The organism is Klebsiella sp. JN_Kp121, from assembly GCF_040062145.1.
GTDB lineage: Bacteria > Pseudomonadota > Gammaproteobacteria > Enterobacterales > Enterobacteriaceae > Klebsiella > Klebsiella aerogenes.
This window is the reverse complement of record NZ_JBEAHX010000005.1, coordinates 113444-171114: the sequence shown is the minus strand read 5'-3', so window position 1 is coordinate 171114 and position 57671 is coordinate 113444. Positions and strand designations below refer to the sequence as shown.

50 protein-coding genes and 3 pseudogenes (1 of these 53 cut by a window edge) are annotated in these 57671 nt (G+C 55.6%); 28 read left to right on the top strand and 25 right to left on the bottom strand.

Features of this window, described 5'->3' with window-relative positions; all coding sequences use genetic code 11:
• Positions 1–37 precede the first annotated feature (37 nt).
• Positions 38–787, top strand: coding sequence for a bifunctional NADP-dependent 3-hydroxy acid dehydrogenase/3-hydroxypropionate dehydrogenase YdfG (gene ydfG, locus ABLU86_RS09795; protein ID WP_015366753.1), 750 nt, complete (start codon positions 38–40; stop codon positions 785–787).
• A gap of 93 nt (positions 788–880) precedes the next feature.
• Positions 881–1567 (top strand): GntR family transcriptional regulator, encoded by a 687-nt coding sequence (locus ABLU86_RS09790; protein WP_045360768.1) that lies wholly within the window; start codon positions 881–883, stop codon positions 1565–1567.
• Between the two features lie 44 nt (positions 1568–1611).
• On the opposite strand, the pseudogene ABLU86_RS09785 reads toward ABLU86_RS09790, so the two are convergent.
• The 11 genes and pseudogenes from ABLU86_RS09785 to ABLU86_RS09735 form a co-directional block, all read right to left on the bottom strand.
• A pseudogene (locus ABLU86_RS09785) lies at positions 1612–2001 on the bottom strand (universal stress protein); the annotation flags it as partial.
• A gap of 291 nt (positions 2002–2292) precedes the next feature.
• Positions 2293–3440, bottom strand: a pseudogene (locus tag ABLU86_RS09780) (IS3 family transposase).
• A 254-nt stretch (positions 3441–3694) separates the two neighbouring features.
• The gene (locus ABLU86_RS09775; protein WP_042897595.1) at positions 3695–4033 is read right to left on the bottom strand and encodes a hypothetical protein; all 339 of its coding nucleotides are present in this window, start codon (positions 4031–4033) and stop codon (positions 3695–3697) included.
• Positions 4034–4139: 106 nt separating this feature from the next.
• Positions 4140–4328 carry a hypothetical protein gene (locus ABLU86_RS09770; protein WP_032714421.1) on the bottom strand — a complete coding sequence of 63 codons (189 nt, stop codon included), beginning with the start codon at positions 4326–4328 and terminating at the stop codon, positions 4140–4142.
• The gene (locus ABLU86_RS09765) at positions 4325–4630 is read right to left on the bottom strand and encodes a hypothetical protein (protein ID WP_032714420.1); all 306 of its coding nucleotides are present in this window, start codon (positions 4628–4630) and stop codon (positions 4325–4327) included. Before ABLU86_RS09765 ends, ABLU86_RS09770 begins: the two co-directional genes overlap by 4 nt.
• A gap of 980 nt (positions 4631–5610) precedes the next feature.
• Entirely contained in the window at positions 5611–7074 is a 1464-nt protein-coding gene (locus ABLU86_RS09760; RefSeq protein WP_116289149.1) for a mannitol dehydrogenase family protein, read from the bottom strand.
• 207 nt (positions 7075–7281) lie between these two features.
• Complete coding sequence (locus ABLU86_RS09755) at positions 7282–8664, bottom strand: MFS transporter (RefSeq protein WP_020078938.1); 1383 nt, start codon at positions 8662–8664, stop codon at positions 7282–7284.
• 42 nt (positions 8665–8706) lie between these two features.
• Positions 8707–9726 carry a Zn-dependent oxidoreductase gene (locus ABLU86_RS09750; RefSeq protein WP_337087376.1) on the bottom strand — a complete coding sequence of 340 codons (1020 nt, stop codon included), beginning with the start codon at positions 9724–9726 and terminating at the stop codon, positions 8707–8709.
• 10 nt (positions 9727–9736) lie between these two features.
• Entirely contained in the window at positions 9737–10951 is a 1215-nt protein-coding gene (gene manD / locus ABLU86_RS09745; protein WP_015705296.1) for a D-mannonate dehydratase ManD, read from the bottom strand.
• Between the two features lie 142 nt (positions 10952–11093).
• Positions 11094–12377: an MFS transporter gene (locus ABLU86_RS09740; RefSeq protein WP_042897599.1), complete on the bottom strand. Its 1284-nt coding sequence runs from the start codon at positions 12375–12377 to the stop codon at positions 11094–11096.
• A gap of 132 nt (positions 12378–12509) precedes the next feature.
• Positions 12510–12871: pseudogene (locus ABLU86_RS09735) on the bottom strand (YnfA family protein).
• Between the two features lie 113 nt (positions 12872–12984).
• Between ABLU86_RS09735 and ABLU86_RS09730 the strand changes: the two are divergent.
• Positions 12985–13326, top strand: a complete 342-nt coding sequence (locus ABLU86_RS09730) for a DUF1283 family protein (protein ID WP_015366763.1) — start codon at positions 12985–12987, stop codon at positions 13324–13326.
• 51 nt (positions 13327–13377) lie between these two features.
• Complete coding sequence (gene speG / locus ABLU86_RS09725) at positions 13378–13938, top strand: spermidine N1-acetyltransferase (protein ID WP_015366764.1); 561 nt, start codon at positions 13378–13380, stop codon at positions 13936–13938.
• On the opposite strand, the gene ABLU86_RS09720 is transcribed toward speG, so the two are convergent.
• Positions 13932–14642, bottom strand: coding sequence for a YnfC family lipoprotein (locus tag ABLU86_RS09720; protein WP_063443491.1), 711 nt, complete (start codon positions 14640–14642; stop codon positions 13932–13934). The genes speG and ABLU86_RS09720 overlap by 7 nt on opposite strands.
• A 103-nt stretch (positions 14643–14745) precedes the next feature.
• Between ABLU86_RS09720 and ABLU86_RS09715 the strand changes: the two genes are divergently transcribed.
• From ABLU86_RS09715 to clcB, 6 genes are all read left to right on the top strand, one after another.
• Complete coding sequence (locus ABLU86_RS09715; RefSeq protein WP_063443492.1) at positions 14746–15018, top strand: DUF1161 domain-containing protein; 273 nt, start codon at positions 14746–14748, stop codon at positions 15016–15018.
• Positions 15019–15166: 148 nt separating this feature from the next.
• Positions 15167–17602 carry a selenate/tellurate reductase subunit YnfE gene (gene ynfE, locus ABLU86_RS09710; protein WP_348796081.1) on the top strand — a complete coding sequence of 812 codons (2436 nt, stop codon included), beginning with the start codon at positions 15167–15169 and terminating at the stop codon, positions 17600–17602.
• Positions 17603–17612: 10 nt separating this feature from the next.
• Positions 17613–18230: a DMSO/selenate family reductase complex B subunit gene (locus ABLU86_RS09705; protein ID WP_196521885.1), complete on the top strand. Its 618-nt coding sequence runs from the start codon at positions 17613–17615 to the stop codon at positions 18228–18230.
• 1 nt (position 18231) lies between these two features.
• Positions 18232–19089 carry a DmsC/YnfH family molybdoenzyme membrane anchor subunit gene (locus ABLU86_RS09700; RefSeq protein ID WP_047076669.1) on the top strand — a complete coding sequence of 286 codons (858 nt, stop codon included), beginning with the start codon at positions 18232–18234 and terminating at the stop codon, positions 19087–19089.
• Between the two features lie 42 nt (positions 19090–19131).
• Positions 19132–19740, top strand: a complete 609-nt coding sequence (dmsD, locus tag ABLU86_RS09695; RefSeq protein ID WP_047076670.1) for a Tat proofreading chaperone DmsD — start codon at positions 19132–19134, stop codon at positions 19738–19740.
• A 101-nt stretch (positions 19741–19841) separates the two neighbouring features.
• Positions 19842–21137 carry a voltage-gated ClC-type chloride channel ClcB gene (clcB, locus tag ABLU86_RS09690; protein WP_047076671.1) on the top strand — a complete coding sequence of 432 codons (1296 nt, stop codon included), beginning with the start codon at positions 19842–19844 and terminating at the stop codon, positions 21135–21137.
• On the opposite strand, the gene bioD is transcribed toward clcB, so the two are convergent.
• The 3 genes from bioD to ABLU86_RS09675 form a co-directional block, all read right to left on the bottom strand.
• Complete coding sequence (bioD, locus tag ABLU86_RS09685) at positions 21090–21785, bottom strand: dethiobiotin synthase (RefSeq protein ID WP_015366772.1); 696 nt, start codon at positions 21783–21785, stop codon at positions 21090–21092. The genes clcB and bioD overlap by 48 nt on opposite strands.
• 127 nt (positions 21786–21912) lie before the next feature.
• Positions 21913–23133, bottom strand: a complete 1221-nt coding sequence (mlc, locus tag ABLU86_RS09680) for a sugar metabolism global transcriptional regulator Mlc (RefSeq protein WP_015366773.1) — start codon at positions 23131–23133, stop codon at positions 21913–21915.
• Positions 23134–23257: 124 nt separating this feature from the next.
• Positions 23258–24160 carry a LysR family transcriptional regulator gene (locus tag ABLU86_RS09675; protein WP_015366774.1) on the bottom strand — a complete coding sequence of 301 codons (903 nt, stop codon included), beginning with the start codon at positions 24158–24160 and terminating at the stop codon, positions 23258–23260.
• A gap of 92 nt (positions 24161–24252) precedes the next feature.
• Between ABLU86_RS09675 and ABLU86_RS09670 the strand changes: the two genes are divergently transcribed.
• From ABLU86_RS09670 to asr, 3 genes are all read left to right on the top strand, one after another.
• Positions 24253–25542 carry an MFS transporter gene (locus tag ABLU86_RS09670; protein WP_071596080.1) on the top strand — a complete coding sequence of 430 codons (1290 nt, stop codon included), beginning with the start codon at positions 24253–24255 and terminating at the stop codon, positions 25540–25542.
• A 322-nt stretch (positions 25543–25864) separates the two neighbouring features.
• Entirely contained in the window at positions 25865–27352 is a 1488-nt protein-coding gene (locus ABLU86_RS09665) for a carboxypeptidase M32 (RefSeq protein ID WP_046883577.1), read from the top strand.
• 171 nt (positions 27353–27523) lie between these two features.
• Positions 27524–27943, top strand: coding sequence for an acid resistance repetitive basic protein Asr (asr, locus tag ABLU86_RS09660; RefSeq protein WP_015366777.1), 420 nt, complete (start codon positions 27524–27526; stop codon positions 27941–27943).
• Between the two features lie 158 nt (positions 27944–28101).
• Here the strand turns inward: asr and ABLU86_RS09655 are convergent, their stop codons facing one another.
• Positions 28102–28359 (bottom strand): hypothetical protein, encoded by a 258-nt coding sequence (locus ABLU86_RS09655; RefSeq protein ID WP_015366779.1) that lies wholly within the window; start codon positions 28357–28359, stop codon positions 28102–28104.
• 653 nt (positions 28360–29012) lie between these two features.
• Here ABLU86_RS09655 and ABLU86_RS09650 point away from each other — a divergent pair.
• Complete coding sequence (locus tag ABLU86_RS09650; RefSeq protein WP_015366781.1) at positions 29013–29825, top strand: serine protease; 813 nt, start codon at positions 29013–29015, stop codon at positions 29823–29825.
• On the opposite strand, the gene ABLU86_RS09645 is transcribed toward ABLU86_RS09650, so the two are convergent.
• From ABLU86_RS09645 to mdtJ, 3 genes are all read right to left on the bottom strand, one after another.
• Entirely contained in the window at positions 29826–31982 is a 2157-nt protein-coding gene (locus ABLU86_RS09645) for a bifunctional diguanylate cyclase/phosphodiesterase (RefSeq protein WP_015366782.1), read from the bottom strand.
• A gap of 101 nt (positions 31983–32083) precedes the next feature.
• Positions 32084–32413, bottom strand: a complete 330-nt coding sequence (gene mdtI, locus ABLU86_RS09640; RefSeq protein ID WP_015366783.1) for a multidrug/spermidine efflux SMR transporter subunit MdtI — start codon at positions 32411–32413, stop codon at positions 32084–32086.
• On the bottom strand, positions 32400–32762 hold the full coding sequence (gene mdtJ / locus ABLU86_RS09635; protein WP_015366784.1) for a multidrug/spermidine efflux SMR transporter subunit MdtJ: 363 nt from the start codon (positions 32760–32762) through the stop codon (positions 32400–32402). The genes mdtI and mdtJ overlap by 14 nt, the downstream gene beginning before the upstream one ends.
• A 448-nt stretch (positions 32763–33210) precedes the next feature.
• On the opposite strand from mdtJ, the gene ABLU86_RS09630 reads away from it, so the two are divergent.
• From ABLU86_RS09630 to mdcH, 9 genes are all read left to right on the top strand, one after another.
• Positions 33211–34245 (top strand): AI-2E family transporter, encoded by a 1035-nt coding sequence (locus ABLU86_RS09630; RefSeq protein WP_015366785.1) that lies wholly within the window; start codon positions 33211–33213, stop codon positions 34243–34245.
• Between the two features lie 224 nt (positions 34246–34469).
• Entirely contained in the window at positions 34470–36125 is a 1656-nt protein-coding gene (mdcA, locus tag ABLU86_RS09625) for a malonate decarboxylase subunit alpha (RefSeq protein WP_015366786.1), read from the top strand.
• Complete coding sequence (locus tag ABLU86_RS09620) at positions 36125–36967, top strand: triphosphoribosyl-dephospho-CoA synthase (protein ID WP_048230842.1); 843 nt, start codon at positions 36125–36127, stop codon at positions 36965–36967. The genes mdcA and ABLU86_RS09620 overlap by 1 nt, the downstream gene beginning before the upstream one ends.
• Positions 36968–36984: 17 nt before the next feature.
• Entirely contained in the window at positions 36985–37284 is a 300-nt protein-coding gene (mdcC, locus tag ABLU86_RS09615; protein ID WP_008805033.1) for a malonate decarboxylase acyl carrier protein, read from the top strand.
• Positions 37277–38110, top strand: a complete 834-nt coding sequence (locus ABLU86_RS09610; RefSeq protein WP_012541866.1) for a biotin-independent malonate decarboxylase subunit beta — start codon at positions 37277–37279, stop codon at positions 38108–38110. Before mdcC ends, ABLU86_RS09610 begins: the two co-directional genes overlap by 8 nt.
• Positions 38110–38910, top strand: a complete 801-nt coding sequence (gene mdcE / locus ABLU86_RS09605) for a biotin-independent malonate decarboxylase subunit gamma (RefSeq protein ID WP_116299953.1) — start codon at positions 38110–38112, stop codon at positions 38908–38910. Before ABLU86_RS09610 ends, mdcE begins: the two co-directional genes overlap by 1 nt.
• Positions 38911–39046: 136 nt before the next feature.
• Positions 39047–40006 carry an AEC family transporter gene (locus ABLU86_RS09600; RefSeq protein WP_004148291.1) on the top strand — a complete coding sequence of 320 codons (960 nt, stop codon included), beginning with the start codon at positions 39047–39049 and terminating at the stop codon, positions 40004–40006.
• Between the two features lie 3 nt (positions 40007–40009).
• On the top strand, positions 40010–40627 hold the full coding sequence (locus ABLU86_RS09595) for a malonate decarboxylase holo-ACP synthase (RefSeq protein WP_348796082.1): 618 nt from the start codon (positions 40010–40012) through the stop codon (positions 40625–40627).
• Positions 40627–41529, top strand: a complete 903-nt coding sequence (mdcH, locus tag ABLU86_RS09590) for a malonate decarboxylase subunit epsilon (RefSeq protein ID WP_015366790.1) — start codon at positions 40627–40629, stop codon at positions 41527–41529. Before ABLU86_RS09595 ends, mdcH begins: the two co-directional genes overlap by 1 nt.
• Here mdcH and ABLU86_RS09585 read toward each other — a convergent pair.
• From ABLU86_RS09585 to ABLU86_RS09575, 3 genes are all read right to left on the bottom strand, one after another.
• On the bottom strand, positions 41519–42445 hold the full coding sequence (locus ABLU86_RS09585) for a LysR substrate-binding domain-containing protein (protein ID WP_015366791.1): 927 nt from the start codon (positions 42443–42445) through the stop codon (positions 41519–41521). The two genes, mdcH and ABLU86_RS09585, sit on opposite strands and share 11 nt — an antisense overlap.
• Before the next feature lie 157 nt (positions 42446–42602).
• Entirely contained in the window at positions 42603–44258 is a 1656-nt protein-coding gene (gene mqo / locus ABLU86_RS09580; protein ID WP_015705274.1) for a malate dehydrogenase (quinone), read from the bottom strand.
• 244 nt (positions 44259–44502) lie between these two features.
• Positions 44503–45423, bottom strand: coding sequence for an N-acetylmuramic acid 6-phosphate etherase (locus ABLU86_RS09575; RefSeq protein WP_047075615.1), 921 nt, complete (start codon positions 45421–45423; stop codon positions 44503–44505).
• A 305-nt stretch (positions 45424–45728) separates the two neighbouring features.
• On the opposite strand from ABLU86_RS09575, the gene ABLU86_RS09570 reads away from it, so the two are divergent.
• Complete coding sequence (locus ABLU86_RS09570) at positions 45729–47345, top strand: sensor histidine kinase (protein WP_348796083.1); 1617 nt, start codon at positions 45729–45731, stop codon at positions 47343–47345.
• Positions 47342–48061 (top strand): two-component system response regulator DcuR, encoded by a 720-nt coding sequence (gene dcuR, locus ABLU86_RS09565; RefSeq protein WP_015366795.1) that lies wholly within the window; start codon positions 47342–47344, stop codon positions 48059–48061. The genes ABLU86_RS09570 and dcuR overlap by 4 nt, the downstream gene beginning before the upstream one ends.
• Here dcuR and ABLU86_RS09560 read toward each other — a convergent pair.
• The gene (locus tag ABLU86_RS09560; RefSeq protein WP_348796084.1) at positions 48042–48992 is read right to left on the bottom strand and encodes an FAD:protein FMN transferase; all 951 of its coding nucleotides are present in this window, start codon (positions 48990–48992) and stop codon (positions 48042–48044) included. The two genes, dcuR and ABLU86_RS09560, sit on opposite strands and share 20 nt — an antisense overlap.
• Positions 48993–49054: 62 nt before the next feature.
• Complete coding sequence (locus ABLU86_RS09555) at positions 49055–51832, bottom strand: flavocytochrome c (RefSeq protein ID WP_126027443.1); 2778 nt, start codon at positions 51830–51832, stop codon at positions 49055–49057.
• Between the two features lie 629 nt (positions 51833–52461).
• Here ABLU86_RS09555 and ABLU86_RS09550 point away from each other — a divergent pair.
• The 3 genes from ABLU86_RS09550 to ABLU86_RS09540 all read left to right on the top strand — a co-directional run bounded on the left by ABLU86_RS09550 (position 52462) and on the right by ABLU86_RS09540 (position 57441).
• Positions 52462–53967, top strand: a complete 1506-nt coding sequence (locus tag ABLU86_RS09550) for an anion permease (RefSeq protein ID WP_348796085.1) — start codon at positions 52462–52464, stop codon at positions 53965–53967.
• Between the two features lie 55 nt (positions 53968–54022).
• Positions 54023–55675, top strand: a complete 1653-nt coding sequence (fumA, locus tag ABLU86_RS09545; RefSeq protein ID WP_348796086.1) for a class I fumarate hydratase FumA — start codon at positions 54023–54025, stop codon at positions 55673–55675.
• A 149-nt stretch (positions 55676–55824) separates the two neighbouring features.
• Positions 55825–57441, top strand: a complete 1617-nt coding sequence (locus ABLU86_RS09540) for a mechanosensitive ion channel domain-containing protein (RefSeq protein WP_348796087.1) — start codon at positions 55825–55827, stop codon at positions 57439–57441.
• Positions 57442–57594: 153 nt separating this feature from the next.
• Here ABLU86_RS09540 and pcaC read toward each other — a convergent pair whose 3' ends face one another.
• Positions 57595–57671: the end of a 4-carboxymuconolactone decarboxylase gene (gene pcaC / locus ABLU86_RS09535; protein WP_032714404.1), read on the bottom strand. Its footprint extends 313 nt past the window's final position; only the last 77 of its 390 coding nucleotides appear in the window; its start codon lies beyond the right edge, outside the window; it ends in the stop codon at positions 57595–57597.

Sequence of the window (57671 nt, the reverse complement as noted above, 5' to 3'; positions counted from 1 at the left end):
TGTTATGACAACACAAAAAGCGTTGAGGAACAGTAAGATGATTATTCTGGTGACTGGTGCAACTGCTGGATTTGGCGAATGTATTACTCGTCGTTTTATTGCTAACGGCCACAAAGTAATCGCCACCGGGCGTCGTGAAGAACGCCTGAAGGCGCTCAAAGAGGAGCTTGGCGATAACCTGTATACCGCGCAACTCGATGTGCGTAATCGCGCCGCCATCGAAGAGATGATCGCCGGGTTGCCTGCACAGTGGCAGGCTATCGACGTCCTGGTGAACAACGCCGGCCTGGCGTTAGGTCTGGAACCCGCCCATCGCGCCAGCGTTGAAGATTGGGAAGACATGATCGATACCAACAATAAAGGCCTGGTTTACATGACCCGCGCGGTGCTGCCGGGGATGGTTGAGCGTAATCGCGGCCATATTATTAATATCGGTTCGACCGCCGGCAGTTGGCCCTACGCTGGCGGTAACGTCTACGGCGCGACCAAAGCGTTCGTGCGCCAGTTCAGCCTGAATCTACGCACCGATTTGCACGGCACTGCGATTCGCGTCACCGATGTCGAGCCGGGCCTGGTTGGCGGCACCGAGTTCTCCAACGTACGTTTTAAAGGCGACGATGCGAAAGCCGGTAAAACGTATGAGAACACCCAGGCGCTGACGCCGGAAGATGTCACCGAAGCGGTGTGGTGGGTCGCGAATCTACCGAAACACGTCAACATTAACACGCTGGAAATGATGCCGGTCAGCCAGAGCTTTGCCGGTCTCAGCGTCCATCGTCAGGGCTAACGTCCTCTGCGGCCTGGCCTGCGGGCCAGGTCTGGGCGGAACGGTAAAAAACGAGTAAAATAATGCTCATAACCCATTAAAAAGTAATCATCAATGGCCGCAGAAACGCAACTGAATCCGACCCAGCCCGTCAATCAGCAAATCTATCGCATCCTTCGCCGGGATATTGTCCATTGCCTGATCCCGCCGGGAACGCCGCTGTCGGAGAAAGAGGTGTCGGTGCGATTTGATGTCTCTCGCCAGCCGGTACGCGAAGCCTTTATCAAATTGGCGGAAAACGGGCTGATTCAGATCCGCCCACAGCGCGGCAGCTATGTGAATAAAATCTCGATGACCCAGGTGCGCAACGGCTGTTTCGTGCGTCAGGCCATTGAGTGCGCGGTAGTACGCCGCGCAGGATCGATGATCAACGATGAACAGCTCTATCAACTGGAGCAAAACCTCAACCAGCAGCGTGTGGCGGTAGAGCGTCAGCAGCTCAATGATTTTTTCCAGCTCGATGACGAATTTCACCAGAAATTGTCTCTTATCGCCGACTGCCAGCTGGCGTGGGACACCATTGAAAATATTAAAGCGACCATCGACCGGGTTCGTTATATGAGTCTCGATCACGTGACCCCGCCGGAGATGCTGCTGCGTCAGCATCTCGATATTTTTCATGCGCTGGAAAAACGCGATCTTGATGCCGTCGAACAGGCGATGAATATCCACCTGCATGAGATTAGCGAGTCGGTATTGTTAATTCGTCAGGAAAATAGCGAGTGGTTCAGCGAAGAATAATGGGATAAGCGGCAGCCAACGTCGCGTAGCTGCCGTAAAATAGATTACCGCACCACTAACACCGGAACTTTGGCATAGCGTAAAACGGATTCAGCGTTTGAACCAAGAAGGTGGGTTGAAATACCCGGTTTACGTGAGCCAATAACGATAACGTCAAACTTTTCTTTTTCGCTCAGCGCTAATATTTCATCGCGCACATTGCCAAAAACAATGTGGGTATGGATCCGAAAAGCCGGGGTAGAAAACAACCGCGAGAGATCGCGCATTTTCTTTTCCGACTCCTCTTTCATATAGGCTTCAAATTTACGAATATCCGCCGTAAAGCCGCGCAGCAAAGAACTGGTGCTGTTAGGCAGCACGTTCAGCAACGTGATTTCACCCTCTTCGGCAGATGCTAAAAAATCGGCGTGACGAACGGCCTTATCGCTTAAATTGGATCACACACAACAAGCTAACACTAGAAGCTAAGAAATCCAGATATGGCGGGGCTTACACTATCCCCGCATAAATTGACGGCTTCAGCTTGGCTACCAAAATCGAACATACTTCATACACAGTTAAAGATGGTTATGTGTGGCGTAGACGCTACGAAAAATCCACTTTATCTATCTCCCTGAAAGAGCGTGATCCGAACACAGCAACGCTTAGGGCTACGCTTATGGATCTCAAGTTTCTTGAGTATTCAGCACACAGCTTTTCTTTCAGCGTGAATCGCCACGGATAATCTAGACACTTCCTAGCCGTTGATAATACTGGTTTTCATATTCTGCCGGTGACATCTGATCGCTAAAACCATGCCGACGCTTACTGTTATAAAACATTTCGATGTAATCAAAAATATCGCTGCGGGCTTCTTCCCGCGTTCCGTAGATCTTTTTCTTTATCCGTTCACGCTTCAGCAACTGGAAAAAGCTTTCTGCAACCGCATTATCATGGCAGTTACCGCGACGGCTCATGCTGCCATCCAGGCCGTGTGATTTCAGGAACGACTGCCACTCATGGCTTGTGTACTGACTACCCTGATCCGAGTGAACCAGCACCTGTTTTTGGGGATTACGCCGCCATACAGACATCAGCAATGCATTCAGGACAATGTCTTTTGTCATCCGGTATTGCATTTACCACCTGATAATTTTTCGTGAGAACAGATCGACAACTACGGCAAGATACAGCCAGCCTTCGTGGGTTCTGATGTAGGTTATATCCGTTACCCAACGCTCATCCGGAGCATCCGGATTGAACTGTCGCTGGAGCCTGTTGGGTGACACGATACTAGCCTCGCCTTTACGTGCCCGCGGGCTCCGGTATCCGACCTGAGCCTTTATTCCGGCACGTTTCATCAGTCGCCAGACTCTGTTGACCCCGCACTGTTGTCCGGTATCCCGCAGATCCAGATGGATCTTGCTATAACCATAGACGCATCCCGACTCCAGCCAGAACTGTTTAATCTGTCCTGTCAGTCTCAGGTCTGTCTGATGGCGTTGTGAATGCGTCTGCTTAAGCCAGGCATAAAAACCACTGGGATGAACATCCAGCACCCGACAGAGCATGCGAACAGGCCAGCAACAGATGTTGTCACGGATAAAGGCGTACCTCAGTCGGACAGCATTGCGAAGTACGCCGCGGCTTTTTTTAATATGTCACGTTCGTCGGTAACCCGCTTCAGTTCTTTCTGGAGACGGCGGATCTCGTCCTGAGCATCTGACTGTTCTTTATTAGTGGAAGAATCCGGACCGTATTTCTTTATCCAGGCGTAAAGGCTGTGGGTGGTGATATCGAGACGTGTTGCAACGCTGGAAACAGAATAACCACGATCAACAACCTGTTTGACTGCTTCAATTTTAAACTCTTCGGGATAACGTTTACCGCTCATGGGCACCTCTCTTTTAAGTCATCTTAAATGACTCTGAGGTGTCTGTTAAACCCGGGGCGATTCAGCCCCCACTAGAATTAAACGTTTCATTAATTAACGTCCTGTAGCTATATAACGGCTAACACGATTTCTAAACTCTTCATCATGAAGATATTCATTCTGAAAAAGTAAGATTGCAGTATCACGGTTAACTTTAAAATTATCCATGAAGGATTGAACAAAATAATTTACAGCACCTACTGAAAGAAAATACATTAGAAGCCCCCTTTGTTAATGGCACCTGCAACAATTGCAGAGCCTACAATTGAATTATTCCCTTCAGTGTCTGCTACATTCTGCTGTGTGACCTGAGAAGCGGCCTGTGTACCCGTCTGAACGTCCACAGGGCTTATCTTCTTCTCTGCTTCACGCTTCAGTAGCTCCTTTCTGCAAAGATGATCTACATCGTCTAAGTGTCCTACATCGCTACCATTCACCGCACACTGTGCCAATGTAATGTTATCCATAGCTTCTACATCCTGCTGTGTTGTCACACATCCAGAAAGCAGGGAAGCACCTACAACTACAGAGGCTGCTACAATTAATTTCTTCATTTCTTCACACCTTTAATATCGCGAATAAGATCACAGATTTTATTAACAGTCCAGATAAACAGGGCTACAGGTACAGCAAACATTAAGAATAAAAATAACCCATCCATTATTTTCTAGCCTTTAATTCATTAAACCATTCATCAAAGCCTGTATTGATTTCTTCAATCCAAGCTTCATCGTCTTTTTGCTTTTTGGTTTTCTTAGGTGGTGCTTTAGCTGCATATTCTTTACAGGCAAAGAAAATCCAAGCCACCACTAAAGCAAAAATAACGCCTGTAAGCTGTAGCCCTGTCATCCCATGCCACACATTTTCATTAATTCAGCAATATCTTTATCACTCTTATCATGCCCTGATTGATCGCCACCCATACGGGAATAAAAATCAGCCTCTTTATAGTTATCACACATGGCGACTTTATCGCCTTTAGTAGCTGCATCAATCGTTTTAGCAGAATATTCTTTAGCTTTTTGATCTGTGTAGAAATGGGAAATATCAAAAATATAGCAACGATTACTACCCATTAAACCCGCTATAGGCTGAATAGCAGAAACAACTAAAACACCTGCAATTAAGCTAGCAATTCTTTTGTTAATCATTTTGAATCCTTATTTTTTAATTTATCTGAATAGTGCCAAGCCTCTAAAAAGAGCTAAAACGAATGGTAACGTGTTGCACTTGTTTCCCCTTGTGATGGTGTAGTAAGCCGCTCACACGGCCTCTGTGCTCTGGTATTTGTTATACCCAATGAAGAGAATGAATAGTGCAATTGCAGTGAATGGATCACAAGACAATTGATAAGTGACAAGCATTAATAACTTAGAAGTTGAAGGAACAATAACCATCACATTTTTCGTAGTTATTAAAAGCCCTTCATATCATTCATACCAATGATTACTACACATTCACCGTCTATTGATGTACGGAGAGAACACGGAGAGGAAATATTGATGTGTTTGCGGCGTTATGAGCACAGAGAGATGCAATAGCGGAGCGTATGACATGAAGCAATTGCTCTGCAAGCCTTGTGCCGCAAGGGTATTTACAGTTAAACCGATCCTAAGCTGGCTTATTAATTACTCATAAAAGTCTAAGAATACAGCATTGCAGGGCGGCAAAGCGTAGCGGAGCAGCAAGAAGAAGCACACAGCACAGCATTCACCAGGAACATCACGTGACATAGCCAGCTACAACACACAAGGCATTACACACGGTTCATACACAACAAGGCACACCTCACAAGCTAACTGCTTGATATTTATGTATTGTGGGATTTAACATAGAAATCCATTTCAAAAACATCGACCGGCAACAGTATTTTTTTGTACATAGCCTGAGCTCCTTAGTCCTGAAGAAACCGTTGGGATGATTTTATTCTGCCATATTTAAACGTATGGGAATACGATCAATCACCCAAATAAATACTTAAGATATAAAAATAAATTTCAGCAATGTATAATTAATTATAGATTTTTAGAGTGATGTACAGGCGGGAAATATCAAAAGGTACTCGTATTGCTAATACAAAAATAGCCCGGCACGCTATACGTTGCCGGGCTACTAATGGAATGATGGTTTTTTACTGGGCTTTAGCCCATTCGGCAACGGTCGCCTTCGCGCCGTGAATCTGTAAAGAGAGATACGCCGCCGTCACCGCATCGACAAAACGCGCTTCCTGCGGCAGGCTATCGCCGAAAATGGCCTTAATACCCAGCAGCGCCTGCACGCGTTCGCTACCCTCTTTACTGCCCTGCACCGCCTGTTGAATTACCGGCAGCAGCGGATCGCTGATTTCAATCGCCTGCCCCTGATCATCGACGCCGCTCACGTAGCGCATCCAGCCGGCAATACCCAGCGCCAGCAGGCTGAAATCACTGTGATGCGCCAGGTGCCAGCGCACGGAATCAAGCATACGCTGCGGGAGCTTCTGACTACCGTCCATCGCAATCTGCCAGGTGCGATGCTTAAGCGCCGGATTGCTATAACGCTCAATAAGCAAACCAGCATAACGCGCCAGATCGACGCCCTGTACTTTTAGCGTCGGCGCTTGCTCTTGCAACATTAACGCCTGCGCGGCGCGGCGGTAGTTATCATCCTGCATGCAATCATTGATATGCTGATAACCGGCGAGATAGCCCAGATAAGCAAGGAACGAGTGGCTGCCGTTGAGCATACGCAGCTTCATCTCTTCAAACGGCACCACGTCAGTGACCAGCTCCGCACCGGCTTTCTCCCACTGCGGACGACCAGCCACGAAGTTATCTTCGATAACCCACTGGCGGAACGGTTCACAGGCCACTCCAGCCGGATCGCGCACCCCGGTGAGTTGTTCAATTTTATCCAGCGTATCTGCGGTCACGGCCGGAACGATGCGGTCGACCATTGTGGAAGGGAACGTCACGTTCTGCTCAATCCACTGCGCCAGTTCGTCATCAACGGCGCTGGCATACGCACAAACTACGTTGCGCATTACGTGGCCGTTTTCCGGCATATTATCGCAGGACATCACGCTGAAAGCCGGTAGACCGGCGGCGCGACGGCGCGCCAGCGCTTCTACCACCACGCCCGGCGCCGATTTCGGCTGGTGTGGAGTTTGCAGATCGGCGGCAATCAGCGGGTTATCGAGCTGCAGCTGGCCGGTGGCCGGAGAGTGGCAGTAGCCTTTTTCGGTGATGGTCAGCGAGACAATCGCCACCTGCGGCTCGCACATTTTCGCCAACACGCTTTCCAGGCCATCGACCTGCGCATGCATCGCCTGCTTCACCACGCCGACGACGCGCGCGGTCCAGGCATCGGCGGACATTTCAGCCACCGTATAGAGCAAGTCCTGCTGTTGCAAATCGGCAATCTGCTGCTCACCGCCAATAAGGTTCACTTCGGTATAGCCCCAGTCGCTGCCGTGTTTGGCGGCAAGGATATCGGCATACACCGCCTGATGGGCGCGGTGGAAAGCCCCAAAACCGAGATGAACGATGCGAGAAACCAGCTTGCTGCGATCGTAAGAAGGAAGCGTTGCCCTGGCGTTTAAAAGCGTGTTTTCCATGGTGTCTCTCATTTTTATGATGACTGATAAATCATTCTCAAACAGAATGTTTTGGTGAGGTAAACCATCGCACGCAATTGGTATGACATCTTTGATTTCCATCAACTACCATACAAGAAGATTCGGCGCTGTCGCGTTTCGTGATCCTGCGCGCAATGGTGGGAATGAGCCGGGAATAAACCCGGCTGGATAGCGTTAACGATGAGATTAGGATTTCGCGTATTGGCCGTTCGCGCTCAGCGCCTGGCGCGTACCGGCGTCCGCCGCATCGTGGTCCAGACTCAGGTCACGGTCGCACACTTCCGGCATCAGCAAGGACGAGATGAGACCGATAGCTGAATAGCAGATCAGCATCGCGACAATCGGCCACCACGAACCGGTTACGTTACAGAAGATACCGGCCAGCACCGGCCCGAATCCCACCGCCACCAGACCGCCGGCCTCTTTTGAGATAGCCATTCTGGTGAAACGATTACGCGATCCGAACATTTCCGCCATAGTAATATTTTCCAGCGCGAACAAGCCCAGCACCGCCACGTTATGAATGACAATCAGCGATAGCATAATTGTGCTGGCGCTATAGCTTTTATCGACAATAATGGCCAGCATCGGCCAGGCCAGAATAATGGCCGAAATATTGACGATAATATAAGGTAAACGGCGGCCAACTTTATCTGACAACCAACCTAACAGCGGAATAGTAATAAAACCAATCACTGAGCTAATCATTAAGGCATCGGTCGGAATCGCTTTATCAAATAATAGAGTCTGTACCAGATATCCCGCGAGAAATGTTTGCAACAAACCGGAATTACCAGCCTGACCAAAACGTAAACCGGTCGCCAGCCAGAATGATTTACTTTTTAACATTGCGCCGAACGTGTTTTGCGCGGCGGCGGCTTTAGCCTGAATTTCATCGGCTTCGTTGACCTGTTCAAATACCGGGCTTTCTTTCAGATTCAAACGCAGCCAGATGGCAAAGATCATTACCACGACGCTCGCGAGGAACGGAATACGCCAGCCCCAGGCGATGAGTTGTTCGCGATCGAGCAGGAAGAACATTATCGCCCAGATGGCCGTGGCGCTCAGCGTCCCGCAGTTGGTGCCCATCGCTACCAGAGAAGAGATGATGCCGCGTTTGCCTTTTGGCGCATACTCCGCCAGCATGGTTCCGGCGCCGGAAATTTCAGCGCCCGCCCCCAGTCCCTGGATAATACGCAGGGTCACCAGTAACACCGGTGCAAAAATGCCAATCTGCGCGTAGGTAGGTAAAACGCCGATCAACGTGGTACAAATTCCCATCATGGTGATGGTAATAAACAGAACCTTTTTACGCCCGATGCGGTCCCCCATTTTACCGAATATGAAAGCGCCAACTATCCGCGCAATATATCCTGCGCCATAGGTTCCCATCGCTAATATCAGCGCCATAGCCGCCGACTGCTCCGGGAAAAATATCTCATGAAAGACCAGCGCGGCGCCTAAAGAATAAAGCTGAAAATCCATAAACTCCAGTGCCGTGCCAAGCCAACCGGATACCGCGGCGCGAATTAGATCCGAGGTGCTTCTCTCTTTTTTAGCTGTCGTCATAATAATAATCTCTAAAGTAGGATACAGCGAGGTTATTTATATTTATGCGTTGAAGGTTAATAACACCTTACAACAATGCTTGCGATCTTCTTCAAATAACGTCATGGCATCGACAACATCCTCAAAGGCAAACTGATGGGTGATGAGCCGCTCCGGATTTATTAATCCGTTTGCCAACCATTCAAGAACCAGCGGGAATTTATTGGCATTGAGTCTGGAAGAATAAATAGTGAGCTCTTTGCCGGTAATCCCCTGCTGCGCCACCATTGAAGGTTCGGTAGAAAAGCCCATCAATACGATCCTGCCCGCCGGCGAGGCCAGTGCGATGGCCTCTGCGAAAATCGCCGGATGGCAGGCGGCGTCGATAATCAGCGTTGGCCGGATACCCTGCGCTTCCAGCGCCTGCGCCAGCGGTTGCTCCTTATTATTAATGGTCCAGTCGGCGCCGTTTTGCTGCGCCATCTGCAGCCGCTCGGGGATCTGATCGGCAACGATGACCTGCCGCACGTTATAGACGCGCTTGAGCACCTGAATGGTGGTCAGCCCCATCGGCCCGGCGCCGTAGACCAGCGCGATATCCTGTTCGCGTGGTTTAGCCTGCCCGGTGACATTCGCCGCAATGGTAAAGGGCTCAACCATTACCGCATGATGGTCGCTCACGTTCTCCGGCACCGGCCAGGCATTTTTGGCCGGTACCACCACGTATTCGCTAAAACCGCCATCGCGATGGACGCCCAGCACCACCAGCGAAGCGCAGACGTTGGGCTTACCGACCGAACAGGGATAACAGTGGCCGCAGCTGATAACCGGATCAACCGTCACCCGCTGGCCCACGACTTTATCCGTCACCCCCTCGCCCACGGCATCAATCACGCCGAAAAACTCGTGGCCGATGACCCGGGGATATTTGGCGAACGGGTTATGTCCACGATAGATGTGGCTATCTGAGCCGCAAATTCCCGCCAGTTTCACCTTTACCCGCACTTCTCCATTTCCCGGCTGCGGCAGCGGCCGTTCTTCAATCGCCAGCGCGTTTGGCTGTTGGATAACAATACTTTTCATTTTTCTCTCCTTACCAATTCCACAGCGTGCCATCTTCGAGGCGCGCCACCGGCAGACAGGCGGGTTCATAGGGATATTTCGCCGCCAGCTTCTCGTCGAATTCGATGCCCAGCCCCGGTTTATCGCCCGGATGCATATAGCCATTGTCAAAACGCCAGCTATGCGGGAAGACCTCCAGCATCTGTTCGGAATAGCCCATGTACTCCTGTACACCGAAATTTGGCACCCACAGGTCGAAATGCAGCGCCGCCGCCATACATACCGGAGAGAGATCTGACGGCCCGTGAGAACCGGTGCGTACCTGGTACAACGAAGCAAAATCGGCGATGCGCCGCATTCCGCTGATCCCGCCAGCGTGGGTAATGGTGGTGCGGATATAATCAATGAGCTGCTCTTCAATCAGCTGTTTGCAATCCCAGATGCTATTAAAGACTTCGCCGACGGCAATCGGCGTGACGGTATGCTGGCGGATTAAGCGGAAGCACGCCTGATTCTCTGCCGGGGTCGGATCTTCCATCCAGAACAGGCGATACTCCTCAATGCTTTTACCAAAGCGCGCCGCCTCGATCGGCGTCAGGCGATGGTGCATGTCGTGTAGCAGGTGCTCGTTAAAGCCAAATCTTTCGCGCACGGCGGCAAACAGCCGCGGGGTAAAATGGAGATATTTTTCCGTTGACCACAGCTGTTCTTCCGGCCACACGCCTTTGGTCGCCGGCTCGTATGCCTGACCTTTGCCCTTGGCCATGCCGTAGGTGGTTTTCATCCCCGGAATACCGCACTGCACGCGGATCGCCTTAAAACCCATTTCCTGATGGCGGGCGTAGTCGTCCAGCACTTCATCAATGGAATGACCGGTGGTGTGGCAGTAGACCATCACCCCTTCGCGCGAGGCGCCGCCCAGCAGTTGGTAAAGCGGCATTCCGGCGGCTTTGGCTTTGATATCCCACAGCGCCATATCAACGGCGGAAATCGCCGACATGGTCACCGGGCCGCGGCGCCAGTAAGCGCCTTTGTAGAAGAACTGCCAGATATCTTCGATGCGGTGAGCATCACGGCCAATCAGCTGCGGACAAAGGTGATCTTTCAGGTATGAGGCGACCGACAATTCACGGCCGTTTAGCGTGGCATCACCGAGGCCGACAATCCCTTCATCGGTGGTGATTTTTAAGGTGACGAAGTTACGCCCTGGACAGGTAACGAACACGTCGGCGGCAACGATCTTCATGGGTAATTCCTTACATCTGTGCGGTTAGTGATCAAAATTAAATCACCAGACCTACTACCATACAAGTATGATATTTAAAAAAGATGCGAAGGATCACAAACGGATGTGGTTGCGGGGGGCGCCTGGCGCCCCCCGTTAGCGATTAATTGATGCGGTCTTTTACGATGAAGAAATAACACAGCGCGCCGGCAAAGGTCACGCAGGCGGCGATAACCAAGGCCAGGTTGAAGGAGTGCGTGGTATCCACCACCCAACCGGTGACGACCGGTGCAAAAGAGGCGAAAACAAAGCTGCCGAAGTTCTGAATCGCCGCCACCGACGCGACTTTATTCTCGCTGACCATCACCTGTACCAGCCCCCAGGCCGAGGTCCCGGCAAAGTGGACGCAGAATAGTGCCATGGAGATAAACGCCACCGCCTGGGTCGGCGAGTTTGATTGCACCACCAGCAGCGTGCCGAGCGCAGAAAGCGTCAGGCCAACCACAATGGCCGTTTTGCGCGTTTTTGCCAGATCGTAACCGCGGCGCGCCAGCGCATCGACCACCAGCCCATTGACCCACATGCCCACCGCCGCGGCCAGGAACGGGATCGCCGCCACCCAGCCGGTTTTCGCAAGGCTCAGTCCCTGCTGCGCCTGCAGATAACCCGGCAGCCACGCGATATACAGCCAGCCGGTATAGTTCACCCCGGAGAAGCCTAAAATCATGCCCCAGGTGGTGCGCCGTTTGAACAACGCCAGCCACTCGCTGAATACCAGCGTTGGGCGCGCTTTTTCCGGCGCCGCCAGATACTGGCGCTCCTCCTGCTGCAGATCGAACTGCGCGCGGTTGCGATACCACGCGTACCAGCACAGGCCCACAACGATCCCCGCAAGGCCGATAACCACGAACATGGTACGCCAGCCCCAGGCTATCTGCATCAGCACCAGCGCTGGCGGCGCAATCGCCTGGCCAAGCACCGTTGACGAGTTAAAAATGCCGACCGCGGTGCCGCGCTCTTTTTGTACGTACCAGTCGGTAATGGATTTTACCCCCGCCGGCATAAACGGCGCTTCGCCAATCCCGAGGCCAATACGGAGCAAAATAAAGTGGCTAAAGGAGTTCACCACCCCGGTTAGCGCCTGCATCAGTGACCAGAAAATCAGCCCTGCCCCCAATACAATTCGCGGGCCGAAGCGATCGAGCAAAATACCCGAGGGCAGTTGAGCAAAGCCGTATGACAGAGAGAACGCCGACAGCAGCACGCCGAATTCGGTCGCGCTAAGCCCGAGATCGCCGCGAATAGCCTCACCGGCAACGCTTAATGACGAACGATCGAGGAAGTTGACGATACCGGCGATAAACAGCAGCGTCAGGGTGACTTTTTGCACCCGGCCAATACGCACGGGTTTGGTGCCAGCTTCGCTGGCAAGGGTTTGTGTAGCCATAATTGCCTCTTACGATAAACAGCACGATGCGGTTAAGGTAAGTAAGGCAACTAGTCTTCTACCATACAAGAATTAAGGTTGAAATTAGCGTGGAAGATCACAAAGGGCGATTTTTTATCCTGTTACAAGACGCTATGCCCGCCCCCAGCCAGCAACGATGATCAGCATGCCGCATAGCGCAATCGCCGCCCCCGCCCAGTCAAAGTGGCTTAGCTTCACACCATCGACGAAACGCAGCCACAGCAGCGCGGTACAGACATAGACGCCGCCATAAGCGGCATACACTCTGCCGCTGGCCTCCGGGTGCAGGGTCAGTAGCCAGACGAACATCGCCAGCGCCATCGCCGTCGGGATCAACAGCAGCGGCGAACCGCCCCGCTTCAGCCATAGCCACGGCAGGTAACAGCCGATGATTTCGCACAGCGCGGTAGCAAAGAAAAGTAACGTGGTTTTCAGCATTAAAGTTTGGTAAATGAGACAATTTGTTGCACCAGTGTACGCGATAATGTGCCTGAACCCATGCCATTTTGTCAGGTAGGCGTGGGTAGCGAGTTGTAGTAAACTTGTCCAACTGGTTAACCCTTTTTATCACTCAAAGGAAATCGTGATGAAAATGACACGCAATAAACGCTGGTGCCTGACCGCCCTGCTGGCGGCAAGCGCAATGGTCTATACCGCTTCGTCCTTCGCGCAAACCGACAAACTGGTGATCGAGTCCGGCGACAGCGCGCAGAGCCGTCAGCAAGCCGCAATGGAAAAAGAGCAGTGGAACGATACCCGCTCGCTACGGCAGAAGGTGAATAAACGCGCGGAGAAAGAGTGGGACAAAACCGACGTCGCCTTCGATGCGCAGGATAACTGCCAGAAGAGCGCCAACGTCAACGCCTACTGGGAACCTAACACCCTGCGCTGTCTTGACCGCCGTACCGGTCGCGTTATTACGCCATAATTCCCCGGCGCCCGTGGGCGCCATCCTCTATTAATGCACACAGGATTTCCCATGTCTGACGCCCCTCACGTCAAACTCCGCCCGCTTGAGCGCGAAGACCTGCGCTTCGTCCACCAGCTTGATAATAACGCCAGCGTAATGCGTTACTGGTTTGAAGAACCTTACGAGGCCTTCGTCGAACTCTCTGACCTTTACGACAAACACATTCACGATCAAAGTGAACGCCGTTTCGTTATCGAATGCGATGGCGAAAAAGCCGGGCTGGTTGAACTGGTGGAGATAAACCACGTTCACCGTCGCGCCGAGTTCCAGATTATCATCTCCCCGGAATATCAGGGCAAAGGGCTGGCGACGCGCGCCGCTAAGCTGGCAATGGACTACGGCTTTACCGTTCTCAATTTGTATAAGCTGTATCTGATTGTTGATAAAGAAAACGAAAAAGCGATCCATATCTACCGCAAACTCGGTTTTATGGTCGAAGGCGAGCTGATTCACGAGTTCTTTATCAACGGCGAATACCGCAATACCATTCGCATGTGCCTGTTCCAGCATCAGTACCTTGAGAAACATCGTCCTCAAGGCCAGACGCTACTCAAGCCCACCGCTCAGTAGTAGTCGATACTGTTTTTGATGCTGTAGTGTCGCGTCACCGCCGGCTGGACGCTTTCATCGACAACCTGCATCTCGCAGCGGATCGGGTTGTCGTGATCGTCATAGTCGCAGGTTTGATTGACCTTGCCTAACGCGCGGTCGTTAAATACGCTCACCGCGCTGTAATCGAGCTTTTTACGCGGATCGGTGGACGGCGTCGATACGACGCTGAAGCGCTCATCTTTCGCGGTGGTGGTTTTGCCCAGTGGATAACCTTCGCTGTCGTAGCGATAGCTGGAAGTACTCTCTTTCCCGCGAGCCGTCACCACAAAGCCGTTATCATCGGTCTCCCAACTGACGCCCGCCGCCGGCATCTCGGCGAGCTGGCATTTCCCCTGCAGCCGCAGGCGTTTCTCCTGCGTTTGCGCATCCAGATAGTAATTCGCGTCAAGTACCAGCGTGGCGCCGGTTTTGTTTTCGAGGTCGTTAAAATCCAGCAGATCAAAACACCCTTCTGCCGACACCTGGGCACGCACCCGCTTCACCATTTCCCCCTGGTCGTCGAACAGGATCTGAGTAAAGGTTTTAACCGGGCCGCGCAGCGGATCGAACTCAAACTCATTGGAAAAACTGGCCATCTCCGGGGTAAACGCCGCCGGCGCTGACGGCTTATCGCAGGCGCTGAGCAGCAACGCCGCCGGGATCAGCAAAAACAGTTTATTCACAGCCGCTACCTTTTTGGGAACATTCCAATCATTTTAGCAAATACAATTGTTTACACCAATTCTGCTATGCTTAAAACTGGATGACATCAATAAGGAGCTTATGATGAAACTATCCCCATGGTTGTGCGCGGCCCTGCTGCTGGGTTCGGCATCCGCACTGGCAGCGCCGGACTCCTGCGAGCGGGTAAAGGGCGAGATCCAGCAAAAGATCATCAACAACGGCGTTCCGGCTTCTGGTTTTAGCCTGGCCATTGTACCGAACGATCAGCCTGACCAACCCGGCGCTCAGGTGGTGGGCCACTGCGCTAACGACACCTTCAAGATAATCTATACCCGCAACGGCGACGCGGCGGCCACCGATTCAGACGGGCAATAACCGCCGCTTTCGAGTGAAGGATCTTATCTCTGGTTGACCGGAGATAAGATTCGCCTACCCCTATTTAAGTATTATTCCTCACCCATGCGCCAGCACCCCCGCGGTTGCCAGCGGCATTTCGCATAATAAAAATCATGGAGTGAGCACAATGTCCTACCCAGAACATCCCGGCGGCGTCAGCCGTCGCAACCTCATAAAATCCTCAGCAATCGGTTCACTGGCCCTGGCTGCCGGCGGTCTGTCGCTGCCGTTCAGTCTACACGCCGCGGCCGCCGCCGTGCAGCAAGCCACCGGAGCAGAAGAAAAAACCGTATGGGGGGCCTGCTCGGTTAACTGCGGCAGTCGCTGCGCGCTGCGCCTGCACGTCCGCGACGACGAAGTGGTGTGGGTGGAAACCGATAATACCGGCCACGATATCTACGGCGATCATCAGGTTCGCGCCTGCCTGCGCGGGCGCTCTATTCGCCGGCGTATCAACCACCCCGATCGTCTAAACTACCCAATGAAACGCGTCGGCAAACGCGGCGAAGGAAAATTCGAGCGCATTAGTTGGACCGAAGCGCTGGATACCATCGCCGGGAATCTGGAACGCGTGGTAAAAGAGTACGGCAACGAAGCGGTCTATATTAACTACTCTTCCGGGATTGTCGGCGGCAATATGACCCGCTCTTCCCCTTCCGCCTCGCCGGTAATGCGGCTGATGAATTGCTACGGCGGCTCGCTTAACCAGTATGGTACCTACAGTACGGCGCAGATCGCCTGCGCCATGCCCTATACCTACGGTAGCAACGACGGTAACAGCACCTCGGATATTGAAAACAGTAAACTGGTGGTAATGTTCGGCAATAACCCGGCGGAAACCCGCATGAGCGGCGGCGGCATTACCTGGTACCTGGAGCAGGCCCGTGAGCGTTCCAACGCCCGCATGATCGTCATCGACCCACGCTATACCGATACCGCGGCCGGGCGTGAAGATGAGTGGATCCCCATTCGTCCCGGTACCGATGCGGCGCTGGTCGCCGGTATCGCCTGGGTATTGATTAACGAAAATCTGGTCGACCAGCCGTTCCTCGATAAATACTGCATCGGCTACGATGAGAAAACCTTGCCGGCCGATGCCCCGGCCAACGGCCACTATAAAGCCTATATTCTCGGCCTGGGCGACGACGCCACCGCCAAGACACCGCAGTGGGCCTCGCGTATTACCGGTATTCCCGCCGATCGCATCATTAAGCTGGCGCGCGAAATCGGTATGACCAAACCCGCCTATATCTGCCAGGGTTGGGGCCCGCAGCGCCAGGCGAACGGTGAGCTCTCCGCGCGGGCTATCGCCATGCTGCCGATTTTAACCGGCAATGTCGGCATTAACGGGGGTAACAGCGGCGCCCGCGAATCGACCTATACCATCACCATTGAGCGCCTGCCGGTGCTGGAGAATCCGGTAAAAACCGCCATCTCCTGCTTTAGCTGGACCGACGCTATCGCTCGCGGGCCGGAGATGACCGCCACCCGCGACGGCGTGCGCGGCAAAGAGAAGCTGACGGTCTCTATTAAATTTCTGTGGAACTATGCTGGCAACACCATCATTAACCAGCATTCCGACATCAATAAAACCCACGATATCCTGCAGGACGAGAGCAAATGCGAGATGATCGTGGTTATCGAAAACTTTATGACCTCGTCGGCAAAATACGCTGATATTCTGCTGCCGGATCTGATGACCGTCGAACAAGAAGATATCATTCCTAACGACTATGCCGGCAATATGGGCTATCTAATTTTCATCCAGCCCGCCACCACGGCGAAGTTCGAACGCAAACCTATCTACTGGATCTTAAGTGAAGTAGCAAAACGCCTTGGCGACGATGTGCATCAGCGCTTCACCGAAGGACGAACTCAGGAGCAGTGGTTACAGTATCTGTACGCCAAAATGGTCGCCAAAGATCCGGCGCTGCCGGGTTATGACGAGCTCAAAAAAATGGGCATTTACAAGCGTAAAGACCCGAACGGCCATTTCGTCGCCTATCGCGATTTTCGTCGCGACCCTGAAGCGCATCCGCTAAAAACCCCCTCCGGCAAAATTGAGATTTACTCCAGCCGCCTCGCCGATATTGCCGCCCGCTGGCAACTGGAAAAAGACGAAGTCATTAGCCCGCTGCCGGTCTATGCCTCCACCTTGGAAGGCTGGGACGATCCGTTGCGCAGCCAATTCCCGCTGCAAATGTTTGGCTTCCATTATAAGGCGCGTACCCACTCCAGCTACGGCAACGTCGATGTCTTACAAGCGGCCTGCCGCCAGGAAGTGTGGCTTAACCCTCTCGATGCCGAAAAACGCGGGATTAACAACGGCGACATGGTGCGTGTCTTTAATCAGCGCGGCGAACTGCGTATTCCGGCAAAGGTCACGCCGCGTATTATGCCTGGGGTGACGGCGATGGGTCAGGGAGCATGGCACGATGCCAATATGGCTGGCGATCGCGTCGACCACGGCGCCTGCATGAATACCCTCACCACCCACCGGCCCTCACCGCTGGCGAAGGGAAATCCGCAGCATACCAATCTGGTCGAAATCGAGAAGGTTTAAGGAGTAAACCATGAGCGCTCAATACGGATTTTTTATCGATTCCGCCCGTTGCACCGGCTGCAAAACCTGCGAGCTGGCCTGTAAAGACTACAAGAACCTGACGCCGGACGTCAGCTTCCGTCGTATCTATGAGTATGCCGGCGGCGACTGGCAGGAGGACAATGGCGTCTGGAGTCAGAACGTTTATGCCTACTACCTTTCCATCGCCTGTAACCACTGCGAAGACCCGGCGTGCACCAAGGTCTGCCCGAGCGGGGCGATGCACAAGCGCGAAGATGGTTTTGTGGTGGTCAATGAAGAGGTGTGCATTGGCTGTCGCTACTGCCATATGGCCTGCCCGTATGGCGCGCCGCAGTACAACGCCGCTAAAGGGCATATGACCAAATGCGATGGCTGTCACGAACGCGTCGCACAAGGCAAGAAACCGATTTGCGTCGAGTCCTGCCCGCTGCGGGCGCTGGACTTCGGGCCGATTGCCGAACTGCGTGAAAAGCACGGCCAACTGGCCGCCGTGGCGCCGCTGCCGTCGGCGCACTTCACCAGGCCGAGCATTGTGATAAAACCAAACGCCAACAGCCGTCCGTGCGGCGATACCACCGGCTATCTGGCCAATCCGCAGGAGGTCTAAAATGGGAAATGGATGGCATGAATGGCCGCTGGTTCTGTTTACGGTACTGGGGCAATGCGTAGCTGGCGCGGTTATTGTCAGCGGCCTGGGCTGGGTGTCGCTCTGCGGTCAGCGCGAAGCGCGACAGCGGCTGGTGCGCAGCATGTTCTTTATCTGGCTATTGATGGGAATAGGTTTTCTCGCTTCTGTCATGCATCTCGGCTCGCCGCTACGGGCATTTAACTCATTGAACCGCGTTGGCGCTTCAGCGCTCAGTAATGAAATCGCCAGCGGCGCCCTCTTCTTCATCGTCGGCGGATTCTGGTGGCTATTGGCGGCGGTGGGAAAAATGCCCTCGGCACCTGGCAAAATCTGGTTGTTTCTCACCATGTTGCTGGGGCTGCTATTTGTGATGGCGATGACCCGGGTCTACCAAATTGACACCGTGCCAACGTGGTACAATGGCTACACCACCAGCGCGTTCTTCCTGACGGTACTGCTCGCAGGGCCGCTGTTCGCTGCCCTGCTGCTAAAGCTGGCGAAAGTCGATTTCAACGGCTGGTTTTTTGCCGCTATTAGCGTGGCCGCACTCATCATCAGCGTGGCAGTTGTTGTCTTGCAAAACGCGGATCTCGGCACGATCCACAGTTCAGTACAACAGGCGAACGCCCTGCTACCGGATTACGGCAGACTGCAGGTTCTACGGCTGATCCTGCTGGCGCTCGGTCTCGGCTGCTGGCTGTGTCCGCTGATCCGCCGCCAGCCGCCGCGCGCCGCCGGGTTATTGATCGGGCTGATAATGGTTTTAGTCGCGGAGTGTATAGGCCGCGGCCTGTTTTATGGCCTGCATATGACCGTGGGTATGGCGGTTGCGGGTTAACGAGACGGCGCGCCTGTGCGCGCCGCAGTAAGGAATAGGGTAATGATGCAGATCCCAAATCGCGACGCCGTCGCACTAAGCGCCCGCACGCTGGGCGCGCTGTTCTCTTATGCGCCGAATAGCGAGCAAAACGCGCCGCTGGTCGCCGCTTTTCTCGATGGTAGCTGGCAGCCGCAGTGGCCGCTCCCGGTATCCGATTCACTGGCGATGGAATTTACCGCCAGCAGCGACGAGGCGCTGCCGCAAGCCTGGCAGCGTCTGTTTATCGGTCCATGGGCGCTTCCCGCTCCGCCGTGGGGTTCGGTGTGGCTTGATAAAGAGTCGGTGTTATTCGGCGACTCGACGCTTGCGCTGCGCGAGTGGATGCGCGCCAACGGTATCGCGCTGGATCTTGAGCGCAACGAACCCGAAGACCACTTCGGAACACTGCTGCTGCTGGCCGCATGGCTGTGTGAAACAAATCAGGATGAGTTGTTTGCGCAACTGCTGGCCTGGCATCTACTGCCGTGGTCCGGGCGTTTTCTGAGCGTCTTTATGGAAAACGCCGGGCATCCGTTCTATCGGGCGCTGGGCCTACTGGCGCAGTCGACGCTGGCTAGCTGGCAGGAATATTTGCCCATCGCGGTGGCGGAAAAGCAGCTGTATCGTTAACTCACCCGCCGCGTCGATCCCCGGCGCGGCACTTATAGCTTTTGCATCTAAGGTTATTCCCTATCACAATAACGCTATGAATCCCAATTTCACTTCCGCTAATGCATCGTCTTCATAACTACCCTGATGTGCAGGTGATGTTTCGTCGCCTGATCATCGCCACGCTCGTCGGCATCTTTGCGGCGCTGGCCGTGGCGCTGTTTCGCCACTCGATGGTGGCACTGGAAACTTTATTTCTCGGTAATGATAGCGGCAGTCTGGTGAACGCCGCGCAGTCGATGCCGTGGTGGCGTCGGCTGCTGACGCCGGCGCTTGGCGGAATCACGGCGGGGACATTGCTCTGGTTATGGCAACGGCGTAGCGTCTCGCGTCCGCACGCCCCGACCGATTACATGGAAGCGCTGGAAACCGGCGATGGCTGTTTCGATACGCCGGCAAGCCTCGTCAAATCGCTGGCATCGCTGCTGGTGGTCGTGACCGGCAGCGCCATTGGCCGCGAAGGGGCCATGATCCTGCTGGCCGCGCTGGCCGCCTCGCTGTTTGCCCGCCGTTTTACCCCACGCGCTGAATGGAAGCTATGGGTCGCCTGCGGCGCCGCCGCCGGGATGGCCAGCGCCTATCATGCGCCGCTGGCGGGGAGCCTGTTTATCGCCGAAATCCTCTTCGGCACCCTGATGCTGGCCTCGCTCGGGCCGGTGGTCATTTCAGCGGTGATCGCCCTGCTGCTGACCAATTTACTCAATGGCGGCGCCGCGCCGCTGTACCACGTCGTCTTGCAACAAAACCTGACCGCGCTGCATTACGGTTTAATGCTGGCAACCGGCCTGCTGGCCGGGCTGTGCGGGCCGCTGTTCATCTGGCTGATGGACTACAGCCACCGTGGCTTCGTGAGGCTGAAACTGTCGCCGCCGTGGCAGCTGGCGCTGGGGGGACTGATCGTTGGCATGTTATCGCTTATTACCCCGGCGGTGTGGGGCAATGGTTATAGCGTGGTGCAAAGCTATCTGCTATCGCCGCCGCTATTTAGCGTCATTATCATCGTCTTTATCTGTAAGCTGTTGGCGGTGCTGGCCAGCAGCGGCTCCGGCGCGCCGGGCGGCGTCTTTACCCCGACGCTATTCGTCGGGCTGGCAATAGGAATGCTATTCGCCACTTTTAGCGGGCTGTGGTTAGATAACGATCAGAACATAGCGATTATGATTGGTTTAACCGGAATGGCGGCGTTTCTCGCCGCGACAACGCATGCGCCGATGATGTCGACGCTGATGATTTGTGAGATGACCGGGCAGTATGTGCTGCTGCCCGGTTTATTGATCGCCTGCGTACTGGCTTCGGTAGTGTCGCGGACGTTACGCCGGGATTCGATCTATCGCCATCACGTTGCCGAGCACGTCTAAGTCAACATACTGGCTGAGTTCGCGCTGTTCGGCGCGCGGCAGATAAGGCAGCTCGCCAATCAGCGGCGCAGGCAGCTTTTTGCTCAGCACGTCGATGATTTCAGCGTAGTGCGCAAGGCCTGGGTTAATGCGGTTGGCGACCCAGCCGATTAACGGCAGACCATCGTTGGCGATCGCCTGAGCGGTCAACAGAGCATGGTTGATACACCCTTCCTGAATGCCCACCACCAACACTACCGGCAGTTGTTCCTGCACTACCCACTCGGAGAGCGGGCGTAAGTCGTTCATCAGGCTGCGCCAGCCGCCGGTACCTTCCACTACGACATGATCCACTCTGCCGCTGAGCTGCTGCAGGCCGTCACTGAGTAAGCCGTAGTTGATCGGGCAGCTGTGCGCCACGCTGCTTTCTTCTTCGCTTAACGCGATGGGATTGACAGCATCATACGGCAGCGACAGCGTCGACACGCTCTGTAATACCAGCGCATCTTTGTTACGCAGTCCTTCCGGCGTCTCTTTGCTGCCCTTCGCCACAGGCTTATACCCGGCGACGCTTTTACCGCTGGCAGCAAGTGCCTGCAGCAGCGCGCGGGATACTACCGTCTTCCCGACAGCAGTGTCAGTACCTGTTATAAAGAAACGCTTAAACATCACTAACCCCAAAGTTGTGTATACGAAAAATACATAAGAGAAATAATCAACAGTGGGAAAAGTCTACGCGAAGCCGTCGGGGCCCAGATTGAGATAGCGCAATTTTTGGTGCGACTATGAAAAAATGTTAACCCTGTAACAGTCGGATAAGGAGCGATCCGTTATAGAGGGCGTCTTTCACCAAAGCCGCGCCAGCCATCGTTCCGCGGTTTGAGAACTGGGTACTCTCAACCGCGATATGACGACTATATGCCGGTAGCGCCTGTTGCCGAATACAGTCAGAAATTGCCGGAAACAAAATATCAGACGCCTGATTGAACGGCGAACCAATAAGGATTTTTTGCGGGTTAAACAGATTGACCATGATAGCCAGAATACGCCCTACATGAGCGCCAACGCCGGTAATGATATCCCGCGCCAGTAAATCGCCCTGCTGCGCCGCCTGACATAACCATTCAACGCTCAACTGCTGTTGATGCAGCATAGAGCTCATGGATTTTGCCATGCGCATCTGCGCCAGTTCCAGCACGCTTTCGACGCTGGCGATGGTTTCCAGGCAGCCGTGATTGCCGCAATAGCAGCGTTTACCATAAGGGTCAACCTGGGTGTGGCCGATCTCCACCAGGCTGCTGCTGCCGGCGTGCAACAGGCGGCCATCGGTGATCACTCCCGCGCCGACGTTGTGGTCGATTACCACCTGGATGACGTCGCGCGCCCCCCGCGAGGCGCCAAACAACGATTCGGCCATGGTCCAGGCGCTGATATCGTGCTGTATATAGACCGACACTCCGGTGTGATTAGCCAGAGCCTCACCGAGCGGCATATCTTTCACGTCATCATAAAACGGCATTCGGTGAATGATACCGTTTTCAGTATCAATGATCCCCGGCAAGGTGATGGCGATTGCGGTAAGTCGTTCGAGCTTGTGCTGATGGCGAATAAAAAACTGGTCGATATGTTCGATGATCCGCGTCAGCAGCGGTTGCGCATGCTGCAGCGGCAGTTCCAGTTGTTCTTCCACCACCAGCTTGCTGCTCAGATCGCGCAGCGCCAGGTGGATTTCCCCCCGGCTGATGCGCAACGACAAATAATGCCAGGCTTCCGTTTCAACCATCAGCCCGACCGCCGGGCGGCCGCGGCTCCCCGGCTCCTGGATTTCGGTCTCCTGCACCAGGTGCGCTTCCAGCATCTCGCGAACAATTTTGGTAATGCTGGCCGGCGCCAGTTGCGCAAATCGGGAAAGGTCGATACGCGACACCGGGCCAAGCTGATCAATCAGGCGATATACCGCGCCAGCATTAGTCTGCTTTATTTGATCGATATGGCCTGGTTGACTGTCCGCTACCACCGTTGACTCCCTTTATTTTCGCGCTTCGAAATAAACTTTTGGCTATGGTGAAGCACTTCGATGGTGCACGTCAAATTTTTACTTAGCCTTGTGATTTGCCGCACATTTTTACCCCGTTTTTGTCTTAATTCGCCAGGGCGGCGGCAGCGAGAAGATAATCGCGAAAGCGCTGCGCCGCCAGACCCTGTTCACGGTGTTTGGCCCACACCAGCCACATTTCCGACACCGCATCGGGTTCACTAATCGGCAGCCAGCGCATTTCATTTAACTGCACCCGCTTAAACGAGGCCGGTAGGATCGATACCCCAAGACCTGAAGCCACAAGGCCAATGATGGTCATTGCCTCGCCGACCTCCTGGGTGATAACGGGCGTGGTACCGTAGCGGCGCATCAACCCGAGAATATCGTCATACAGGCCGGTACCAACGTGCGGATCGAAAAAGACAAACGGCTCGCGCGCCAGCTCAAGCAGACTGACCGATTGCTGACGGGCCAGGGGATGATCGCTGGGCACCATCGCCAGTAGCGGTTCGCGCAGCACCCTTTCCCAGCACAAGGTATCCGGCAGCTGCGTGTTGCGCATCAGGCCAAGGTCAAGCGCCCCTTCATTCAGCGGCACGATCTGTTCGCGGGTGTTGGTTTCGCGGGTCTGGATATGGACATCGGGAAAGCGGCGACGAAAAGTGGAAAGCGTATCGGAAACCGCTTTGATAAATGGCGCCGACGAGGTGAAGCCGATACGCAGTTCACCGGTTTCGCCGTGGTGCAGGCGCCCGGCGCGAGCGGCGGCATCTTCAACCTGCGTCAGTATTTGTCGGCTATCGGCGAGGAACTGCACTCCCGCCGCCGTCAGGCTGACGCTGCGATTAGTGCGGGCAAACAGCCGCGCGCCAATCTGTTGTTCGAGAATCTGAATTTGCTGGCTTAACGGCGGCTGAGAGATATTCAGGCGCGCCGCCGCGCGGCCAAAATGCAGCTCTTCCGCCACGGCGACAAAGTAACGCAGATGACGCAGCTCGATATTCATATTTAAAACGTCTTATTTGAGATTATTAATATATTAGACGGAATATTTACAATTTTATACCCTAAAAATGTGAGCTGAATGGTCACATCAGTTTGTTTGTAATCCAGCTGTATATAAGCAAGGAATTCTCCGTGAGTAACACAACAACCGCTGACACCGCGCCGGCGAGCGATGTCAGGGATAAGGTCGCTTCCCAGCCAAATCAATTTATTAAACGCGGCACCCCGGCGTTTATCCGCGTCACCCTGGCGCTATTTTCCGCCGGACTGGCCACCTTCGCCCTGCTCTATTGCGTGCAGCCAATTCTGCCGGTGCTGTCAGGCGAGTTCGGCGTAAGCCCGGCCAGCAGCAGTATTTCGTTATCGATTTCCACCGCGATGCTCGCCATCGGCCTGCTATTTACCGGCCCGCTGTCGGATGCCATTGGCCGTAAACCGGTAATGGTCACCGCCTTACTGTTGGCGGCGTGTTGCTCATTATTATCAACGATGATGACCAGCTGGCACGGTATTCTGATCATGCGCGCGTTGATCGGCCTGTCGCTCAGCGGCGTAGCCGCCGTAGGGATGACTTATCTCAGCGAGGAGATCCACCCAAGCGTGGTGGCGTTTTCAATGGGGCTTTATATCAGCGGTAACTCGATAGGTGGCATGAGCGGCCGCCTGCTCACCGGGGTCTTTACCGATTTCTTCGGCTGGCGCGTGGCGCTGGCGGTGATAAGCGCCTTCGCCCTCGCTGCGGCAATCATGTTCTGGCGTATTCTTCCCGAGTCGCGCCACTTCCGCCCTATTTCGTTGAAACCGAAAACGCTGCTGATTAACTTCCATCTGCACTGGCGCGATCGCGGCCTGCCGCTGTTGTTCCTCGAAGGCTTCCTGCTGATGGGCGCATTTGTGACCCTGTTTAACTATATTGGCTACCGTTTGATGATGTCGCCATGGTCGCTGAATCAGGCGGTGGTTGGCCTGCTGTCGGTTGCTTACCTGACCGGGACCTGGAGTTCGCCAAAAGCCGGCGCGCTGACAGTGCGTTATGGCCGCGGTCCAGTAATGTTGTTCTTTATTGCGGTGATGCTGTTTGGCCTGCTGATGACGCTATTCTCGCCGCTGTGGCTGATTTTCATCGGCATGCTGCTGTTCTCCGCCGGCTTTTTTGCCGCGCACTCGGTCGCCAGCAGTTGGATCGGACCACGGGCGCGTCGCGCGCGCGGCCAGGCATCTTCGTTATACCTGTTCAGCTACTATCTTGGCTCAAGTATTGCGGGGACGCTCGGTGGAGTCTTCTGGCATCATTACGGCTGGAATGGCGTCGGCGGCTTTATCGCCCTGCTGTTAATGGCCGCGCTGCTGACCGGCGCCTGTTTGCACAACCGCCTGAAATAATCGTTAAACGACGTGACCTTATTGGTCACGTCCGTTCACCACAGCCCGAGTACCGATGGTAACCCCAACAGTTCTCTGAGAGCATCCATAGAAAGCAGTGCGAAAAACACCCACGTGAACGGATTCATACTCGCCTCCGCTGACAGCCAGCGCCTGTTTTCAGTGTAGCCGCTGGTGAAGCGCACCGTCCGTTATGGTTATCACATGCGCATTTTTCGATACACGCAAAATGTCGTTCCAGCGACTCGACCAAATCACCCCGACGCGCTAGTGTACCCACTGACAACAGATTTATTTCACTCGCCACAGGCCAGCAGATACTATGACTGACAACAACAACTATCAGCAGCTCACCCGCACTTTCCAACGGCTCTCCCGCTTCTCTCACCTTGCCGCCATCGCCGGCTGGGATATGTTCGCCATGATGCCGCCCGGCGGCAGCCGCGCGCGCGGCGAAGCGCTGGCGGAGCTCGGGGTGCTGCAGCACCAAATTTTGACCGATAAGAAGGTCGGTGAATGGCTGGAAAACGCCCGGCAGGAAGATCTTAACGATCTGGAACAGGCTAACCTGCGCGAAATGACCCGCCAGTACCAGCAAGCGGCGCTACTACCGGAAAGCCTGGTGGAAGCGAAATCGCTGGCCGGCAGCCGCTGCGAACACGCCTGGCGCAGCCAGCGCCCGGCTAACGACTGGCAGGGGTTTGCCGAAAACCTGCGCGAGGTCGTTAAGCTCAGCCGCGAAGAGGCGCAGATCCGTGCCGATGCGAAAGGCTGTTCACGTTATGATGCCCTGCTGGATATTTTCGAACCCGATATGACCAGCGCGCGTCTTGACGTGCTATTCGCCGATCTGAAATCCTGGCTGCCGTCGCTGCTGGCAAACGTCGTCGATAAGCAAGCGCAGAAGACGCTGCTCGAGCCACAGGGGCCCTTCGCCATCACCGACCAGCGCGAGCTGGGGCTGGAAGCAATGCGGGTTTTAGGCTTTGATTTTGATGGCGGCCGCCTGGATATTAGCGCACACCCCTTCTGCGGCGGCGTGCCTGAGGACGTTCGTATTACCACCCGTTATAACGAAAACGATCTACTCAGCGCGCTATTTGGCGTGATCCACGAAACCGGCCACGCGCGCTATGAACAGAACCTCCCGCGTAACTGGCTCGATCAGCCGGTTGGGCTGGCTCGTTCAACGGCGATTCACGAATCTCAAAGTCTGTTCTTCGAAATGCAGCTTGGCCGCAGCGAAGCCTTCCTCAACCGCCTGCTGCCCGCTGTGCGTCAGCGCTTTGGCGACCAGCCGGCGTTCAGCGCGGAAAACTTTATCGCCTGGAACCAGCGCGTGAAGCCGGGCTTCATTCGCGTCGATGCCGACGAAGTCAGCTACCCGGCGCACGTCATTCTGCGCTATGAAATCGAGCGGGCGCTGATCGACGGCGATATTGAAGTAGACGATATTCCCGCCCTGTGGGACGAGAAAATGCAGAGCTGGCTGGGTATTTCGACCCTCGGCAACTATCGTGACGGCTGTATGCAGGATATTCACTGGACCGATGGCGGTTTCGGCTATTTCCCTTCCTATACGCTGGGGGCGATGTACGCCGCACAGTTAATGGCGGCCGCCAGACGCGCGTTACCGAATCTCGCACAGGATATCGCCGGCGGCGATTTTAACGCTCTGTTCGACTGGTTGCGGCAAAATATCTGGCAGCACGGCAGCCGCTTTACCACTTCGCAGCTGATTAAGAATGCCACCGGCGAAGATCTCAACGGTGAGTATTTCCGCCAGCATCTTACCGCGCGTTATCTCTAAGCCTGCGCGCCGGGGCCTGCTCCGGCGCGTTATACCCGTTCGCTTCGCGTTGTACATATGGTTACACGCCGATACCAAACACTCACGGAAAGCTCGAAAAGACAAGCATATAGTTACTTCAACGGCCCCGCAGTGGGGTTGAAATGAAGAAACCTTTTCGAGGATATCAGAATGAAAAAAGTATTAGCTCTGGTCGTTGCCGCTGCTATGGGTCTGTCTTCCGCTGCTTTCGCTGCTGATGCAGCAAGCACCACTCAGGCACCTGCTGCTGCAACTCACAGCACCACTGCCAAGACAACTCACCATAAAAAACATCACAAAGCTGCCGCCAAACCGGCTGCAGAACAGAAAGCCCAGGCTGCCAAGAAACACAAAAAAGCCGCGGCGAAACCCGCTGTAGAGCAAAAAGCTCAGGCTGCGAAAAAACACCACAAAGCCGCCACTAAACCGGCTGCACAGAAAGCCCAGGCTGCCAAAAAGCACCACAAAACTGCCGCTAAACCAGTAGCGCAGAAAGCTCAGGCTGCGAAAAAACACCACAAAACCACTAAACACACCGCAGCTAAACCTGCTGCTCAGCCGGCTGCATAATCGTTTCGGTTAGTCTGGTATTGTATAAATCGGCGCTGTTTCAGCGCCGTTTTTTTCTGGAGAGCGCTATGCTGCGACGCTATCGTTTTGAGCTCATCCTGATACTGCTGATAATATGCGCGCTGGTGGCAACCCGCTTTTTCCTCTATTAGGCGCCGCTAATCATCCCCCTCAATAGGAAAACCGGCTTCACGAATTGCCTGACGGCAATCGCTGACGCCCGCAGCATATCCCGCTTCAATTTCGCATACCGGGCTCGCACTGGAGAAAGGTAAGCGAATCGGCGTCGCCAGTTGACGTTCCAGCTCGCCAATTTTTACCCGCGCCGCCAGCAATTCCTTCGCCAGTTCTGGGGGCGACACTTCGGTTTTTTCCCCCGTAATGATCGCCCGCAATTGCTTCTCATCGATAGTCATCATATCCGCCAGTTTGCATTCATTGACAGATATTATAGCCAACGCCACCTCAGTGGCGCTGGCGTGACGCTACATGGCACGTACCGCCTCAATCACGAGATAGCCCATCGCTCCCCACATAAAAAAAGAAACCAGCGAAACATAAACTAATGCGCGAATACCTTGTTTAGACATACACCCTCCCACTACGGGAAATGACATTGCGCTTATGATGGCCGGGTCAACCTCACATTTCACTCAACGGGAATCGCCAATGACAATGTTTACAGTGAGAAAATGTTTCGTAGTGAAAATAATTGAGAAGATGGTAAAAAAACGCCAATGACCATGAACTTTTGCGATCTTAAGGCGACTAAAACACCCTCGAAAAATTGCGCTTTGCGAATGTCCTGTAAGGCAAAGTGATTATTTTGCCGTCGTTTTACGTACGTTCCGATACACGAATTATGTTGCGTTGCACGCCGCTTTCTGCGGAAATGACAACAGCAGAGATAATGCGTTAACCATCTGAATTAACATGGTTCTTGCATAGATGAAATGTCTTCAGGAGTCATTTTAACTGCCGTTTGGCTTAATAAAAATTATTCTTAACTTTCATAAACTTAAATCTCCTGCTACTTTCAATAGACATAATTATCTCCCCAGAGAGTGATATGCGTAGAGACGTACTGTTATTACTGTGTTCGTTTTGTGTATTTCCCCTGTTTGCTCACGCCGATGATGACGGCATGAGCGCGAAAGATATCAAAACGCTTTTTTTCGGCCATGACGATCGTAAAGCGGTCAGCGATCCGGCCAGTTCCCCCTGGGATGCCATCGGCCAGTTAGAAACCGCCAGTGGTAATCTGTGTACCGCAACGCTGATTTCGCCGCATCTGGCCCTCACCGCCGGTCACTGTTTGCTGCAGCCGCCGAAAGGAAAGCCGGACAAGGCCGTTGCGTTGCGTTTTATCTCGCGTAAGGGCAGTTGGGTCTATGAAATTCACGGGATTGACGGCCGTACCGACCCATCGCTAGGCAAACGGCTTAAAGCGGACGGCGATGGCTGGATTGTCCCCTCTTCCGCAGCCCCCTGGGACTTTGGCCTGATCGTCCTGCGCTACGCGCCCGGCGGCATTACGCCTGTTCCTGTGTTTCGCGGTGATAAAGAAGCGCTGACCGCGGCGCTGAAAGCAACGGACCGCAAAGTGACGCAATCCGGCTACCCGGAAGATCATCTGGATAGCCTCTATAGCCACCAGGATTGTCTGGTGACGGGATGGGCGCAAGCCTCAGTTCTATCACATCAATGCGATACGCTACCGGGCGACAGCGGTTCTCCGCTGCTGTTAAAAACGGACAACGGCTGGCAGGTCATTGCAGTGCAAAGCTCGGCGCCGGGACCGAAAGATCGCTATCGCGCCGATAACCGGGCTATTGCCGTGACCGGTTTTCTCGACAAGCTGGAAGCGCTGGCTAACGAGTGATTATCCCTGCTGCTGGCGCAGTTGAAGCAATGAATCGATCGGCATCGGTTGGCTGAAATAATATCCCTGAAGTCGATCGCATCCCGCCCGCCGCAGCAGCGCCAGCTGCTGCTGAGTTTCTACCCCTTCAGCAACCACGGTGATCCCCAGCGCATTAGCGATACGTACCGTGCCGCGCACCAGTTCTGCCGCCTGCGGGTCGACATCCACAACCCCGGCTAACGACTTATCAATCTTGAGGCTATCAAAACGACAGCTGCGTAGATAACCAATACTGGAATAGCCAATGCCAAAATCATCCAGCGCGACGGCGATACCTAACGATTTCAGGTTCTCGATAGCCACGCGAGCGCGCTCCGGGTTTTCCAGTACGTAGCTTTCGGTTACCTCAAGCTGCAGGCGGCGGGCAGGAAACTGACAGCGTCCCAGGGTTTGGATCACCCGAGTTTCGAATTCCGGGTCGCGGAACTGCGCCGGGGATATATTGACGGAAAGGAGTAAATCCCCCATCGTCTCGAGATCGTAACAGGCTTGCGACAGCGCAAACTGGCCCAAGGCATAAATCAATCCGCTGCTTTCGGCAATGGGGATGAAAGCATCCGGCGCCAGCGGGCCTTCAGGACGTCGCGGCCAGCGCAGCAAGGCCTCTACGCCTTCCATCACCAGCGTTTCGGCATTGACGATCGGCTGATACCAGACATCAAATTCGCCTTTTTCGAGACCTTCGCGGATACCATTTTCAATGTGCAGCTGGTGCTGACGCGTTTCGTTAAGGGTGTCATCATACCAGGCCGCTCTTCCCTTACCGCTTTTCTTCGCGTGGTACATGGCCATATCCGCACGGCGAAACAACTCAGTACTAGAACACTGCGTCGGCACCCCGCTGGCAATACCAATACTGGCGCTGATATATATTTTCCGGGCGCTGAGCGCAACGGGAGTTTTTAATAATTCGAGCACCGCCAGGGCGAATGCTGAGGCCTGATTAACCGCATGTTCGCCGCTCATGGTCATGGCGAATTCATCCCCGCCCATCCGCGCCAGCATCGCCCCCGCCGGAACCCGATCGCGTAATTCGCGGGCGATATGGGCAATCAGCGCGTCGCCAGTATCATGGCCGTAGTTATCGTTGACGTCTTTAAAACCATCGAGATCGATAAATACCACGCTCTGCATTTCATTCTTACCGCATTCGCCCATCGCATTTAAACGTTCAATCAATGCCCGACGGTTCGGCAAAAGGCTCAGCCAATCGATGAGCGCATTTTTTCGCGCCTGCTGTTCGCCGCGCGCCAGCTTGTAAAGCCCCAGGCTACTCAGCATGATAAACAGCAAAATTAAACTTGCCGCCAGAATGGCGATGAGCCTGATGCTGTTTGACGCGGCGCGCGCCGCTTCCGCACCAGGAAGGCGCGGTTGCCAGCTCAGATAGGCCAGCGTCTCCCCGCCCTCTGTGCGTAATGGTACGCTGTATTCGCCGGCAAACTGCGTCGTATGCAGACGATTAATCTGGAAAGTGTTCCCCAGGGTTTCCAGCATGGTTGGATTAATGTGGCGGGTAATCACCAGATAGCGACGGGTTTTATCATAAATCGGTAAGCGGCCGATTGTCGGGCGAATCAAGCCGATACCGACAAACGCAATGCCTGCGCGGGTACGGGTGATTCCGGCAAAGGCATTTTTACCGCGTCTCAGCGCATCCGCGTGCTGCTCGATAAGGGTTTGTAACCCGCTGCCGAAAAAACCAATATCGGATTCGGTAAATGGCTCGCTGCGAAAAGCCCCCCACAAGATGCGATAGTTTTCATCCAGGATAAAAGTGCCGTCGTAGAGATTATTAATCTTAAAACCCGATCCCCACGAATCATACAGCCAGTGTGCATCAAGATGGGGCGTATAGGTTTGTTTAACCGCATCATCCCAAATCGAATTATCCAGTACCAATGACAGCACCCGGTTCACCGATGTCTGCACGGCGCCTTCTACCGAAAGCATCGAACGGTGTTTATCTATTTCATTAGTTTTAATACTGACCAGATGTTGCGACAAATAGAAAAGAGAAATCACAGAGACGACCAGGCCCAGGCCGGCAAGAAATACCAGAATGGAAAGGATTTTGGCAGAGGGAATATTCCGCCAGCCAGGCAAAGGAATCATGTGCTGTCCTCATAGCGGCGTACAGAAAGATGCCGAATCTGCTTTTTTAAGCGTAATACAGAGAACAGAATTTGCCGCCTGCGAACGCAGGCGGCATCATATCAGGCCAGTTTTATCAATACCATACCGGCCACCAGCAGCACGACGCCAACCCAACCTTTATGGTTCAGACGCTGACCAAAGAGGATCCAGCCAGCGGCAATGGTGGCCGCAATCCCGAATCCGCCCCACAGCGCATAAGCGACGGACAGGTCGATACCTTTTACCGCCTGCGACAGGGCGCTAAAGGCCCCTAACACTGCCGCCAGCGACAGAATACCGTAGATCTTACGACGGAAGCCGTCGGAAAATTTCAGCAATACGTTCGCGGTTATTTCCAGTACGATAGCCAGCGCCAGCCAGGCGCCGTGAATCCACTCAAACTGTTGCATGAGCTGTCTCCTCATGCTGTTTTACCGCCTTTTTTGTGCCGGACTTAATCAGTATGATCCCGGCGACCAGCGTTGCCAGTCCGGCGAGTTTAATGACTGACAGGCTTTCATCGAACAGCAGCACGCTGAATACGGTAATCAACAAAATACCGATACCTTCCCATAGCGCATACGCCACACCGAGAGCAATTTTTTTAACGGCGAAGGCCAGGAAAATATAGGAAAGCGCAATCATTGCCAGCATTAAAATATAACCTGTATGACCGCCGCTGACGCTTGCCCATTTCATAGACAACGTGCCGGTAATTTCAGCGACGATAGCTAAGGCTAATAAAATCCAATAAAACATAATCCCTTCTCCTGCTTGAGAATACAATCCATGACGGCTTACGAGAGTAAACCGAAAAAATTCTGACGTAGTTTTAGCCGTGCGCGGTGCGCCAGCTCAGGCAGAGAGAATGGGACTATAGCGCGGAGCGCCAGTGCTGTTCGCCAGCAAATCGGGAAAGGATGAAGGGTAATGCGTGATGAGTCGAAAAATAAAGGCTGAACTGATTGTTCATAAAATTACAATTATCCGCGGTGTTGCTTCTCGTCATTGCGGAAAAAAATTGTCCTCGGTAGTTAAACACAAGTAAATTTGTACCATAGTGTTAATATTAACTCAAAGAATTTGCAATTCTTTACGTCTAATGCGCGATTTCAATTAGTATTTTCTCAAACTGATCTCCATCATAAACGTGTATAGCAAAGTCGCTATGATCAAGGACGTTTTCATCTTCACCGTAAGGAACCCAATGGCCAAACCCATCATCACCCTAAATGGACTCAAGATCGTCATCATGCTGGGCATGTTGGTTATCATCCTTACCGGCATCCGTTTTGCCGCCGACATTATCGTCCCCTTTATCTTAGCGCTATTCCTTGCGGTGGTGATCAATCCGCTGGTCCAGTTGATGGTACGCTGTCGGGTGCCGCGAGTGCTGGCGATTTCGCTACTGGTGGGCGCTATCGTGCTACTGGCGGTGGTACTGCTGGCGTCGCTTGGCACCTCGCTTAACGAACTGGCGCGCACCCTGCCGCAATACCGCACGTCGCTGGCCGAACCGCTAAAGACGGTCACCCCATGGCTACAGCGCTTTGGTTTTACCGTCTCCGCCATTGAGCTGAATAAGTATATCGATCCCAACGCGGTGATGACCCTGGTTACCAGCTTGTTGACCCAGTTGTCGAATGCGATGTCGTCCATTTTTCTGTTGCTTCTCACCGTAGTATTTATGCTGTTGGAAGTGCCGCAGCTGCCCGCCAAGCTTCAGCAGCTAATGTCGCGGCCGGTTGAGGGAATGGGCGCCATTCAGCGGGCGATAGATAGCGTCTCACATTACCTGGTACTGAAAACCGCGATTAGCCTGGTCACCGGGCTGGTGGTCTGGGGTATGCTGGCGCTGCTGGACGTCCGCTTCGCCTTTATGTGGGGGCTACTGGCCTTTGCGCTGAACTATATTCCCAATATCGGTTCGGTACTGGCGGCCATCCCGCCGATTCTGCAGGTGATGGTATTTGGCGGCCTGTATGAGGCGCTGATCGTCACTGCCGGTTACCTGATTATCAACCTGGTGTTCGGCAATATTCTCGAGCCACGTATCATGGGCCGTGGGCTGGGGCTCTCCACGCTGGTGGTGTTCCTGTCGTTAATATTCTGGGGCTGGCTGCTGGGCCCGGTCGGCATGCTGCTGTCGGTGCCGTTGACCATCATCGTGAAAATCGCCCTTGAGCAAACCAACGGCGGGCAGAGTATTGCCTTCTTACTCAGTGACTTAAGTAAAGAATAATCGGCAATCTGGCTGGCCTATCCGCCAGCCTTCCCTCCTTTCATCTTTTCCGCTTAGACCGTTACTCCTTTTTTATTATTGATCCCCATCACAAATGGGCACATCCAATCATTACTCTAAAGCTAACGATTAGCCGGCGTGCTTAATTGATGCACAGCGCCGCGCATCGCACACTAACTTCCACCAGGACAAACGAAACGATTTGTCGAATCAGGAGGTTAACAATGAATGCTGAACAAACGACGGGACGGGTCTGGAACCGTCGCCGGACGGAAAAACAGCGGCGGCTGGCCGAAACAAAGATTGCCGGCAAAGTCATCCCCACTGACCAACTGGTCAGCGTACTGGAAAATCTGCTCGCCCCTGGCGACCGGGTAGTACTGGAAGGTAACAACCAGAAGCAGGCTGATTTCCTCTCCCGCATGCTCGCCGAGGTTAATCCGCAGAAAATCCACGACCTGCATATGATTATGCCAAGCGTCGGGCGCAGCGAGCATCTGGACCTGTTTGAAAAAGGCATTGCCCGTAAACTGGATTTCTCTTTCTCCGGCACGCAAAGCCTGCGCATCTCGCAGCTGCTGGAAGATGGCCTGCTCGAAATCGGCGCCATCCATACCTATATTGAACTCTACTCCCGCCTGTACGTCGATCTGTCGCCAAACGTCGCGCTGATCGCCGGCTATAAAGCGGACCGTAAAGGCAACCTGTATACCGGACCGAGTACTGAAGATACGCCAGCGCTGGTGGAAGCCGCCGCCTTCCACGACGGCATTGTGATAGCCCAGGTCAACGAACTGGTGGACGACGAATGCGATCTGCCGCGCGTCGATATTCCCGGCTCGTGGATTGATTACGTGGTGGTCGCCGACAAACCGTTCTTCATTGAACCGCTCTTCACCCGCGACCCGCGTCTGATTAAGCAAGAACATATTCTGATGGCGATGATGGCGATCAAAGGCATCTACGCGGAACATCAGGTGCAGTCGCTTAACCACGGCATCGGCTTTAATACCGCCGCCATCGAGCTGTTGCTGCCTACCTACGGCGAACAGCTCGGACTGAAAGGCAAAATCTGTAAACACTGGACGCTGAACCCGCATCCGACCTTAATCCCAGCCATCGAAAGCGGCTGGGTGGAGAGCGTGCACTGCTTCGGCGGCGAACTGGGGATGGAAGAGTATATCCGCGCCCGCCCGGATATCTTCTTTACCGGCCCGGACGGGTCGATGCGTTCTAACCGCGCCTTCTGCCAGCTGGCAGGTCAGTACGCGGTAGATATGTTTATCGGTTCGACCCTGCAGGTTGATGGTCTGGCCAACTCCTCCACCGTCACCCGCGGCCGCCTTTCCGGCTTCGGCGGCGCGCCGAACATGGGCCATGACCCGCACGGTCGCCGCCACGCCACCCCGGCCTGGCTCAATATGATCACCGAACCAGACCCGATGCAGCGCGGTAAAAAACTGGTGGTGCAGATGGTCGAAACCTTCCAGGCCGGCGTAAAACCGACCTTCGTTGAAACGCTCGATGCGGTCGAGGTCGCCAAAACCTCCGGCATGCCGCTGGCGCCGGTGATGATTTACGGCGATGACGTGACCCACGTGCTGACCGAAGAGGGTATCGCTTACCTGTACCGGGCGGAGAGCCTTGAAGAGCGCCGGGCGATGGTCGCCGCGGTGGCCGGGATCACCGATATTGGCCTCGGTGTGGACGCCAAACGCGCCGCCGCGCTGCGCCAGAGCGGTAAAGTGGTGTACCCGGAAGATATCGGCATTCGCCGTAGCGATGCCACCCGCTCGCTACTGGCCGCCGGCAGCGTCGCCGAGCTGGTGGAGTGGTCCGACGGACTGTACAACCCACCGGCAAAATTCCGGAGCTGGTAATGAAAAATCTCTCCCCCCTACACGCAGAAAGCCGCGTCAGCTGGCTGGCGCATACCGCCAGCGCCTGTCTGATTGACGAAGCCCGTCTGAGTCCGAAACCGGGTCTGGTCGATAGTCGCGGCAACGGCGCGCATCAGGATCTCAATCTGGACCTGATGGAACGCTCCGCCCGCAGCCTGCAGCCAACCTTTCACGCACTGGCGCAGCAAAGCTGGCAGCGTCCGGCGGATATCGCCCTGCGCGAAACCGTCGGACGCCTCGGTCGCGACGGTGAAGCGCAGATGATGATGGCGACAGGTGGAGTTAACACCCACCGCGGCGCCATTTGGGCGCTGGGCCTGCTGGTCAGCGCGGTGGCGATGTTGGGTGGAGAGGGTCAATCACAGGCGATCGCCGGGACCGCCGCCGCCCTTGCCCGCCTGCCTGACGGTTTCGCGCCGAAAAGCTTTAGTAAGGGGCTGCGCGCCAGCCGCCGTTGGCAGGTGCCGGGGGCACGCGAGGAAGCGCAGCGCGGATTTCCGCATGTTACCGCCCTGGCGCTGCCGCAACTGCAACAGAGCCGGGCGCGAGGCGCCAGCGAGCAGCAGGCGCGCCTTGATGCGCTGATGGCCATCATGACCTCGCTGAGCGATACCTGCGTGCTGTCGCGCGCCGGCATGAACGGCCTGCACGCCATGCAGCAAGGCGCCCGCGAGGTTCTGGCGGCGGGCGGTTGCGCCAGCGTCGCCGGTCGCGCCGCGCTGACGCGCCTTGATGCGCAGATGCTGGCGCAAAACGCCTCGCCGGGTGGCGCGGCCGATCTCCTTGCCGCCACCCTGTTTCTCGACCGGGTTTCCGGCTAACGCATTCAGAGGATGTTATGGAACAGATTACATTGTCATTTCCTGCCAACCGCGCCCTCAGCGGCAAAGCATTGGCAGGAGTCGTAGGTTCAGGCGATATGGAAGTGCTTTATACCGCCGCACAGGGCGCCACGCTCAACGTACAGATCACCACCTCAGTGGATAACAGCCAGGCGCGCTGGCAGGCGCTGTTCGACAGGCTGAACCTGATCAACGGTCTGCCCGCCGGGCAGTTGATTATCCACGACTTCGGCGCCACGCCGGGCGTCGCTCGTATTCGTATTGAACAAGTATTTGAGGAGGCCGCTCATGCGTAACGATCGCAGCTTTATCGAACTGCGCGCTCGCGAACGCGCCCACGCCCTGCTGGACGACGGCAGCTACCGCGAACTGCTGGATCCGTTTGAAGGCATTATGTCGCCGTGGCTCGGCGCGCAGGGCATCGTCCCACAGTCCGACGACGGTATGGTGGTCGCCAAAGGCACGATCAACGGCCAACCTGCGGTGGTGATTGCCATCGAAGGCACCTTCCAGGGCGGCAGTATGGGCGAAGTCTCCGGCGCCAAAATGGCCGCCGCGCTGGAGCTGGCGGCGGAAGATAACCGCAACGGTATCCCGACCCAGGCGGTGCTGTGCCTCGAAACCGGCGGCGTACGTCTGCAGGAGGCCAACCTCGGTCTGGCCGCCATCGCCGATATTCATGCCGCGATTGTCGACCTGCGCCGCTACACCCCGGTGGTCGGCATTATTACCGGTACCGTCGGCTGCTTCGGCGGTATGTCCATCGCCGCGGCGCTGTGCAGCTATCTTATCGTCACCCGTGAAGCCCGTCTCGGCCTCAACGGCCCGCAGGTTATCGAGCAGGAAGCCGGCATTGAAGAGTACGACTCCCGCAACCGTCCGTTTATCTGGAGCATGACCGGCGGCGAAATTCGCGCCGCCAGCGGGCTGGTCGACGCGCTGGTTAACGATGGCGTTAACGCCGTTAAAACCGCAATGAACGAGGCGATCGCCAAAGGCGTACCGGCACAGCACCGCAGCGACAACTATGACGATTATCTGCGTCGCTTGAGCCAATTCGATACCCGCCAGCAGGCGGATACCGCGCAGATTAAACAGCTTTTTGCCCGGGAGGATAAATAATGAGTCAGTTCCCAAACCGCGCCGCGCTGTGGCTGAATAAACTGGCGCCCGACGCGCCGCTGATGAGTGGTCTGTGCCCTTCGGTGCTGGTCGCAGATGGCCAGATTGATGGCGAAAGCGTCCGCTTTATCGCCGTGGTACCTGACGCTAACAACCACTACCCGCGCGCCGCCGGCGGCGAAGTCGGACTGCTGGAAGGCTGGACGCTGGCGAAAGTGGTCAACGAAACCATCGCCGCCGACGCCGATCGGCCTGTCAAACGGCCGATCGTCGCGGTAATTGATGTCCCGAGCCAGGCCTATGGCCGCCGCGAAGAAGCCTTTGGCATCCACCAGGCCCTGGCCGGGGCGGCAGGCGCCTACGCCAAAGCCCGTCTTGCTGGCCACCCGGTGATTGGCCTGATTGTCGGAAAAGCGATGTCCGGGGCGTTTTTGGCCCACGGCTATCAGGCCAACCGCCTGATCGCCTTTAACGATAGCGGCGTGCTGGTTCACGCGATGGGTAAAGAATCGGCAGCGCGTATTACGCTGCGTACCGTAGAGGCGCTGGAGAAACTGGCGGCGACGATCCCGCCGATGGCCTACGACGTCAGCAACTACGCTACGCTCGGCCTGCTCTCCGCCCTGCTCGATATCAACCATCCGGATGCGCCAGACGAAGGCGATCTGTCACTGGTCAGCCGTACCCTGCGCGACGCCATCGCTGACGCGCGCACCGATACCTCACTGAAGTGCCGTCTGGGCGCGGAAAACCGCCGCAGCTCGCAACTGGTTCGCGATCGCATGCGCGCCAGCTGGTAAGACGTTCGTACGTAAGTAGTAGAAGAAAACCTGCCGGAAGCAGTCTCCCGGAGCGCGGAATAAACGCTCCGGGAAGGGACGGCTTTTAGAAAAAATAACAATCGCGCCAGTACTCTATTTTATTTACAGGTGATTTATGACTTATGTGATTATTCATGCTCTTGCCCCGATTTTCGTCATTATGCTGCTGGGCTTCTGGGCCGGTAAGGCCGGGATGGTAGATAACAAAAACGTCTCGCTGCTTAATATTTTTGTAATGGATTTTGCCTTACCCGCCACGCTGTTTAGCGCGACGGTACAAACGCCGTGGGCCGGTATCGTCGCCCAGTCGCCGCTGGTGCTGGTGCTGACCGGGGCGATGTGGATCACCTATGCCGCGATCTACTTCCTCGCCACCAGCGTGTTCAAACGCACGCCGCAGGATGCCGCGGTGCTGACCCTCACCGTCGCCCTGCCAAACTATGCCGCGTTAGGTCTGCCGATCCTCGGCAGCGTGCTGGGTGAAGGCGCGTCAACCTCGCTGTCGGTGGCGGTCTCTATCGCCTGCGGCTCGGTACTGATGACCCCGTTCTGCCTGCTGATTCTGGAGCGTGAAAAAGCCCGCGCCGCGGGTGAAAACAGCGGTTCTACGCTGGCGATGCTGCCGGTGCTGATGTGGCGTTCGGTGAAAAAACCGATCGTCTGGGGCCCGCTGCTTGGGGTGGTGCTTTCCGCGATCGGCATTAAAATGCCGGACCTGCTGCTGGCGTCAATCAAACCGCTGGGCCTGGCCGCCACCGCCGCCGCGCTGTTCCTCACCGGGGTGATCCTGTCGGCACGTAAACTGCAGCTCAATGCGCTGATCGCTACATCAACCATCGTAAAACTGCTGGTGCAGCCGTTTATTGCCTGGGGTCTGGTGATGTTACTTGGTCTGCACGGTTCTATCGCCATTACCGCGATCCTGATGATTGCGCTGGCCGCCGGCTTCTTCGGCGTGGTCTTCGGCAACCGCTTCGGCGTGCAGTCTCCGGATGCTGAAGCCGTGCTGCTGTTAAGCTCGGTTCTGTGTATCCTGTCGCTACCGCTGTTTATCTCTTTGACTTCAGGACTGTAAACCATGTCATCAACGCCGCGTCCCCACGATTTAGTTTGGTTAAACCACGCCAGCGCCCTGGAAGACATTGCCGAGCCATGGGTGGCTCAACAGTGTCGAGCCGCGCTGCCGGTGGTGGTGAGGCGCGACGTTGACGGCCAGGCCCGCATCCCGGTTGGGGTGCGGGGCATAAAGCGCGAACAGCGCGCCGCCGGCTGGGTTCAGCTGCGCAATATCGTGCGCAGCGTCACCCCGGAGATGCTTGTCGAGCGCGAAGCATTAATCTGCTCACCGTTTGTCTCGCAGCCGCCGGTTCAGGCGGCTATCGCCCTCACCTTACAACGCTGGCCCTGGGGCTGGGGCGTCACCGGCAGTACCGGCTACGCGCTGGCAACCGAAATCCCGGTGCTGCATGCGGCAAGCGATCTGGATCTGCTGATCCGCGCGCCGCAGCCGCTGGACCGCGAGGCATTGCTGGAATGGCAGGCCCGGGTGGCCCAACTACCGTGCCGCGCCGATACCCAGATAGAAACACCGTACGGCGCCTTCGCCCTTAATGAGTGGCTGCGCGATGGCCGCGCGCTGCTGAAAACATCCCGCGGCGCGCGCTTAACCGCGACGCCGTGGCACAGGGAGGACTGATGAAGATTATATTTACTTTTCCCGGTCAGGGCGGCCAGCGCCCCGCAATGCTGGCGGCAATCCCCGATCGCGAGGCTATCCTCACCCAGGCGCGCGCCGTGCTGGGGGATGAAGTCGATACCCTCGATAGCGCCGACGCGCTAAAGCATACCCGTGCAGTACAACTCTGTCTGCTGATCGCCGGGGTAGCCTGGGCGCGCGAACTACAGCGCCAGGGCGTGGATCCGCAGATGGTCAGCGGGCTCTCTATCGGCGCGTTTCCGGCAGCGGTGATTGCCGGCGCGCTCGATTTCGCCAGCGCGCTGCGGCTGGTGGCGCTACGCGGCGATTTAATGGAGCAGGCTTATCCCGAAGGTTACGGGCTGACGGCGATTACGGGGCTGACCCGCCCGCGGGTTGAGGCGCTGATGCAGGGCCACGAGGTTTATCTCGCCAACCTGAACGCCGAAACGCAAATCGTGATCGCCGGGCGCGATGAAGCCATGGCCGAGGTGGCGCAGCTGGCGCTGCAGGCTGGCGCCAGTAAAGCCCAACGGCTGGCGGTCAGCGTGCCGTCGCACTGCGCGCTGTTGGATAAACCTGCCGCAGCCCTGACAAAAGCCTTTGCCGACGTCACCTTAACGCGCCCTCAGCGCGCCTATTTAAGCGGCTCGACGGCGCGCGTGCTGTGGGATCCGCAGCGGATCGCCGACGATCTGGCGATGAACATGGCGCGCACCGTGCATTGGCAGGAGGCGATGATCGCCGCTGATGAACGCGACGCGAGGCTGGCAATCGAGATGCCGCCCGGCGGCGTGCTCACCTGCCTGACCCGCCAGGCGGGCTGGCGCGGCGAGACAATTTCGCTGGAGCGCAGCGGCGTAGACGTCGCCCGCCATCTGGCGCAGCGGCTTAGCGATTAATACTGCGGGCGTACATGCGCCCTTCCGCCGCCAGCGCCAGCAGGTCGGCATCGCGCTCGCGATGGTGTGAATAGACGATAGAGATCAGCTGGCGCATCTGATAGGGTTCCGCCAGCTTTAACAGCTGCACATCGTTTTCGTAAACCTTCTTCATGCGCCCCGGCAGCAGCGCAAACCCGACGCCTGCCTGTACCAGGCTTATCATCGAAAAGATATCATTCACCCTGGTCACGATTTCCGGCTCAAAACCGGCTACATGAAAGGCCTCCTGAAATCCGGCATACGTCGCAAACCCCTCCGCCAGCGAGACAAATTTACGATCGGCGTAATCGCGTAGATCGGCGAGCTGAGTGGTATCGAGCTGTTCCGTCGCCGGCGCGGCGAGGAAGATATCATCTTCAAATAGCGGCACCACGTCGAAAGCCGAATTATTGTATTCGCCTTCATTGGTGGCGATTAAAATAGCGTCAAGGGCATCGTCTTCCAGCATATCCAGCAGCATTTGATTGGAGCCCATCGTCAGATCCAGTTCAAGCTCCGGGCGACGCAGCTTCATCCCCATGATGATGCGCGGAACGGTTTCCAGCGTCAGAGAATAGAGGGTACCGATGCGCAACCGTCCCTGACCGACGCCGGCGACTTTACGCGTCGCCTCAAGCCCGCGGCTCATCAGACTCATCACATCCTGGCAGTACTCGAGCAGCGTCCACGCCGCCTGCAGCGGCAGCAGGTTGCGCCCTTTGTGAACAAACAGCGGGCAGCCGACTCCCTCTTCGAGCGTATGCAGCGCGCGGTGAACGCTAACGCTGCTGAGCTTCATGGCTTCGGCGGTTCTGGCGATATTGCCCTTCGCCATAAACATCATAAAGACCGATAGCTTGCGGAAGGTGATCTCCTGGTTGATATCGTCTTTCATAACCCTTCCACACCCCTGGTTTAATTTTCTTATTTCAATTCAAACCAGTATATCTTTTATGAGGCCAAAGTTGCAGGCAGCGCGCGGCCTCAGCCGGTAAAAAACGCAAAAAGGGAAGACCATGGTCTTCCCTTTTGTTCACTGCCTGGATGCGTCGTTACAGCGCCATATCGTGCTGCGGCGAGGCCTCGCGCGGCGTCTCTGCCGGTTTGGCGGTCGCGGTCGGCGCCGTCTCTGGCATCTGAATGACCGGAGGCTTGGTCAGTTGCAGCGCCGCGGCGGTGTCATCCCAAACCTGCTGGGTCAGGGCCACGTTGCCGTTTAACTTCTCGCCGTAGCTCGGCACGATAGCGCGAATGCGGCTCTGCCATTCCGGCGAGTTAAACTGCTGCGGGAACATCTGCTTGAGAACGTTCAGGGTGATCGGCGCGGCGGTGGAAGCACCTGGCGATGCGCCGAGCAGCGCAGAAATCGTTTTCTGCTGATCGACCACCACTTCGGTACCGAGCTTCAGCACGCCGCCCTTCTCCGCGTCTTTTTTGATGATCTGCACGCGCTGACCGGCCTGAATCAGTTTCCAGTCTTCTTTACGCGCGTTCGGGTAGTACTCTTTCAGCGCCGCAAAGCGGTCATCATCGTTGAGCATAACCTGGCTAATCAGGTACTTCACCAGATCGAAGTTGTCGAGACCAACGTGGGTCATCGGCAGTACGTTGCTGGTGGTGGTGGTACTCAGCAGATCGAAGAACGAGCCGTTTTTCAGGAACTTGGTGGAGAAGGTGGCGAATGGCCCGAACAGCACCACGCGCTTACCATCGAGGTAGCGAGCATCCAGGTGCGGTACCGACATCGGCGGCGCGCCTACTGAAGCCTGACCATAAACTTTCTGCTGGTGCAGTTTTGTCAGCTCCGGGTTCTCGGTCATCAGGAATGAGCCGCCTACCGGGAAGCCAGCATAGTTGTCCGCTTCCGGAATACCGGTTTTCTGCAGCAGCTTCAACGCGCCACCGCCGGCGCCGATGAAGACATATTTGGCGTCGATAGCCTGCTCTTCACCGCTCTGCACGTTCTTAATCGTCACGTGCCAGGAGTTGTCGGCATTGCGTTTAAAATCGGTGACTTCAGAAGAGGTCTGCAGCGAGAAGTTGCTGCTCTTTTTCAGGCTACCGATCAGCTGACGGGTAATTTCACCGTAGTTCACATCGGTACCGACCGGCGTCCAGGTCGCGGCCACTTTTTGCTGCGGATCGCGTCCTTCCATCACCAACGGCGCCCACTGTTTAATTTGCGCGTGATCGGTGGAGAATTTCATTCCCTGGAATAAGGTGGTCTGCTGCAGCGCGTTATAACGCTTTTGCAGATAATCCACATTATCGCCCCACACGAAACTCATATGCGGCGTGGAATTAATAAACGAGTGCGGGTCGTGCAAAATACCGCGTTTGACCTGCGCCGACCAGAACTGGCGCGAAATCATAAACTGTTCGTTGATATCCAGCGCTTTGCTGACATCAATAGAACCGTCTGCACGCTGCGGCGTGTAGTTCAGTTCCATATTCGCCGAGTGACCGGTACCGGCGTTATTCCAGCCGTTGGAGGACTCCAGCGCGACGCCGTCGAGTTTCTCCACCATCACCTGTTTCCACTCCGGCTGCAGCTCCTGCAGCCAGGTGCCCAGCGAGGCGCTCATGATGCCGCCGCCGATCAGCAGAAAGTCAGTTTTTTTCGAGGTATCGCCATTTGCGTAGGTCGCCGTACTGACGAACATCGCTAATGCGGTCATAGATATAATCGTTTTTTTAATTGCAGGCATAATAGAAATATCGCGTAGCAAAAGTGTAATAAGAGCCGTCATATTAACGCACTTTTACTTTATTTTAAAATATCATTTACACTTCGATATTTTAATCAAACAGTTTTTTAACTTAAAAAATCAGCTTATTTATTTCGCTGGCAGTCATTGTGAAAAATAGCGACGGAAAATCAGGATCATTCGGGCGATAAGAAATATAGCGCCGGTTTATTTAGTTATTTAACAAACCGGCGCGGCGAGGAAATTAATTAACGTTACTGAGCGTTTTCTCTTGCGCTTCAGCCAGGGCGACACGCAAATGGTTGTTGTTTTCGCTGAGCAGATCCCGCGCCTGCCAGGCATCTAGCCCCGTCATCAGCATCAGAATCGCCGTCCGACAATGCTGATTGCAACTGGCCAGCGCGGCTTTGGCTTGCGCGCGCGTACACTCTGCGGCGGCCATCACCATGGCGATTTGCCGCTCCTCCCAGCGCGGGCTGGTTGCCTGTAGATCAACGCGCAGGTTGCCGAACACTTTCCCGCTGCGTACCGCAAGGCCGGTGGTTAACAGGGTGAGGATCTGCCGCTGCGCCAGTTGCGCTTTCGGATTGCCATAACCCGCCACCGCTTCCGGCCCGGTCTGCGGCGCAATCATAATATCCGCCAGCTGCGCGGCTTCGCTATCAGGCTGCTGCGTCAGGATCGCAATCGGCGTCCCCAGCGACCAGGCGTGACGCATGGCTCCCCACACCCACGGCGTTTTGCCGCTGACGGTGAGCGCCAGCAGCATATCGTTAGCGCTCAGGGACAATAGCTGCATATCCCGTAAGCCCGCGTCATAATCGTTAGCCGCCCGCTCGGCGGCCTGCAGCGCGCTCCCTTCGCCACCGGCGATCATCGCCACCAGTGAGTGATTGGCTTCAGGGGAATAGTCATTAACCGTTTGCAACGCCGCCTGCCCGGATGCCCCGGCGCCAACGATCACCAGCCGTCCTCCCCGGCTCAGGGTCGCCGCGGCGTTATCCACCAGCCGGGTAATCTGCGGCAGGCAGGCATCGATGGCAACGGCTATCTGTTTGTTATCCTGCTGCAGCAGGGTCAGCATATCGTGGGTGGCGAGCGTATCGATATGGCGCGTTTGCGGGTGGCGTCGTTCCAGCATTGATGCGGTTGGCTTACTGCTCATAAAACCTCCATTTAAAACCGAACTCACTGCGGCGAAATCAATAGCGGTGACATATCGATTCATTCATCACGGCTATTTGATTGATGCAGCCAGTGTAAAGCCTTCATTCACGGCTTTACCGCCACGGGGGTCACAGTTTGTTCACCCGACACCTAATCGCAGCGCGATTGCGCGTTATCCGAGCATGAGGGCTACGCATGTCAGGCAGCGGATACCCGGTACGCCGGTTTTACTGTTATTACACGGCTTTATGAAAACCGCCCTATCGGCGATAATGATCGTTCAACGAATCGATCGGGGTTGTCATGAAGGAAGCCGAGCTACAGCCGCCCGCCCGCAAGCGCGCCCGCAGCCTGAAATTAAGTACCGCCGTCACGCTGATGATTGGCAGCGTTATCGGCGCGGTGCTGCTGCTGGTCTACGCGCTATGGTTTATGCAAATCAGTAACGCCACTCGCGACGGCTTAAAAGAGACGGCGCTGGCGGTGGCGCGCACCATGGCCGATATGCCGCAGGTGAAGCGCGGTCTCGGCGAGCCGCCGCAGAGCAATATCATTCAGCCGCTGGCGCAGGCCATTACCCGGCGTAACGACCTGCTTTACGCGATTGTGACCGACATGCGCGGCATTCGCTATTCGCATCCGGATAGCGCCATCATTGGTAAACCGTTTATCGGCGAGGATATCCGCCCGACCCTCACCGGGCGGGAAAACGTGGCGATTAACCACGGCGTACTGGCGCCGGCGCTGCGCGTGTTTACCCCGGTATTCAATGAACAGTATCAGCAGATAGGCGTGGTAGTGGTAGGTATTTCGCTGAGTAAAGTCGACGAACAGATCGCCAATAGCCGCTGGGACGTTCTGCTGACCATTCTGTTCAGCGCGCTGGTCTGCGCTATCGGCACCTGGAGCCTGGTGCGCGGCTTAAAACGTATTCTGCTGGGGCTGGAGCCGCAGGATATCTCCACCCAATTCCAGCAGCGTCAGGCGATGCTGCACTCGCTGAAAGAAGGCGTGATCGCCGTGGATAGCAGCGGCCAGGTCACGCTGATTAACCCGGCCGCCCGCGGCATGTTACTTAGCGGGCCGGATAAAAGCATCGATCGCACCCCGCTGCTGGCGGACCTGCAGGAAGTTCTGCGCAGCGGCGAGCCTATCTATGACCGAGCGCTCGGCTGTAATGGCCTGTTGCTGATCAGCAATACCGTCCCGGTGCGCAGCCAGAACGCCATCGTCGGCGCCATCAGCACCTTCCGCGATAAGACCGAGATGAGTCAACTGGTGCAGCGGCTGGACGGCATGATGAGCTACGTCGATGCCCTGCGCACCACTTCGCACGAGTTTATGAACAAGCTGCACGTGATCCTCGGCCTGCTGAATATGAAAAGCTATGACAAGTTGGAAGAATATGTGCTGCAAACCGCCCATGCCTATCAGGCCGATATCGGCGAAATTCAGCACCGGATAAAATCGCCGGTGGTCGCCGGCTTCCTGATTGGTAAAATCCAGCGCGCCAAAGAGCGAGGCTTCACGTTGAACCTTGCCGAAGAGAGCCTGGTGCCGGATTGCCCCAATGAAAAACAGGTCACCGTGCTGGTGACGGTGTTAGGCAATCTGATTGAAAATGCGCTGGACGCGATGAGCGGCCAGGAGGAAGGCGAAGTGAGCCTGCTATTGCACTATCAGGATGGCTGGCTAAGCGGTGAAGTGAGCGACGATGGCCCGGGGATCCCGGCGGCCAATATTGACGCCATCTTTAATAAGGGCTTCTCCACTAAAGGCGAAAATCGCGGCGTCGGCCTGTTTCTCGCCAACCAGCAGCTGCACGAACTCGGCGGCACGTTGTCCGTCGAGTCCGAGCCTGGCGTATTTACCCAATTTTTTGTTCACCTGCCCTGGGATAGTAAAAGGAAAAAAGCGTGATAAATGTATTAATTGTTGACGACGATGCGATGGTTGCCGAGCTGAACCGCCTGTACGTGGCGCGCATCCCCGGTTTCAGTTGCTGCGGCACCGCGTCGACGCTCGGCAAAGCCCAGGAGATGATTAACGACCCGCAGATGGCGATCGATTTGGTGCTGCTGGACGTTTACATGCAGCAGGATAGCGGCCTCGATCTGCTGCCGACCATTCGCGCCAGCGGACGCGCCATCGACGTGATTATGATAACTTCCGCCGCCGATGCCGCCACCGTCCAAACCGCTATGCACTATGGCGTGGTGGATTATCTGATTAAGCCCTTCCAGTTCCCGCGCTTTGAAGAAGCGCTGACCGCATGGCGTGAAAAACGCAAACTGATGACCGGCCAGCCCTATTACGAGCAGGCGGATGTCGATCGTCTGTTGCACGGCGGCACGCCGGAAGCGGCTGACGCGCGTAAGCTACCGAAAGGCTTAACGGCGCAAACTCTACGCACGCTGTGCCAGTGGATTGATAGCCACCCTGATGTGGAATTCTCTACCGATGAGCTGGCGGCGGCGGTGAATATCTCGCGCGTCTCATGCCGCAAGTATCTGATCTGGCTCGCGCAGATCAATATTCTCTATACCACCATCCATTACGGCGCGACCGGCCGACCGGTGTATCGCTACCGGCTGGTCGCCGAGCAGTACGGCCTGCTCAAGCAGTACAGTCAGTAATCTGGTAGCCGCTGTCGAGCAGTTGAAAGCGGATGCGCTGCGGTGACGACAGAATCACGTTGCGGTTTTTGGTGACAAAAATCGCTTCAATGTCGTCCCGCTGGCGCAACGCCGCACAGCCCTTCTCCACGCCAAGGCCATACAGCAGCGTGGTCCAGATATCGCCGTCCAGTGAATCCGCGGAAATGACCGTTACGCTATCGAGTTCGTTATCCAGCGGATAGCCGCTGCGCGGATCGAGGATATGGTGCCAGCGTTTGCCATCCTGCTCGAAATAGCGTTCATAGGTGCCTGAAGTGACAACCGACTGCCCGCTAACGGCAATCGAGCCAATAAGTTCCTGCGCCGCGGCAAAGGGTTTTTTCAGCCCAATCGCCCATTCCCCTAACGTATGTACATTGCCGCCGAGATTAATCAGCGCCTGTTCGATCCCCTGCTGGCTCAGGTAATCGCGTACCCGGTCGGCAATATATCCTTTGGCGATTGCGCCAAGGTCGATTTCCATTCCGGCCTGCGCCAGCCACACGCTCTGCTTTTCGTCATCGAGAATGACATCCTGCGGGCGGGTTAACGGCAGCCGCGCCGCAATATCCGCCGCCGACGGCACGCGATGCCCCTGAAAGCCAATGCGCCACAGTTTAACCAGCGGGCCGATAGCCAGATTAAAGGCGCTGTCGCGCACCATACTGGCGGCTTTAGCACACTTAATCAGTTGGTACACCGGACGGCTAACGGTGACGGGATGACGCCCGGCGGCATGGTTAATATCCATCACCTGCGACTGCGCCCGGTTCACGGTGAGCAGATCTTCGTAGCGTTTAATTAACTGAAATACGCGGGAGGCCAGCGCCTCATCGTGGGAATAGAGTTTGAGCAGGATGGGCGAACCCATCAGCACGGCGGAGTAGCTATAGACGCGGTTATCGGACATCGGGCTCTCCTTAGAAGGGATAAGCCGGGCGGCTAAGCCAGCCCGGCATCAGCAATTACCTATTATCCTCTGGCACGTTTCGCCGCCTGATGGCCCGCGAGGGTACCGAAGATGATGATATCCGCGACCGCGTTACCGCCGATGCGGTTACCGCCATGGATACCACCAACCACTTCACCCGCGGCGTAGGCGCCGCGAATCGGCTGCTGCGCCACATTCAGCACTTCGCCATCGGTATTAATGGTCACGCCGCCCATAGTGTGGTGCACCCCTGGGGCAATACGAATGGCGTGGAACGGGCCTTCGTTAATCGGCGCGCGCAGCGCGGTTGTGCGGCCAAACGCTTCATCGTGCTGTTTTTCCACCGCGCCGTTGTAGCATTCCAGCGTAGCGAGGAACGCATGGTAATCCATCCCCAGCTTCTCCGCCAGTTCACGCGGCGAGCTGGCGCTGGTGACGAAGCCTTTGGCGATATACTCGTCGGCGGCTTTGTTTTTCGCCCGCACATGCTCGTCGAAGACGATGTAAGCATAGTGTTCCGGCAGCGCGATAATCGCCGCAGACACTTTATCGCGGGTCTCCATCTCGTTGAAGAAGCGGTTCCCCTGCTGGTTAACGAGAATAGCGCCGCCGCCGCGAATCGATTCGGAAATCAGGTACGAGGTCTGCTGCTCGACGGTCGGGTGAATTTGAATTTCGCCCATGTCCACGGTGCCGGCGCCAATGCGCTCCAGCAGCGCAATACCGCTACCGGTCGCCCCTTTATGGTTGGTGGTCACGAAGCCTTCGAGGTCAGGACGATATTTCACCACCATCGCGCTGTTGGCGCTGAAGCCGCCGGTCGCCACGATGATACTTTTGGTCTGCACGTCGATGATCTCTTGTTCATCGTTGATAAGACGCACGCCGCTCACTTCGTCGTTGCGCATCAGGATCTCTTCTACCGAGGTATCCAGCAGCACATCGATACCGCGTTTGGTGATATTACGCACCAGACCGCTAATCAGGTAGCCGCCAACCGCCGATCCATCGCGCGGACGGTGGGTACGGTCGATACTCATCCCGCCGGTGGTGGTGATATCGTTAAGCATAATCCCACGGTCCGCCAGCCATTCAATGGCTTGCGGCGCGTTTTCAACGAAACGACGCAGCAACTGCGGGTTGTTTTTGTTGTGGCCGCCCTTCAGGGTTTCCTGATAGAACAACTCTTTACTGTCCTGAATACCTTTGACGCGCTGGAAGCGGGTTTCCGCGGCGTTCATCCCGGCGGAAGCTTTGATGGTGTTGCCGCCAATAGTCGGCATTTTTTCAACGATCAGCACGCTGGCACCTTCGTCGTGGGCCTGAATCGCCGCGGCCAAACCGGCGCCGCCGCTCCCCACCACCACCACGTCATAGCTTTTCGGCGCGGCATCGTTGCCGCCCTCTTCCGCGGCCAGCGCTTTGCTGGATTTCAGCATCGCTTTGGACACCGCTTTTTTCACCGCTTCGCTCTGGCTGGTCGCGCCGGAGATAGCGTCGACGTGCGGCGTGTTGGCGGTCAGAATACGTTCGCGGATCTCTTCGAAGCTGGTGGTAAATTCAACGCTCTGCACCGGGCTTGCGGCCAGCTCAATATCCGCAATGCGATCGTTTTCGAGGCTGACGTTAATGACCAGTTCGTTGGCATCGTCCTGAACGGTTTCGACAAACATCCCCGGTTTAAATTTCGCGTCGCCCATGCTCATGTCGCGGATCATCGCTTCGACCAGCGAGAAACGCCACAGCGGTTCCGGAATATGCAGCGCCTCGCGCTGGGTGCTGTCGATAAAGAGTTCCAGCTCTTCGCCGGCGGCGATACGTGAAGCCCAGTCCGGATAGGCGATGCAGGCGCGGCCGACGGCCATCAGATCATAACCGTGATCGAGGCCCTGTTCGGCATCAGCGGCGTTAACCACCCCGCCGACGCCCATCACCGGCACCTGCGCCAGCGTTTCAGAACGCATGGCGCAGTATTTTTCAATCAGCGGCGTCGGATCGCTGGTATCTACGATAGACGGGCGCAGCGTCGCGCCAACCGAGAAGTGCAGGTAATCGACGCCGCGGGCGGCCAGTTTCTCCAGCAGATACATGGTGTCATCGAAGCGGATCCCCGGGACTTCCATCTCTTCCGGCGAGAAGCGATAGCCGATAATAAAGGCATCGTCAGCGTACTGGCGGGCCATTTTATGCGTGATGTCCAGCACCGCCAGTGGGAATCTGGCGCGGTTGTCGCGGCTGCCGCCCCACTCATCGTCACGCTGGTTGGAGTTCGGCGAATAGAACTGTTGAATAAGATAGGTGTTGGCGCCATGGATTTCGACGCCGTCGAAACCGGCGAGAATGGCGCGGCGTACGCCGTCGCCAAATTTGGCAATCATGCCTTCGACTTCTTCACCACTGAGGGCGCGCGGCATGGCGGCGCCGTCGCGCGGCGCGGCAATGGCGCTCGGCGCCACCGGCTGGCGACCACCAATCAACTGTGGGTCAACCATGCGGCCGCCGTGGTAAATCTGCAGAATCGCTTTCGAGCCTTCCGCTTTTATCGCTTCGGCGATTTTCGCCAGCCCGGCGATTTTTTCATCGTTATCAATGCCAATAGCGCCCGGGAAGGCCAGACCATAATCATCAATAAAGCAGCATTCAACGATGATAGTCCCGATGCTGCCGGCGCGGGCGCGATAGTATTCAACGAGCTCGCTGGTGACGGTACCATCGAAATAACCGGTGCAGGTGGTCATTGGCGCCATTAGCAAACGGTTTTTCAGTTCAGTCCCATTCGGTAAAGTAAATGGCTGCAGAATTCGTTCGTTACTGGTCATATTAATACTCCAGATTTTAAATATTGAAATTCAGAATTGGGTGACGGAAATTTTATTGATTGTTTATTTTCATTCCTGTTGTCATGCCAATAATATAGCGCGTTTTTTAGTTACCAAATTAATTACGTTAGTTAAAAAACTATTTAATACCTGCAATAACAGCAATACCTCTATTGTATTATTAAATTTATATATCGCATTTACATAATACAAATGAATGATAACATTTCGGTCACTTTTGTTAACCTATCAAAAGCACAAAAAGGTAAATAAAACTCATATATATCAACTAGTTAAAATAAACACTCACTATATAAAGCGTTATAACCCTCTCGATCATTTAACAATTTCCGTTTCTTTATGATAATAACCACATCATCATATGTGGTTATTGCCAAACGAAAAAAAAGATCCAGATCACCTGTTTTTTTTGATCTCGATCAATTGCAATGCAACGTGAAAGCGCAATATATAAATACCCAATGAATTTAATTTAACGCCGCGAAAAACGCGTTAAATAACCGTTTAAGCCTCGACCATTAATAATTAAAGAAACTTTCGCAACTAAAAAAATCGAGCATTGTAAGCGAAGACGAAACCGTATTTTCAACTACTAGCAGATACTCATTATGAAAGAGAAAAAGACAACCATACCGCCTGCCGGTGCCGCGTCTAACGCGGCGTATAAACATCTGATCATGATGGCGTTGCCCATTATCGTCGCCGTACTGCTGTTGTTCGTCCCGGTGCCTGACGGCTTACCGCCTTTCGCCTGGCACTATTTTGCTATCTTCGTGGGCGTTATCGTCGGCCTTATCTTCGAACCGCTACCGGGCGCCGTTATCGGTATCACCGGGGTGGTGGTGATTGCTTTATGTAGCCAGTGGCTGCTGTTCAGTCCGGAACAGATGGCGGCGCCGAGCTTTAAGCTGGCCGGCGCGTCATTTAAATGGGCGGTCAGCGGCTTTGGCAACTCTACCGTGTGGCTCATCTTCGGCGCGTTCATGTTCGCCGCGGGCTATGACAAAACCCAGTTCGGCCGCCGTCTGGCGCTGATTCTGGTAAAATATCTTGGCCGCCGCAGCCTGACGCTGGGCTACGCCATTACCTTCGCTGACCTGCTGCTGGCGCCGTTTACTCCGTCCAATACCGCACGTAGCGGCGGGACCATCTACCCGATTATTGCTAACCTGCCGCCGCTGTACGGTTCTAAACCTAACGATCCGAGCGCACGCCGTATTGGTTCTTATCTGATGTGGGTAGCTATTACCGCCGCCTGTATCACCAGTTCCATGTTCCTGTCGGCGCTGGCGCCGAACCTGCTGGCGCTGGCGCTGGTAAAAAGCATCGTCGGTATCAACATCTCCTGGGGTACCTGGTTTATCGCCTTCCTGCCGCTCGGTATCCTGCTGATCCTGGCCATGCCGCTGCTGGCGTACTGGTTCTACCCGCCAGAAGTAAAAATCAATAACGAAGTGCCGCTGTGGGCCGCTCGTGAACTGGAAAAACTGGGCAAACTGTCGCGCAATGAAATCCTGCTGCTGGTGTTTGTTTGCTTCGCGCTGATGATGTGGATCTTCGCCGCCGACTGGATTGAACCGGCGCTGGCTGCCCTGCTGGTTATCGTGCTGATGCTGTGGACCGGCGTGCTGTCCTGGAGCGATATCACCAACAACAAAGCGGCGTGGAATACCTTTGTCTGGTTCGCCACGCTGGTCGCGCTGGCTGACGGTCTCTCTTCCACTGGCTTCATCGCCTGGTTGGGTAAAGAAGGCGGCGCGCTGATGAGCGGTATTTCTCCGGGCGTTGCGACCATCGTCCTGCTGCTGGCGTTCTATCTGCTGCACTACCTGTTCGCCAGTACCACCGCGCACACTACCGCGCTGCTGCCGGCCATGCTGACCATCGCTTCGACTATCCCGGGAATGAATATGCAAGTCTTCGCCCTGCTGATGGTGACCTCGCTGGGCGTGATGGGCATCATCACCCCGTACGGTACCGGTCCGAGCCCGATTTACTACGGCAGCGGCTACCTGCCGACCAAAGACTACTGGCGCCTCGGCACCATCTTCGGCGCCATCTTCCTGGCCGCCCTGCTGCTGATTGGCTATCCGTGGATGTCCATGATGTTCTGATTCATAACCGCCGGGTCTTCCCCCGGCGGTTTTTATCTTTATGGAGTATGTGAATATGTCGATGAAACCCTTTGTTTATCAAGACCCGTTCCCGATGGCGCATTACGATACCGAATACTATTTGCTCAGCAAAGAGCACGTCTCCGTCGCCGAATTCGCGGGCCAGGAAGTATTAAAGGTTGAACCGCAGGCGTTAACTCTGCTGGCGCAGCAGGCCTTCCACGATGCCGCTTTTATGCTGCGCGTCTCTCATCAGCAGCAGGTCGCGGCCATTCTGCTCGACCCGCAGGCCAGCGAAAACGACAAATACGTCGCGCTGCAGTTCCTGCGTAATTCCGAAATCGCCGCCAAAGGTGTGCTGCCCACCTGCCAGGATACCGGCACCGCCATCATCATGGGTAAAAAAGGCCAGCGCGTTTGGACCGGCGGCGGCGATGAAGCCGCGCTGGCGCAGGGCGTCTATAACACCTATACCGAAGACAACCTGCGTTACTCGCAGAATGCGCCGCTGGATATGTATAAAGAGGTCAACACCGGCACCAACCTGCCGGCGCAGATCGATCTCTACAGCGTCGACGGCGACGAATATAAATTCCTGTGCATGGCGAAAGGCGGCGGTTCCGCCAACAAAACCTATCTGTACCAGGAAACCAAAGCGTTAATCACCCCGGCGAAGCTGAAAAACTACCTCGTCGAGAAGATGCGTACCCTCGGTACCGCGGCCTGCCCGCCTTACCACATCGCCTTTGTGATTGGCGGCACCTCTGCGGAAGCGACGCTGAAGACCGTTAAGCTGGCTTCCGCCCGCTATTATGACGACCTGCCGACCGCAGGCAACGAGCACGGTCAGGCCTTCCGCGATGTGCAGCTGGAGCAAGAGCTGCTGCAGGAAGCGCAAAATCTCGGTCTCGGCGCGCAGTTTGGCGGGAAATATTTTGCCCACGATATCCGCGTTATCCGTCTGCCCCGCCATGGCGCTTCGTGCCCGATCGGCATGGGCGTCTCCTGCTCCGCCGACCGCAATATCAAAGCAAAAATCAACCGCGACGGCATCTGGATTGAAAAACTGGAGAGCAACCCGGGGAAATATATCCCTGAACACCTGCGCCAACAGGGCGAAGGCAAGGTGGTTAGCATCAACCTGAATCAGCCGATGAGTGAGATCCTGACGCAGCTGTCGGCGCACCCGGTCTCCACGCGTCTGAGCCTTAACGGCACGATTATCGTGGCCCGCGACATTGCCCACGCTAAGCTGAAAGAGCTTATCGATAACGGCGAAGCGCTGCCGGAGTACGTGAAAGATCACCCTATCTACTATGCCGGCCCGGCAAAAACGCCTGCCGGTTACGCCTCCGGCTCTCTCGGCCCGACCACCGCAGGACGAATGGATTCCTACGTCGATCTGCTGCAATCGCACGGCGCCAGCATGGTGATGCTGGCCAAAGGTAACCGCAGCCAGCAGGTGACCGACGCCTGCCATAAACACGGCGGTTTCTATCTCGGTAGTATCGGCGGCCCGGCGGCAGTACTCGCCCAGCAGAGTATTAAGAGTCTCGAGTGCGTGGCTTATCCGGAGCTGGGAATGGAAGCTATCTGGAAAATCGAAGTGGAAGATTTCCCGGCCTTTATCCTCGTTGATGATAAAGGTAACGACTTCTTCCAGCAGATCCAAAATCAGCAGTGCGCTGGTTGTAAACAACACGGCTAATTCCCTCCACGCCCGGCGGCTCATCGTCGGGCGTATTCTCCCCCTTAATTCTTGAATTCACCCTACGCTGAACTATGCTCAATCCAGCAGCCGCGCAGAGTTTGACCGGCTGAAAAATAACAATAATTCCCCCTTTTCCGGTGTCGCATATGAACAGGATCCAGGCGTTGTTAACGGCGTGTTTTCTGCTATGGCTGGCCTTCCCGCTTTCCGCGGCAGAACCTCGTCAGCAGCCCACCGCTCGCGAGCAGGCGCGAACCGTCGCGATTTTCCATCAACCGATCGTCATGCTACAGGCGACATTCGGCCAGACTACGCCGGAAGAACGGGTTCTGCGCATCCGCAATACGCTACGCGCCTTCACCGAAGCCGATATCAGCCAGCCGCTGCAGGTGGTGCCAGTCACCCGCTACAACCAGCCGGGGCGGCTGTTTCTGATGAATGGCAAACCTATTATGTTGCTAAGCCAGGCCGACCTCGATGAAGGCGACGATCTTACCCTCGATCAGGCGGCACAGCGCGTTCTTGCCCGTATGGAAGCGCAGCGGACGTCGCTACGCGAACAGTACAATACCCGCTATCTGCTGCTGGCGGCGCTAAAATCCGCCGCCGGCGCGTTGCTCCTCGCCCTGGCCTGCTATCTCGCTTTCCGTTCGTGGCGGCGAGTGAGGCGCTTTTTCCATCTGCGGATCCTCGAAAAGCGCAGCCTGATCCCGCATAACTGGCGGCGTTTTCTCGGCAACATTGAAAGCCGGTTATACGCGCTGCTGGTCATACTGCTTGGGGTACTGGCGGGTTATGTCTGGCTGAGTTGGGTATTCAGCCTGTTTCCGTGGACCCGGGTATGGGGAGAGTCGCTCGGTGAGTGGTCGGTAGGGGTGATTCGCGATATTTCGCTGTCTATCGTGTCGGCGCTGCCGGGACTGATGATCGTACTGCTTATCTTTCTGATTACGTGGTTTATCATCCGCCTGCTGAAGGTGGTGTTGGATCAGGTCGCCGCCGGACGTCTGCAGATCCCCGGTCTGCATCCGGAAACCGTCGGCGCCACGCGAAAGCTTATCGCCGTGGTTATCTGGCTCTTTGCGCTCTCCGCCGCCTATCCTTTCTTGCCTGGGGCAAACTCTCTGGCCTTCAAGGGAATTAGCGTGTTCTTCGGCCTGATGTTGACGCTGGGCTCAGCGGGGGTGATGAATCACGCCATGAGCGGACTGGTGCTGATTTATACCCGCGCGCTGCATAAAGGCGACTGGATCCGCATCGCCGATAACGAAGGCCAGGTCAGCGAAATCGGCATGCTGGCGACCAAAATCCTGACCCGCGAAAACTATATTGTCACCCTGCCGAACGCGGTGGTGGTCAGCGGTAAAATCACCAATCTCAGCGCCAGTGACCCGCAACAGGGAATCAACCTCACCACCGGTGTGACCATTGGTTACGACACGCCGTGGCGGCAGGTACAGGCGATGCTGGAACTGGCGGCCCACCGCGCCCAGGGAGTGGATCATCAGGTGGCGCCGGTGGTTCGCAAACTGGGATTGCTTGACTGGTATACGTCGTATGAACTGCAGGTGCGGCTGTTACCGGAAACGACGCTGCCGGAGGGGCGCAACGCGCTGCACAGCAGCATTATCGATGTATTTAACGAATTTGGCGTGCAGATTATGTCGCCCAATTTTGTCATGCAACCGAAAAGCGCGGTGGTGGTCGCCAAAGAGGATTGGTATACCGCCCCGGCCGTCGTGCCGCAGGAAGGCGACAGATAACGACATCCTACGCCAACGCAGCGTCACCAGGTAATGCCGGATGGCGCTGCGCTTATCCGGCCTACAACTCAAAATCCCCGGTGGCGCTACCGCTTACCGGGGCTACAGCGCCGTGCGATTTAGTAGCCCGGACAAGGCGCAATGCGCCGCCCCCTACGCCTGCGCGGCGTCGATCTCGGCAAACACCTGCTGCGCCAGATGCAGCGTGGCATTTGCCGCTGGTAAGCCGC

What these genes read in the sequence shown, in the direction of transcription:
- ABLU86_RS09775 (WP_042897595.1), bottom strand. Translation starts at nt 4,033, where the DNA reads ATGAAGAAATTAATTGTAGCAGCCTCTGTAGTTGTAGGTGCTTCCCTG.
- ABLU86_RS09555 (WP_126027443.1), bottom strand. Translation starts at nt 51,832, where the DNA reads ATGACCAGTAACGAACGAATTCTGCAGCCATTTACTTTACCGAATGGG.
- bioD (WP_015366772.1), bottom strand. Translation starts at nt 21,785, where the DNA reads ATGTTTAAGCGTTTCTTTATAACAGGTACTGACACTGCTGTCGGGAAG.
- ABLU86_RS09730 (WP_015366763.1), top strand. Translation starts at nt 12,985, where the DNA reads ATGAAAATGACACGCAATAAACGCTGGTGCCTGACCGCCCTGCTGGCG.
- ydfG (WP_015366753.1), top strand. Translation starts at nt 38, where the DNA reads ATGATTATTCTGGTGACTGGTGCAACTGCTGGATTTGGCGAATGTATT.
- asr (WP_015366777.1), top strand. Translation starts at nt 27,524, where the DNA reads ATGAAAAAAGTATTAGCTCTGGTCGTTGCCGCTGCTATGGGTCTGTCT.
- ABLU86_RS09650 (WP_015366781.1), top strand. Translation starts at nt 29,013, where the DNA reads ATGCGTAGAGACGTACTGTTATTACTGTGTTCGTTTTGTGTATTTCCC.
- manD (WP_015705296.1), bottom strand. Translation starts at nt 10,951, where the DNA reads ATGAAGATCGTTGCCGCCGACGTGTTCGTTACCTGTCCAGGGCGTAAC.
- ABLU86_RS09700 (WP_047076669.1), top strand. Translation starts at nt 18,232, where the DNA reads ATGGGAAATGGATGGCATGAATGGCCGCTGGTTCTGTTTACGGTACTG.
- ABLU86_RS09675 (WP_015366774.1), bottom strand. Translation starts at nt 24,160, where the DNA reads ATGAATATCGAGCTGCGTCATCTGCGTTACTTTGTCGCCGTGGCGGAA.
- mqo (WP_015705274.1), bottom strand. Translation starts at nt 44,258, where the DNA reads ATGCCTGCAATTAAAAAAACGATTATATCTATGACCGCATTAGCGATG.
- dmsD (WP_047076670.1), top strand. Translation starts at nt 19,132, where the DNA reads ATGATGCAGATCCCAAATCGCGACGCCGTCGCACTAAGCGCCCGCACG.
- mdtJ (WP_015366784.1), bottom strand. Translation starts at nt 32,762, where the DNA reads ATGTTTTATTGGATTTTATTAGCCTTAGCTATCGTCGCTGAAATTACC.
- ABLU86_RS09760 (WP_116289149.1), bottom strand. Translation starts at nt 7,074, where the DNA reads ATGGAAAACACGCTTTTAAACGCCAGGGCAACGCTTCCTTCTTACGAT.
- ABLU86_RS09755 (WP_020078938.1), bottom strand. Translation starts at nt 8,664, where the DNA reads ATGACGACAGCTAAAAAAGAGAGAAGCACCTCGGATCTAATTCGCGCC.
- ABLU86_RS09600 (WP_004148291.1), top strand. Translation starts at nt 39,047, where the DNA reads ATGACTTATGTGATTATTCATGCTCTTGCCCCGATTTTCGTCATTATG.
- mdcH (WP_015366790.1), top strand. Translation starts at nt 40,627, where the DNA reads ATGAAGATTATATTTACTTTTCCCGGTCAGGGCGGCCAGCGCCCCGCA.
- ABLU86_RS09765 (WP_032714420.1), bottom strand. Translation starts at nt 4,630, where the DNA reads ATGATTAACAAAAGAATTGCTAGCTTAATTGCAGGTGTTTTAGTTGTT.
- ABLU86_RS09585 (WP_015366791.1), bottom strand. Translation starts at nt 42,445, where the DNA reads ATGAAAGACGATATCAACCAGGAGATCACCTTCCGCAAGCTATCGGTC.
- ABLU86_RS09705 (WP_196521885.1), top strand. Translation starts at nt 17,613, where the DNA reads ATGAGCGCTCAATACGGATTTTTTATCGATTCCGCCCGTTGCACCGGC.
- ABLU86_RS09595 (WP_348796082.1), top strand. Translation starts at nt 40,010, where the DNA reads ATGTCATCAACGCCGCGTCCCCACGATTTAGTTTGGTTAAACCACGCC.
- ABLU86_RS09630 (WP_015366785.1), top strand. Translation starts at nt 33,211, where the DNA reads ATGGCCAAACCCATCATCACCCTAAATGGACTCAAGATCGTCATCATG.
- ABLU86_RS09655 (WP_015366779.1), bottom strand. Translation starts at nt 28,359, where the DNA reads ATGACTATCGATGAGAAGCAATTGCGGGCGATCATTACGGGGGAAAAA.
- fumA (WP_348796086.1), top strand. Translation starts at nt 54,023, where the DNA reads ATGTCGATGAAACCCTTTGTTTATCAAGACCCGTTCCCGATGGCGCAT.
- mdcE (WP_116299953.1), top strand. Translation starts at nt 38,110, where the DNA reads ATGAGTCAGTTCCCAAACCGCGCCGCGCTGTGGCTGAATAAACTGGCG.
- ABLU86_RS09550 (WP_348796085.1), top strand. Translation starts at nt 52,462, where the DNA reads ATGAAAGAGAAAAAGACAACCATACCGCCTGCCGGTGCCGCGTCTAAC.
- mdcA (WP_015366786.1), top strand. Translation starts at nt 34,470, where the DNA reads ATGAATGCTGAACAAACGACGGGACGGGTCTGGAACCGTCGCCGGACG.
- ABLU86_RS09610 (WP_012541866.1), top strand. Translation starts at nt 37,277, where the DNA reads ATGCGTAACGATCGCAGCTTTATCGAACTGCGCGCTCGCGAACGCGCC.
- mdcC (WP_008805033.1), top strand. Translation starts at nt 36,985, where the DNA reads ATGGAACAGATTACATTGTCATTTCCTGCCAACCGCGCCCTCAGCGGC.
- ABLU86_RS09575 (WP_047075615.1), bottom strand. Translation starts at nt 45,423, where the DNA reads ATGAGCAGTAAGCCAACCGCATCAATGCTGGAACGACGCCACCCGCAA.
- ABLU86_RS09790 (WP_045360768.1), top strand. Translation starts at nt 881, where the DNA reads ATGGCCGCAGAAACGCAACTGAATCCGACCCAGCCCGTCAATCAGCAA.
- ABLU86_RS09750 (WP_337087376.1), bottom strand. Translation starts at nt 9,726, where the DNA reads ATGAAAAGTATTGTTATCCAACAGCCAAACGCGCTGGCGATTGAAGAA.
- ABLU86_RS09620 (WP_048230842.1), top strand. Translation starts at nt 36,125, where the DNA reads ATGAAAAATCTCTCCCCCCTACACGCAGAAAGCCGCGTCAGCTGGCTG.
- ABLU86_RS09770 (WP_032714421.1), bottom strand. Translation starts at nt 4,328, where the DNA reads ATGACAGGGCTACAGCTTACAGGCGTTATTTTTGCTTTAGTGGTGGCT.
- ABLU86_RS09540 (WP_348796087.1), top strand. Translation starts at nt 55,825, where the DNA reads ATGAACAGGATCCAGGCGTTGTTAACGGCGTGTTTTCTGCTATGGCTG.
- speG (WP_015366764.1), top strand. Translation starts at nt 13,378, where the DNA reads ATGTCTGACGCCCCTCACGTCAAACTCCGCCCGCTTGAGCGCGAAGAC.
- mdtI (WP_015366783.1), bottom strand. Translation starts at nt 32,413, where the DNA reads ATGCAACAGTTTGAGTGGATTCACGGCGCCTGGCTGGCGCTGGCTATC.
- ABLU86_RS09740 (WP_042897599.1), bottom strand. Translation starts at nt 12,377, where the DNA reads ATGGCTACACAAACCCTTGCCAGCGAAGCTGGCACCAAACCCGTGCGT.
- clcB (WP_047076671.1), top strand. Translation starts at nt 19,842, where the DNA reads ATGCATCGTCTTCATAACTACCCTGATGTGCAGGTGATGTTTCGTCGC.
- ABLU86_RS09645 (WP_015366782.1), bottom strand. Translation starts at nt 31,982, where the DNA reads ATGATTCCTTTGCCTGGCTGGCGGAATATTCCCTCTGCCAAAATCCTT.
- ABLU86_RS09560 (WP_348796084.1), bottom strand. Translation starts at nt 48,992, where the DNA reads ATGTCCGATAACCGCGTCTATAGCTACTCCGCCGTGCTGATGGGTTCG.
- ynfE (WP_348796081.1), top strand. Translation starts at nt 15,167, where the DNA reads ATGTCCTACCCAGAACATCCCGGCGGCGTCAGCCGTCGCAACCTCATA.
- ABLU86_RS09715 (WP_063443492.1), top strand. Translation starts at nt 14,746, where the DNA reads ATGAAACTATCCCCATGGTTGTGCGCGGCCCTGCTGCTGGGTTCGGCA.
- ABLU86_RS09570 (WP_348796083.1), top strand. Translation starts at nt 45,729, where the DNA reads ATGAAGGAAGCCGAGCTACAGCCGCCCGCCCGCAAGCGCGCCCGCAGC.
- ABLU86_RS09665 (WP_046883577.1), top strand. Translation starts at nt 25,865, where the DNA reads ATGACTGACAACAACAACTATCAGCAGCTCACCCGCACTTTCCAACGG.